This window comes from Sinorhizobium numidicum (assembly GCF_029892045.1).
Lineage (GTDB): Bacteria > Pseudomonadota > Alphaproteobacteria > Rhizobiales > Rhizobiaceae > Sinorhizobium > Sinorhizobium numidicum.
Genome location: NZ_CP120367.1, coordinates 685,110 through 742,227, shown reverse-complemented (window position 1 = coordinate 742,227; position 57,118 = coordinate 685,110). Strand labels below are relative to the sequence as shown.

Genomic DNA, 57,118 nt, shown 5'->3' with positions numbered 1-57,118 from the left:
CGCGCTCTCCAATCGGTAGGCGGCCAGCAGAGCGCCGGCAGCGAGGGCGTCCATTGACGCCGGGGGAAGCAGATCGCGAGCAAGTGACGGCACACCGGTGAGTGGCCAATAGAATCGGTAGGCCAACGAGCAGGCGATGACGCCGACGCAAATGCCAATGATTGAGCGCCGCGGCGCGATCAGGACGATCAGCGGCCAGATGAGATAGAATTGCTCTTCTATGCTCAAGCTCCAGGTATGGCAGAGTATCCACGGCGTCCACTCGTTCTGAACCGCGTACCAGAAGTTCGAAAGGTAAAGCGCATGCCATGCCAGGACTTCGTTGGAGCTTTCCAGATTGGTCAGCCATACGAAGCTCAAGACGGCAAAGTAAGGTGGAAAGATGCGTAGCGCCCGGCGCGCGTAGAAGGATTTCAGCGCCGTCGCCGGCTCGAACCGAAGGTCGTCCCGCGCTTCGAGTAGCAATCGGGTAATCAGGAAGCCGCTCAGCACGAAGAACAGGCGCACGCCGATATGGCCCCAATAGGAGCCGTCGGCCGCAAAAAAATGCGCATAAAGCACCATCGTGACAGCTACGGCTCTTAAGCCGTCCAACTGCCGGTCGCGCACAATCCGCATGAACATCCCCCTCCGAGTTCAAACCTTTTGCGGGATACTCTCCTGGTGGCGTCAGCTCCCTAAGCAGGTATGATTTTTGCCGCCGATTTCGCTGATCGCTCTTTGGCAAGAGCCGTGAATTTAGGCAGGTGAAAGAATGGTTAAAGGCGGCATAGGCGACTGTAGGAGCGAATAGGGCCAAACTTTGACAATGCTGGCTCAAGGAAAGCGCACGGTGTTTTTAAGCAATCAATAATGTGTCCCGCCAGCAATACCGAACGAAGATCCGAGTTAGCCTCGAATTGAGCCGCGGTGGCGCGTCGTTAGTTGCATAAATCTTGGCAATACATCCGGAACGCCGCAAACCAACGGAAACACTTTAGGTGTCCGCGTAAGTGGCGGGCCGAGCAACTAAAAGGTCGGCGGCGTGTTGATCCACAGCAGAACGGTTTCACCGTCGTGGCGATTTGACCAGGCATGGCGGCGGCGGCTCTCGAAATAGAGCGAGTCGCCTGGATGAAGATCGTAGAACTGATCGGAGTCCAGTATGAACTCGACGCGACCGGCGAGGACATAGACGAACTCCTCGCCGTCGTGCCGGTAAGCCCCGTCGCTCGATGCACCGGGCGCCAGAACGAAGCGATGGCAGTCCATCTGATTCTTGCCTTCGGCGAGCAATTGGACCGTCACGCCCGGCGTCGTGCGGGGCCAATTCCGCCACTCCCCCGCTCGCACGAGCGCCCGCACGTCGCGCTCTTCTTCGCCAGAAAGGCTCGAAACCGTCGTTCCGAAATATTCGGCAAGATTGTGGAGAACTGCGACCGAGACCCCCTGAGAGGTGCGCTCCAAAGTCGAAAGCATGGAGGCGGCAATGCCGACATCGCTTGCCACCTGCTCCAGCGTCTTGCCTGTAGCATGCCTCAGGCTGCGCAATTTTCGCCCGACCTGCAGATCGACATTGCTTTCCGAGGTCGCGGGACCGGTCTCGTCATTGGCGCCCTCTGCCTCCAACGCCTCGCGAATGGCGGCCGGGTTCAGGCCGCGCTCGGCACGAAACCAGGAAATGCGCTTCAGCCGCGCGAGATCCTTTTCCGTATATTGCCGGTGTCCCGTGGCCGAACGCTCCGGCACCACGAGCCCTTGCGTTTCCCATAGCCGCAGGGTCGACGCCGATACGCCAGCGAGCCTTGCCGCCTCGGCAACTTTATAGCGCACGTTGCCGGACCCGCTCATCGCTCCATTTCCTCGTTCTGGCATCGGGCACCAAGCGATTCCAAGCCGTTACTGTTGCCGGAAATCTATCCGCCTGCATCATGGGATTACAAGAACCGCTCATCAGTCGCGGTGTTGTCTCGATCACCAAATTTGATTTGAAATCCATGTTAAAAGGTGTACCACTTCCGGAGAAAAATTGCAGAAAAAATGCAATATATTGCTACCCTCGTAAACGGGACAACGACGATGACCAGCCTGACCGATCGGAAGAATGCCGCCATTTCCCGCGGCGTTGGAATGACCACGCAAATCTATGCCGACCGCGCGGAAAACGCCGAGATCTGGGACAAGGAGGGCAACCGCTATATCGATTTCGCCTCAGGGATCGCCGTCGTCAACACCGGACATCGCCACCCGAAGGTCGTTGCCGCCGTCAAGGCGCAGCTCGACCGCTTCACCCATACCTGCCACCAGGTGGTGCCCTATGAGAGTTACGTGCATCTGGCGGAACGGCTGAATACCTTGGCCCCTGGTAAATTCGCCAAGAAGACGATCTTTGTCACGACCGGCGCCGAGGCCGTCGAGAACGCCGTCAAGATCGCCCGCGCAGCGACTGGACGCCAGGCGATCATCGCCTTCGGCGGTGGCTTTCATGGCCGCACCTTCATGGGCATGGCGCTGACCGGCAAGGTCGTGCCCTACAAGATCGGCTTCGGTGCAATGCCGGCCGATGTCTTCCACGCCCCCTTCCCGATCGAACTTCACGGCGTCAGCGTCGAACAGTCGTTGGCGGCATTGAAGAAGCTTTTCGCAGCCGACGTCGATCCGGGCCGTGTCGCGGCGATCATTATCGAGCCGGTCCAGGGCGAAGGTGGCTTCTATCCTGCACCAACGGCCTTCATGAAGGCGCTTCGGGAAATCTGCGACCAGCACAGCTTTCTGCTGATTGCAGACGAGGTCCAGACCGGCTTCGCCCGCACCGGAAAATTGTTCGCAATGGAGCATCACGACGTGGCCCCGGACCTGATGACCATGGCGAAGAGCCTCGCCGGCGGCTTCCCGCTCGCCGCAGTCACCGGCCGCGCCGAGATCATGGACGCGCCCGCGCCGGGCGGCCTTGGCGGCACCTATGGCGGCAACCCGCTCGGCATTGCAGCCGCTCATGCCGTTCTCGACGTGATCGCCGAGGAGAAGCTCTGCGAACGAGCGGACCAGCTCGGAAATCGCCTGAAGCAGCGCCTCGCCGCTATTCGCGAAAAGGCCCCTGAGATTATCGACATCCGTGGACCCGGCTTCATGAATGCGGTCGAATTCAATGACGTGACGACCAATCTTCCGAGCGCCGATTTCGCCAACAAGGTCCGCCTCATTGCTCTCGAAAAGGGGCTCATCCTCTTGACTTGCGGCGTACACGGCAACGTGATCCGCTTCCTGGCACCCATCACGGTCCAGGACGATGTCTTCGCGGAGGCGCTCGATATTTTGGAAGCCTCGATCCTCGAAGCGCGCGGTTGACGTTGAGCCGGACGACCGCTATCGCGGTCATCCGGTCAGCTGTTTCGGCTCGGGGCGCCGAACCGACGCGCCCGCAAGAAAAAACAAAGCGAGGCTTGCGCCGCCGGCCTCGCCGGAGGACGCCATGGCCTTGACATCCGCACTCACCAAACACCTTCGCGCAGCGAACCTGTTCGCAGCGCTCGATCATGTGACGCATCCCTCTGAGAGGTGGACCGGCGCGACCTTCGACGTCGTCAATCCTTCGACCGGCGAATTGCTTGCGACGCTTCCCGACATGGGGATCGATGACGCACACGCTGCGATCGAGGCTGCCGCCGCGGCTCAGAGCCTCTGGGCGGCAAAGCCGGCGAAGAACCGTAGCGCGATCCTTCGCCGCTGGCACGACCTGATCGTAGAGCAAGTCGATGATCTCGCCGCGATTCTGACGGCCGAAATGGGTAAGCCTTTGGGTGAGGCCAAGGGCGAAGTGCTTCACGCTGCGTCCTATATTGAGTGGTACGCGGAGGAAGCCAAGCGCGTCTACGGCGAGACTTTCCCGGCGCCCGCCAATGACCGCCGCATGCTCGTCATCAAGCAACCCGTCGGCGTCGTCGGCACCATCACGCCCTGGAACTTCCCGGCATCGATGGTTGCTCGCAAGATTTCACCGGCGCTTGCCGCCGGCTGCGCGGTCGTCCTCAAGCCGGCGGAGCAGACGCCGCTCGTGGCCGGCGCGATGTTCGTGCTCGCTGAAAAGGCAGGCTTTCCAAGAGGTGTTCTCAATCTCCTCTATGCGGCCGAAGGCGCCCCGATCGGCCGCGAACTCTGCAGCAATCCCAAGGTCCGCAAGATCAGTTTCACCGGCTCGACCGAGGTCGGACGGCTGCTCATGCGGCAATGTTCCGATCAGATCAAGAAGGTCAGCCTCGAACTTGGCGGCAACGCGCCCTTCATCGTCTTTGACGATGCCGATATTGATGAAGCAGTCGAGGGCGCAGTTCAGGCCAAGTTTCGCAATGCCGGCCAGACCTGCGTTTCAGCGAACCGCATCTATGTTCAATCTGCGGTGCACGACGCCTTCGCCGAGAAATTCGTCGCGCGGGTGGGTGAACTCACGGTCGGCGACGGCTTTTCCCCCGGAGTCACGATTGGCCCGATAATTGATGTGCACGCGATCGACAAGATCGAGGCGCATGTGGCCGACGCGCTCTCAAAAGGCGCGGAACTTCGCCGCGGCGGCAAGCGGATCGGGACGAACGGCACCTTTTTCGAACCGACCGTCCTGACTGGCATTTCGCACGACATGCGGGTCGCTCAGGAAGAGACCTTCGGGCCGATCGCACCGATCATCCGCTTCGAAAGCACAGAGCAGGTGGTGGCCGAGGCGAACGATACGATCTACGGTCTTGCCGCCTATTTCTACGCCGAGAACTTGAAGCGTGTTTGGCATGTGGCCGAGGCGCTGGAATACGGCATGGTCGGCATCAATACCGGCCGCATGTCGTCCGAGGCCGCTCCCTTCGGCGGCATCAAACAGTCCGGCATCGGCCGCGAAGGCTCCCGCCATGGTCTCGAGGACTATCTGGAGATGAAATATCTCTGCATGGGCAACATCTGATCGCGCTCATCCACCCTGCCGCCATTCCGTGAGGATCGTCATATGGGCACCGGCGTTTTTCAGCCCTGATGCCAGACTGCTGACGGGCACTTGAAATTCGGCGCGCGGCTTGCCAATTGGGGCGAAAACCGGAGCAGGATGTGGCCTTCCGGCGGTCACGCTCCAGTCTGTCAGCTTGGTAGAGTTTATGATGTTGAACTTGGATCGGCGCGGTCCAAGTTCATGTGATCCAGGAGGTTTGCACCGCGATGAGTGAAGTCGAAATGCCCGTAGAGAAACATGTCTTCGAAGCGGACGTGGCAAAACTGCTGCACCTGATGGTGCATTCGGTCTACTCCGACAAGAACGTCTTTCTCCGCGAACTGATTTCGAATGCGGCCGACGCCTGCGAAAAACTGCGCTACGAGGCGATCGTTGCGCCCGAACTGCTCGGCAGCGATGCCGCGCCACGCATCGTCCTAACGCTGGACGAGGAGAAGCGGCGCCTCATCGTCGAGGACAACGGTATCGGCATGAGCCGAGACGAGCTGGTCGAGTCTCTTGGCACTATCGCACGCTCCGGCACGCGGGCCTTCATGGAGCGAATTGAGGCGGCGCAGGGCAAGGAAGGCGCACAGCTTATCGGCCAGTTCGGAGTCGGCTTCTATTCGGTTTTCATGGTTGCCGACAACGTCGACGTCGTTTCTCGTCGCGCCGGCTCCGACAAGGCCTGGCACTGGGCATCGGACGGCAAGGGCAGCTACACGGTTTCCGCCGTCGAACCTGCCGATGCGCCACCACGCGGCACGCGCATCACCCTTCATCTGAAGGACGACGCCAACATCTACACGTCGCGCTGGACGATCGAGCGGATCGTCAAGGAACAGTCCGGTCACGTGCCCGTGCCGATCTCTATCATCGAGAAGCCAGGCGCCGAGGCGAGCCAGATCGCCGATGGCACGGCGCTCTGGACTAAGCAGAAAAGCGAGATCAGCAAGGAAGACTATGCGGACTTCTACCGCGGCGTCGCCGGTCAATATGACGAGCCGGCGCTGACCGTTCACTTCCGGGCCGAAGGGCGCCACGAATATACGGCACTCGCCTTCGTGCCGGGCTCCAAGCCTTTCGATCTTTTCGATCCCGACCGCAAGGGACGGATGAAGCTCTACGTGAAGCGCGTCTTCATCACCGACGAGGCGGAGCTGTTGCCGCGCTACCTGCGCTTCGTGCGCGGCCTTGTCGATACCGCGGATCTGCCGCTCAACGTCTCGCGCGAGATGATCCAGGAAAGCCCGCTGCTGGCGAACATCCGCAAGGGGCTGACGAACCGCATTCTGACAAGCATCGAGAAGTTGGCCGAAGGCGACCCGGAAGCCTTCATCAAGGTCTGGGAAAACTTCGGCAGCGTGCTCAAGGAAGGCATCTACGAGGATTTCGAACGGCGAACCCAGCTCCTTGCGCTTTCACGCTTTCGCACCACTGCTTCGGATGAGAAGAAGCGCGCCTTGAGCGATTACATGAAAGACATGAAGGAAGGCCAGACGGCAATCTACTACCTCACGGGCGACAACCTCGCCCAGTTGGAGGCATCGCCTCAGCTCGAGGGTTTCCGCGCCCGTGGCATCGAGGTGCTGCTCCTGACGGATCCGGTCGACAGCTTCTGGGTGACTTCGGCGCCGGAGTTCGAAGGCAAGCCGTTCAAGTCGATCACGCAGGGCGCAGCCGACCTTGCCGGCATTGCCAAGCAGGACGCGGCCGCAGGCGCCGAGGCGAGCCCTTCGGTGGCCGAGTTCGTGACCTTCGCCAAGGCGACGCTCGGCGAAGCGGTATCGGACGTCCGCACCTCGGAGCGCCTGACGGAAAGCGCGGTCTGCCTCGTTGCACCGGAGCATGGGCCGGACCGCCAGCTTGAGAAAATGCTGCAGGGAGCCGGGCGCCTCGAAGACGCGGCAAAGCCGATCCTGGAGATCAACCCCGGCCACGCATTGATCACCGCCATCGCCAGCTGCCCGACAGAGGACAAGGCGTTCCGCGAAGACGCGGTAAAGCTGCTGCTCGACCAGGCACGCGTTCTCGACGGCGACAAGCCCGAAGATCCACGCGCCTTTGCGGAACGGTTGTCACGCGTCTTCAACCGGGCTTTGAGGGCCTAGAGAATTCGCGGAATATCGGGTTATCCGCCCCTACGCCTGCCTGCACCTTCTCCCTGCTGCGGGGAGAAGGGACTTGCCGCAACCACGCGGAATCTCGCTGGATCACGGAAGAGGAGCCGGCCGCAGCCCAGGTCCCCTCTCGCTGCGGGCGGGGACGCGGGTCAGGGGTGACGAAATCCGCCTCACTCTTTTCCTTGCCCCGGGGCCGCCATTCCAATCTCTTCGAGCACCTCGGCCGTGTGTTCCCCGAGGCGCGGCACCCCGCGGTCGAGCGCCAGCGAGGCACCTGAGAAGCGGAGTGGTGTCCTGACACCCGGCGAGGTCCCGGTCGCTGCGCCAGTATGTGGCGTGTCGACGCGCATCTGCCGGTGAACGACCTGCGGATCGGCGAAGACATCGGCGACCGTGTTGATCGGACCGCCCGGCACGCCAGCCGCTTCGAGCTTCGCCAGAAGCTCGTCCCGCGTGAACTTCACCGTTTCCGCGGCCAGTTCCGGTGTCAGGCTGTCACGATGCTGAACCCTGCCGGCATTGGTCAGGTAGCGCTCGTCGGCCGCCAGATCGGGACGCGCAAGCATGTCGCAGAATTTGACGAATTGCCGATCATTGCCAACTGCGACGATCAGGTGGCCGTCCGCCGTTGGAAACACCTGGTAGGGTGCGATGTTCGGATGCGTGTTGCCGAGACGGCGCGGCGACTTGCCGGAGACGAGAAAGTTCAGCGCCTGGTTAGCGAGCACGCCCGTCATGCAATCGAGCAGCGCCATGTCGATCTGCTGCCCCTCGCCTGTGCGTTCCCGCTGCGCCAGTGCTGCCTGCACTGCGATGACGCCGTAGAGCCCGGTGAAGATGTCGGCGAAGGCGACGCCGATCTTCTGCGGCTCGCGGTCTGGCTCTCCGGTCAGGTCCATGATGCCACTCATGCCCTGGACAATATAATCATAGCCCGCGCGGTGCGCATAGGGCCCGTCCTGGCCGAAACCGGTCACACTGCAATAGATCAGCCGCGGATTGATCTTTCTCAGGTTTTCATAGTCGAGCCCGTATTTGGCAAGACCGCCGACCTTGAAATTTTCCAGGAGAACGTCGGATTTCGCCGCGAGCCGCCGGACGGCCCCCTGCCCTTCCTCGGTCGTGAAATCCAGAACGACCGAGCGCTTGCCGCGGTTGCAGGCGTGAAAATAAGCGGCGTCGAGCCTCTCGCCAGCCTCACCCTCGACGAAGGGAGGCCCCCACGTCCGGGTGTCGTCGCCAGCCGGGCTCTCGACCTTGATCACGTCGGCACCGAGATCGGCGAGCGTCTGGCCGATCCACGGGCCCGCCAGAATGCGAGCGAGTTCGAGAACGCGAATACCCTTGAGCGGCGCTTCCATCGTCCCGCCGCTCAGAAGAAGGCCTGCAGCCCGGTCTGGGCGCGGCCGAGAATCAGGGCATGAACGTCATGGGTGCCCTCATAGGTATTCACCGTTTCAAGGTTCAGCATGTGACGCATGACCTGATATTCCTCCGAAATACCGTTGCCGCCGTGCATGTCGCGAGCCATCCGGGCGATATCGAGCGCCTTGCCGCAATTGTTGCGCTTGACGATCGAGATCATTTCCGGAGCCACCCGGCCCTCGTCCATCAGCCGGCCGACACGGAGCGACCCTTGCAGCCCGAGCGCAATCTCGGTCTGCATATCGGCAAGCTTCTTCTGGAACAGTTGCGTCTGCGCGAGTGGGCGGTTGAACTGCTTGCGGTCGAGGCCGTACTGACGTGCCGCGTGCCAGCAGAACTCGGCAGCACCAAGCGCGCCCCAGGAAATGCCGTAGCGGGCACGGTTGAGGCAGCCGAAGGGTCCTTTGAGGCCCTCGACGTCGGGCAGCAGTGCCTCATCGCCGAGTTCGACATTGTCGAGCACGATTTCTCCTGTGATGGATGCTCGGAGCGATAGCTTGCCAGCGATCTTCGGTGCCGAAAGCCCTTTCAGGCCCTTTTCCAGCACGAAGCCGCGAATGGCATTGCCGTGCTCCTCCGACTTCGCCCAGACGATGAAGACATCGGCGAGCGGCGCGTTGGAAATCCACATCTTAGAGCCGATCAGGCGATAGCCGCCGTTCGTCTTGACTGCGCGGGTCTTCATGCCGCCCGGATCCGAACCGGCATCGGGCTCGGTTAGGCCGAAGCAACCGATCCATTCCCCGCTGATAAGCTTTGGGAGGTACTTCCGTTTCTGCTGCTCGGAGCCATAGGCAAGGATCGGATAGATGACGAGCGAGGATTGCACACTCATCATCGAGCGATAACCGGAGTCAACGCGTTCGATCTCCCGGGCAACGAGGCCGTAGGCGACATAGGAGGCTCCGACGCCGCCATAACTCTCCGGCACGGTCACCCCAAGGAGGCCAAGGTCGCCCATCTCGCGAAATATCTTCGGATCGGTCTTCTCCTCGCGGTAAGCCTCGATCACGCGCGGCTGCAGCTTTTCCTGGGCGTAGGCGCGCGCCGTGTCGCGGATCATCCGCTCGTCTTCGCTCAACTGATCCTCGAGCAGGAACGGATCGTCCCATTGGAATTGGGTCTTGGCGGCCATTTATCCCTCCCGTCGCACCAGATCACGATGATCCTGGGTCGAACCAACCCAAAATCATGAACGTGATCGACTTTAATAAGGTAGAGCGGGATGCGAGCGGAAAACCGCGTGCACTTTTCCTCATCCCGCTCTAGTCCACTTGGCGTTATGGCAAGCCGGGGCAGCGGTTTCAAACGAAATTGAGGCACTGCCTCATGCGCCCGGGGAATGGACCTTGCGCCCGCAGTGGTTCTGCTGATTATTCAAAGACGATATATAGCCCCGGTACATCTGCCGTCATGACCAACAATCGCCTCGAACGCTTCGCCCACAATCTGGACTGGAACCTGCTGCGCACCTTCGTCGTCGTGGTCGAAGAAGGGAGCATAACGGCGGCCGCCAACCGCCTGCTGTTACAGCAGCCGGCCGTCAGCATGGCGCTGAAGCGTCTGGAGCAGACCGTCGGGCAGAAGCTCATCGACCGCCGGCCGGGCCGGTTCGATCTGACCGAAGCCGGCGAAAAACTGCACGGGCAGTGCCGGGATATCTTCGCGGCAGTCATCCGCCTGCCGAATGTGCTTGAGACGGCGGGGGAAGATGTCACCGGTCACCTGAACATTTACACGGTAAGCCACGCTCATAACCCTTCCTGGGACAGGAAGCTTGAGAGCTTCTTTCGCATGCATCCGAAGGTGACGATCTCCGTCACGGTCGCAACGACGGTCGACGTGCTGAGTGGCGTCGAGCGCAACATCGCGACCATGGGGCTTTGCGACGGCATTATACCGGATGGCTTGAACAAGAGTTTCCACATACGCGAGCGCTATGCGCTCTATTGCGGTCGAGGCCATCCGCTTTTTGGCGTCGAGGGCGTCGATTTCGACGACCTGCGCGGCAACGCCTATATCGCCTTCATTGCTGACGATTTGGGCGGACAGCACATGAATTCCGTCACCGCCGTCCGCGCGATCGGCTCCTTCGGTCAGCAGGTCAGGGGCGTCTCCTGTAACGTCGAAGAAGTCATGCGGCTGATCTCGGCCAATGTCGGAATCGGCATGCTGCCCGACCATCTCGCGAATCCCGCCGTCGAGGCTGGGAAGCTGTGGCAATTGCCGCCCTATCACGATCTTCCGACGACGGACGTCTTCCGCATCTCCAATCCGAATTCGATCCTCAATCCGGCGGAAGCCGCGTTTCTCGCGCATGTGGGCGATACCGAGCCTCTGGACCATTGTCTGAGGCATCATCGGGATTGATAACAGCCTTTCCCGCTATAAATTTGAACGCCGCCTTTGCGTTGCCTATGGTCCGCGCCGTTGCTTTGAACGGGAGCAGGAACCATGCGGGCTTACGATATAGCGGTAATCGGCGGCGGGATTGCCGGCTTGTCGCTTGCCTATTTTCTCAGTCCGCACCGCTCCATTGCCGTCCTCGAACGGGAAGATGCGCTCGGCTACCACAGCACCGGTCGTTCGGCCGCCGAATTCGTGCTGAGATACAATGCTCCCGAGGTCTGCACGCTCGCCGCCATATCGAAAGTCTTTTTTGATCAACCGCCTCAAGGCTTCAGCGACGTGCCGCTCCTGAAGCAACGCGGCGGCGTCATGATCGCCAACGCGGAAAAGATCGAGCGTTTCGAAGCTGTCCTGGCCGAAGAACGCCTCGTCACGCCGGAGATCGAAAGGTTGTCGCCGGAGCAGGCGCTGACCCGTGTTCCGATTCTCAGGCCGGATTACGTCGCAGCCGCCTTTTACGATCCGAACTTCTGGGACATAGAGGTGGAGAACCTGCTCCAGGGCTACGTCAAGGGCGCCCGCCGCAACGGAAGCGAGATTCTTGAGGATCACGAAATCCTTGCTGCCCGACACGACGGAACGGCCTGGATATTGAAGACATCTGGGGGCGAGATCAGGGCGAAGGTCGTCGTCAACGCCGCTGGCGCATGGGCCGATCCCGTTGCCGCACTTTTCGGTGCGGGGCCGGTTGGCATCGTCCCGCATCGCCGCACCGCCATCACGGTCGATCTGCCGGATGGCGTGGACGCGGCAGCTTTGCCGGAGATCAACGAGATCGACGAGGACTTCTACATGAAGCCGGAGGGCGGCCGTTTGCTTGCGTCTCCCGCCGATGCGACACCCTGCGAACCCTCTGATGTCCAACCGGAGGAAATCGACGTCGCGTGGGCCGCGCACTACGTCGAGGAGGCGACGACGGTGACGGTGCGGCGGATCGTCAAAAGCTGGGCGGGCCTGCGCAGCTCTTCCGCCGACAAGCTGCCGGTGATCGGCTTCGCAGCCGACCACCCGGACTTCTTCTGGCTCGCCGGTCAGGGTGGCTATGGCATCCTCACCTCGCCGGCACTCGGAGCCTTCGCGGCAAGTCTGCTTACAGACACATCGATGCCCGAAGATGTTGAAGGGGTAAGCTCCGCGCTTTTCGACCCTCGCCGCTTCCAGAAGTAGCAGAAAACGGCGGTTATCCCGCCACGGTAGGCGCTTCGGGGCAATAGCGCCTGAGCGTCTGTGAACTGTAACAGAACGTACAAGAAACTGACATTCCGCGTTCATGAAGCGCGGATATGGCACGTGTCATACCGATGACCGGTCTCCCCGAAAGAGGAACTGCTGCCGATGTTTCAGTTGAAGAACGTAACCCGCCGGTTCGGCAAGAAGACAGCCGTCAGCTCGGTTAGCTTCGACATACCGCAGGGACAGATGGTCGGCGTCATCGGCCGCTCCGGCGCCGGCAAATCGACCCTGCTGCGCATGATCAACCGCCTGGTCGATCTCTCCTCCGGCTCGATCGAATTTGGCGGTGTCGAGGTCTCCTCGCTCAAAGGCGCAGCTCTGCGCAACTGGCAGCGCGATTGCGCGATGATCTTCCAGCAGTTCAATCTCGTGCCCCGCCTCGACGTTCTGACCAACGTCCTGCTCGGTCGGCTCAATCACCGCTCAACGGCGCTGAGCATTCTCAACATGTTCAGCCGCGAGGAGCGGATCATGGCGATCGGCGCGCTCGAGCGGCTCGGCATCGAGCAGACGGCACTGCAGCCGGCCGGCACGCTATCCGGCGGTCAGCAGCAGCGTGTTGCGATTGCCCGCGCATTGATGCAGCAACCGAAGGTGCTGCTCGCCGACGAGCCGATCGCATCGCTCGATCCGCTCAACGCCAAGATCGTCATGGACGCTCTGCGCGACATCAACGAGCGTGACGGCATCACCGTCATCACCAATCTGCACACGCTCGACACGGCCCGTAACTATTGCGAGCGGATCATCGGCATGGCCCACGGGCGCGTTGTTTTTGATGGCCAGCCAAAGGATCTGACCGCCGCAGCCGTCGCAGAGATTTACGGTGCGGACACGGCCATCGAGGAATCGATGACCTCGACAAGCATCAACATTCCCGCGGCCGCGGCCCGGGAAGAGACCGCATCGGCCGGCTTCAAGCCGCTGGCACTGGCCGGCCTTTGAGGCCCGCCGCGATCGAATGTCCGCGTAAAGGGCATCCCTTGAACCGAAACTGGATCCGGCGCGGCCGGAAAAACGGGAGAAGAACCTCATGTTGAAGAAAGCTCTTCTGGGCGCCGTCGCGCTCATCGGCCTCGTCGGCCAGGCTCAGGCCGAAGATCTCAAGGAGTTCCGCATCGGCATCATTGGCGGCGAGAACGAAGCCGACCGCCTGCGTAACTACCAGTGCCTCGTCGACAAGCTTCCGGCCGCGATCGGCGTCGAAAAAGTCTCCCTGTTCCCGGCTTCCGACTACGACGGCGTCATCCAGGGCCTGCTCGGCGGCACGCTGGATTATGCCGAGCTCGGCGCTTCCGGCTATGCCAAGATCTATCTTGCCAAGGCGGACGCCGTCGAGCCGATCCTGACGACGGTTCAGACCGACGGTGCGACCGGCTACCACTCGATCATGGTCGCGCGCAAGGATTCGGGCATCGCCAAGCTCGAAGACCTGAAGGGCAAGAAGCTCGGCTTCGCCGACCCGGATTCGACCTCCGGCTACCTGGTCCCGCTCGTCACGCTGCCTGAAGCGATTGGCGCACCGGTCAAGGAATTCTTTGGCGAAACCGGCTTCGGCGGTGGCCACGAGAACCTCGTCCTCGAAGTCGTGAAGGGCACGTTCGATGCCGGCACGACCTTCGGTTCGGGCGTTGGCGAGTTCAAGGACGGTTATACCTCCGGCAACCTGCGCAAGATGGTCGACAAGGGCATCCTCGACATGAACGACCTCGTCGAGCTCTGGCGTTCGCCGCTGATCCCGAACGGGCCGATCGTCATCCGCACCTCGATGAACGATGACATGAAGGCGAAGTTCAAGCAGTTCATGATGGACCTGCCGAAGACGGACACCGCCTGCTTCTCCGCTATCCAGGGCGGTGAGTTCACCGGCTACACCGAGGTCAACAGCGACTTCTATAAGCCGATCATCGACGCACGCAAGGCAACGATCGGCGGCTGATTATCGTTCCGTTGATGCAACGCCGGCTGCGGTTAGCGGCCGGCGTCCGACTGTTCAGGGCGCCTCGGGCGCCCGCCTTTAAGGGCCGGCGCTGCCGGAAAATTCATGGCCACGTCCGCGCTTTCCCGGCATCTAAGCGAGAGCGGCGCACTTGTCGAGCGCCATTGGCAGGAACTCAACGCCCGGCGGCGCCTTTATACCTCGCTTGGCCTTGCGCTCCTGGTGCTGACAGTTTTTGCGTCTCTCTGGTTCGCAAATGACTCGAACGCCGGCAAGTTCTTCGATCGCCTGCCGCATTTCTTCGATTTCGTCGGAGATCTGATGCCGCGTGACGCGATGGAAATCATCCGCGCCATGTTCGATCTGCCCTCTCCGTATGACGACGGCAGCTTCAAATACAATTACCCGGACGGCCGATTGTATCTGACCGAAAACCTCTACATTCCGGAATATTTCCACAAGATGCTGGAGACTTTGAACATCGCCATCTTTTCGACGGTGATCGGCGTCTTCTTCGGCTTCGTCCTGTCGTTTCTCGCGGCGCGCAATTTGATGCCAAACCCATGGGTCCGGGGCGTCGTACGCCGCCTCATGGAGATCCTGCGGGCCTTCCCGGAGGTCGTGATCGCCGGTTTCTTTCTGGCAATTCTCTCGCTCGGTCCTATTCCGGCAATCGCGGCCGTGTCGATCCATACGATCGGCGCGCTCGGCAAGCTGTTTTTCGAAGTCGTCGAGAATTCCGACATGAAGCCGGAGGAGGGATTACGCGCCGTCGGCGGCAACTGGATCGAACGGGTCTGGTTCGGGATCGTGCCGCAGGTCCTCCCGAACTTCACCAGCTATTTCCTGCTGCGCCTCGAGATCAATGTGCGTGCCTCCACCATTATCGGCGCGGTCGGCGGCGGGGGCATCGGCGAGCTCTTGCGCTTGGCGATCGGCCAGGGCCATGAGGCGAAAACGCTGGCAATCGTCATCCTGCTGTTCACGACCATCTTCGCCGTCGATCAGTTTTCCGCGTGGCTTCGCCGTCGCCTCGTCGGCGATCAGGCTTTTCAGCTTGCGCAGTAGGAGCCCCCATGATTGCCTCGACCAAGCCCAGCGCTCCTGAAATGGAAGCCATCGCGGCCCGTCATCCGCATCTTTTGCAGTCGTCTTCAAACAAGCGGCTGAAAGCCGCGCTGATCGGCGCCAGCCTCGTGTCCTATATGGTTTTCAGCTGGTGGTTCTTCTCGGTTGGCCATGTGCTCGCCAATGCCAATTGGGGTATCGCTGGCACCTATCTTGCCGATTGGATATCCTACGAAATCCGTCCGGACATCGAGATCGCCCCTGACGGGACGATGGTCGTCTCCTACCAGCGCAATTCGCCGCTCGGAGCCAACCCGAATCCCGATTGGGTCGTCCTCGAAAAAGAAACTGTGACGCGGACCGTCGAAACGCCGGCGGCCGCGGTACAGGCGCCAAAGCCAAAGGCGAGCTCCTCCTTCAGCTTCATGGCGCCGAATGCCGCGCTCGGCGGGAACCAAGGAGCAGGGCGACAGAACGCCGCGCAAACTCGCACCGAAGAAGTCGTCACGCGCGCGCTCGTTACTTATGACGGCTCCACGAACATCGAGGTCGCAGAGCGATTGGTGAAGGCCACGCACGCTGGCGAGACCTTTACAATGGCTGTCGACGGCGCCGACACCGTAACGCCGCAAGGCCCCCTGCCCCGGTGGGCGACGCAGAAACGGCCGGGTGAAAAGATCACGCTCTCTTTCGGCCTTACGGGCTGGGCGGAGGTCGAAGGCGACGAGGTATCGATCCGCAACCGCTTTTTCGGCTGGGCGAACTTCCTCTTCGACACCAACTCGCCCTTCTTCGGAAAATCCTATGGCGAAGTGGCGTCGCTGATCCTCTCGGGCGATCGGATCGATCCGGCGCGCTCGAACCTGGCGCTCGCGTGGAATAACATCCTCTACAATGCCGAATGGCAGCACCTCGACGTCTGGACCAAACTGTTGCAGACGGTGGTGATGGCCTTCGTCGGCACGCTCTTTGCGTCGCTCATTGCCTTCCCGCTCTGTTTCCTCGCGGCACGCAACATCACGCCGAACCTCTTCGCCAACCAGCTCTTCAAGCGTTTCTTCGACTTCCTTCGGTCGGTGGATATGTTCATCTGGGCACTCTTCTTCACCCGTGCCTTCGGGCCGGGGCCGCTCGCTGGTATGTCCGCCATCTTCTTCACCGACACCGGCACCCTCGGCAAACTCTATTCCGAAGCGCTCGAAAACATCGATGACAAGCAGCGCGAGGGCGTCAAGTCCGTCGGCGCGACGCCGCTTGCCGTGCAACGCTTCGGCGTCCTGCCGCAGGTGCTGCCGGTCTTCGCCAGCCAAGCGCTCTATTTCTGGGAATCGAATACCCGCTCGGCAACGATCATCGGCGCAGTCGGCGCCGGCGGCATCGGCCTCAAGCTGTGGGAAGCGATGCGCACCAATTCGGACTGGGAAAATGTCGCCTATATGGTGCTTTTGATCTTGATGGTCGTCTTCGTTTTCGACAGCATCTCCAACGTGTGCCGATCACGTCTGATGGGCCGCAGCGCGCATTGAGCGATTTGCGTTTCGCATCGATATCATCATGATGCTGTCATGCAAATCGGCTAGCTGCGCATCTCGTCCCGCGAACAACCGACGGCCAACTGCAGTTGGCCGTCTATACAGAAAGTGAAGACCCGTGCGTTATGCGATCTACTTCGCGCCGCCGGCCGACGACCGGCTGTCGCTGACTGCATCTCATTGGCTTGGACGGGACGCCTTCAGCGGCGGTGCATTGAGCTGGCCGCCAAGCTCAAATCTAGACAGTGACGTTCAAATGACGCTGACGGCGGATCCCCGCCGATACGGCTTCCACGGCACGTTGAAAGCGCCGTTCGAGCTTGCCGCCGGGCGTAGCGAGGCCGACCTGATTGCGGCCTTCGACGAGTTCGCGGCCGAGATCGACGCTTTCGAAGTTCCGCAGATCACTCTTCACCAGATCGGCGCTTTCTTCGCGCTCGTTCCGACAGAAGACTGCGCCCCGCTTCGGCAGCTCGCGGAGCAAGCCGTTCGCCGCTTCGAACCCTTTCGCGCACCGATATCCGGCACCGAGATCGCGCGCCGCAATCCCGAGAAACTCACGCAACGTCAACGAGAATACCTTGCGGCATGGGGTTATCCTTACGTTTTTGAAGAGTTCCAGTTTCATCTGACGCTGACCGGCCCGGTACCGAGCGAAATGCGCGCAACAATGCGGGAGTCGCTTCACGCCGCGTTCGAAGAGTTCATCGGCAAGCCGCTTGCCGTCTCGACGGTGGCGCTTTTCGTCGAGCCGCATCGCGGCGCGCCCTTTACCGTTCATTCCCTGCTGCCGCTCGGCAGCGCGTCCAAACGAAAGATCGCATGAAATGACCAAAGAACAGGTTCTGACCAACGCCCGCATCGTTCTCGAAGACCGTATTATCGACGGCTCGGTCCTGATCCGCGACGGCAGGATCGCCGACATTTCGGAAGGTGCGAGCCATACGGGCGAGGATTTCGAAGGCGATTACCTACTGCCCGGGTTGGTCGAGCTCCACACCGACCATCTGGAGGCACATTATTCGCCGCGGCCGGGCGTGCGCTGGCTGAAGATCGCGGCCATCCAGGCCCATGACGCGCAGGTCGTCACCTCCGGCATCACCACCGTGTTCGATTGCCTGCGTCTTGGCTCAGACGAGGATGGCGGCTTCCAGAAGGGCGAGATGCGCAGCATGGCGGACGCCTTGACGCAGGCAAAAGCAGAAGGCCGGCTACGGGCCGATCACCTCATCCACCTGCGCTGCGAGGTTTCGACTGCTGATGTGCTCGATCACTACGAAGATTTTCAAGACGACCCGCAGGTTCGTCTGGTCTCGCTGATGGACCATGCCCCGGGACAGCGGCAGTTTCAGACAATGGATCAGTACACCCTCTATTACAAGACGAAGCGCGGCATGTCGGATGAAGCCTTTGCTGCTTTCATCGAGCGTCAGCAGGCGCTGTCGGCGCTCTATGCCGAGCCACATCGCACCGCCCTCGCAAGGGCCTGCGCCGAACGCGGCATCACGATCGCCAGCCACGATGACGCCACGGTCGAACATGTCGAGGAATCGATTGGCTACGGCATCCGCCTCGCAGAGTTCCCGACGAGCTTCGAGGCGGCGGAAGCGTCGCACCGCGCAGGATTGAGCGTTCTGATGGGCGCGCCGAACGTCGTGCGCGGCAAGTCGCATTCCGGCAACATCGCCGCCCGCGACCTGGCCGAGCACGGCGTGCTCGACGTGCTTTCCTCCGACTATGTCCCCTTCAGCCTGATCCATGCGCCGTTCGTGCTCGCCGACGAAGTCGAGGCGATCGCCCTGCCCCAGGCGATCGCGATGGTATCGGCAACGCCGGCGCGCACGGTCGGACTTAATGACCGCGGCCGGATCGCCGTCGGGCTCCGTGCTGATATCGCCCGCGTCCATCGGCCCCAGGGCATTCCGGTTGTTCGCTCCGTATGGCGCGAAGGACGGCGTGTCGCATGACGGCGGTCGAAAAAGCGCGCGGCGGGACGCTCATCGTCGTCGTCGGTCCGAGCGGGGCCGGCAAGGATAGCGTCATGGGGTTTGCCGCCCGCCACTTCGCGCAACGTCCGGACATCCTGTTCGTGCGGCGGGTGATCACGCGCCCGTCGGATGCCGGCGGCGAAGTGCACGAAAGCGTTTCGGCCGCGGAGTTCGATGACATGAGGCAGAACGGCGCCTTTGCCGTCTCCTGGCAGGCGCATGGCTTGAGCTATGGCATTCCGAGGGAGATCGCGGAAAAGATCGCAAGCGGCATGACGGCGATCGTCAATGGCAGCCGTGCTGCCCTTCCCGCCATTCGCGCAGCGTTCGGCGATGTTGCCGTCGCCGTCATCACAGCCGACCCGCCGGTGCTGGCAAAGCGCCTGGCCGAACGCGGCCGCGAGAGCGAGGAGGACATTTTGCGCCGCCTGTCGCGTCAGACCCCCGACGTCATCGCCGGCAACGATGTGACGGTGATCGACAACAGCGGCCGGCTCGATATTGCCGGCCGCCGGTTCATCGCGCTCGTCGAACGGCATTGCGCGGACATCCATCATCCGGCCTGAAGAGGTCGCCAGCGCCCACCATCACAAAGCCTCGGACCGGACGTCCGGGGCTTTTTTGTGCTGCTTTCTGGCCCGCCGCCGGAGCCGCATTACCTGCTGTCGTGGATGTTCCATTTTTTTCTTGTCACACCTGCTATTATGTATATACATTATCGAGCGGAGAAAGGCGGTAGCTGATGGGCGGAAGCAAAATGTCCGAGACGAAACCGGCAAGGACCAGCCTGTGGCGCAATGTGCGCCTAGCCACGCTCCGCGAGGATTTTGGACCGCTCGGCGTCATCGAAAAAGGCGCAGTCGCGGTGCACGACGGCCGGATCGCCTTTGCCGGAGCCGAGAGCGACCTGCCCGCGAATCTCACGCGCGCCGACCAGGTGGTCGACTGCGAAAGCCGCTGGATGACGCCGGCGCTGATCGACTGCCATACCCATATCGTTCACGGCGGCAACCGCGCGCGCGAATTCCAGTTGCGGCTCGAAGGTGCGAGTTACGAGGAAATCGCCCGCGCCGGCGGGGGTATTGTATCTACAGTTAAGGCTACCAACGCCTTGTCCGTCGACGAACTCGTGCAAGCGGCGCTTCCAAGGCTCGACGCTTTATTGTCGGAGAGTGTCTCCACAGTCGAGATCAAGTCCGGCTACGGCCTCAATATCGAAGCCGAACTGAAGATGCTGCGAGCGGCACGGCAATTGCAAAATCTGCGACCGGTCCGCATCGTCACCAGCTATCTCGCCGCCCACGCCACGCCGCCGGAATATAAGGGCCGAAATGCCGACTACATCGCCGACGTCGTTCTTCCTGGCCTGACAAAGGCACACGCTGAAGGCCTCGTCGACGCCGTTGACGGTTTCTGCGAAGGCATTGCCTTTTCGCCGGCGGAGATCGCGCTCGTTTTCAATAAAGCGAAGGCTCTCGGCCTGCCGGTCAAACTCCATGCTGAACAGCTTTCGGATCTCGGGGGTGCGAAACTTGCCGCTTCCTACGGTGCGCTTTCGGCCGATCACCTCGAATATCTCGATCCCGAGGGCGCCGCCGTGATGGCGAAGGCCGGCACCGTCGCCGTGCTCTTGCCGGGGGCCTTCTATACGCTCCGGGAAACGCAGCTCCCACCAGTCGGCGCGTTACGTGCAGCCGGAACACGCATCGCCATCGCCACCGATTGCAATCCCGGTACGTCGCCTCTGACCTCTCTACTGCTGACGATGAACATGTCTGCGACATTGTTCCGCCTGACGCTGGAGGAATGTTTAGCCGGCGTTACCCGCGAAGCGGCAGGCGCGCTCGGGATACTCAAGGAAACCGGCACGATCGAAGCCGGGAAGTTCGCGGACCTTGCGCTTTGGAACATCGATGCGCCGGCGGAATTGATCTACCGCATCGGCTTCAATCCCTTGCACGAGCGGATCTTCAAGGGTGAAAGGATTCCCCGATGACCATTGTTCTGAAACCCGGTTCCGTGCCGCTCAAGGATCTGGAGACGATCTACTGGACCGGTGAGCCCGCACGGCTCGATGCCTTGTTCGATGCGGGCATCCTCAAGGCCGCATCGCGGATCGCCGAGATCATCGCGGGAAACGAACCCGTCTACGGTATCAATACCGGCTTCGGCAAACTGGCGTCGATCAAGATCGACAGCGCCGACGTCACTACCCTCCAGCGCAATCTGATCCTGTCGCACTGCTGCGGCGTCGGCCAGCCCTTGCCGGAACAGATCGTGCGCCTGATCTTGGCCCTGAAGCTGATCTCGCTCGGCCGCGGCGCCTCCGGCGTGCGCCTGGAGCTTGTTCGTCTGATCGAGGCGATGCTGGAAAAGGGGGTCATCCCACTGATTCCGGAGAAGGGGTCGGTCGGCGCCTCGGGCGACCTCGCACCGCTCGCCCATATGGCCGCCGTAATGATGGGCCATGGCGAGGCCTTCTTTGCCGGTGAGCGCATGACTGCCGCCGTGGCGCTGAAAGCAGCCGGGCTTTCGCCGGTGACGCTCGCCGCCAAGGAAGGGCTGGCCCTAATCAACGGCACTCAGGTTTCAACGGCTCTCGCCCTTGCCGGTCTTTTCCGCGCCCATCGGGCGGCTCAGGCTGCGCTGATCACCGGCGCGCTTTCGACCGACGCCGCCATGGGTTCGTCGGCCCCCTTCCATCCCGACATCCACACGCTGCGCGGTCATCGCGGGCAGATCGATACGGCGGCTGCCCTTCGCAGCCTGCTTGAGGGATCGGCCATCCGCGCAAGCCATATCGAAGGCGACGAGCGGGTGCAGGATCCCTATTGCATTCGCTGCCAGCCGCAAGTTGATGGGGCCTGCCTCGATCTCCTTCGCTCCGTTGCGGCGACCTTGACCATCGAAGCAAACGCCGTCACCGATAACCCGTTGGTGCTTTCCGACAATGCCGTCGTCTCAGGCGGAAATTTCCACGCCGAGCCGGTCGCCTTCGCCGCCGATCAAATCGCGCTCGCAGTTTGCGAGATCGGCGCCATCTCACAGCGCCGCGTAGCGCTGCTTGTAGATCCGACGCTGAGCTACGGCCTCCCCGCCTTCCTCGCCAAAAAGCCGGGCCTCAATTCGGGGCTGATGATCGCCGAAGTCACTTCGGCCGCGCTGATGTCGGAAAACAAGCAGCTCTCTCACCCGGCCTCCGTCGACTCGACGCCGACCTCGGCCAACCAGGAAGACCATGTGTCGATGGCCTGCCACGGGGCCCGGCGCCTCCTGCAGATGACGGATAACCTGTTTTCGATCATCGGCATCGAGGCCTTGACGGCCGTTCAGGGCATCGAATTCCGAGCCCCCCTCGCCACCAGCCCCGAGCTGCTGAAAGCAATGGCCGCCGTGCGTGCCGTGTCCCCCACGATCGAAGAAGACCGCTATCTGGCCGATGATCTCAAGGCGGCAGGCGAACTCGTGGCAACCGGCCGGCTCGGCGCGGCCGTCTCCGACGGCATCCTTCCGAAACTGGAAAGCTGACATGACCGTCTTCGAAGTCCAGCAAGGCACATCACCGATTATTCTCGGCTTTCCCCATACGGGCACGGACGTGCCGGCATCGATCTGGGAGCGGCTAAACGACAATGGCCGCATCCTCGCCGATACCGACTGGCACATTCACGAGCTTTATGAAGGACTTCTGCCGGAAATTACAACTGTCCGCGCAACATTCCATCGCTATGTCATCGACGCCAATCGCGACCCGGAAGGCGTCAGCCTCTATCCCGGCCAGAACACGACCGGCCTCGTGCCCGAAACCGATTTCGACGGCGTATCCATCTGGAAGGGCGGCAAAGGGCCGACCGAAGCGGACATCGCCGCCAGATTGCGTGACTTCCACGCGCCTTATCACGCGGCCCTTGCTGCCGAGATCGCCCGCGTCAAGGCAATCCACGGCGTTGCCGTGCTTTACGACTGCCATTCGATCCGCTCGCATATCCCGTTCCTCTTTGAAGGCAAGTTGCCGGACTTCAACATCGGCACTGATATGGGGAGAACCTGTGCCTCGGCTATCGAGCGCGCGGCCGCGGAAATTGCCGCTAAAGCAGACGGTTACAGCCATGTTCTGAACGGTCGCTTCAAAGGCGGCTGGACGACCCGCCACTATGGCCGGCCGGAAAAGGGCGTGCACGCCATTCAGATGGAGTTGGTGCAATCGACCCATTTGGCGAGCGAAGCGCCGCCCTTCGACCTGGACGCTTCCAAAGCCGAACGCCTTCGCATCCATCTCCAAGCCATCTTGGAACACATCGAAACGATCGCACTCGATCACGGTGATTTTGGACCCAAATCACAAACGTGATCGATCCTATTAAATTAGAGCGGGACGCAGGCGGAGAACCGCCGCACAATTTTCCTCACCCCGCTCGGACCTCAAACTGACAGGGAGCGAGGCATGAACATGAACAATCCGCGCCACAATATTCGCGAAGTGCGCAGTCCGCGCGGGACCGAGCTCAACGCCAAGAGCTGGCTGACGGAGGCACCGCTCCGGATGCTGATGAACAACCTCGACCCGGATGTGGCCGAGAACCCACACGAGCTCGTCGTCTATGGCGGCATCGGCCGGGCGGCCCGCACTTGGGCGGATTTCGACCGGATCGTCGCGGCGCTCAAGGATCTCGACGAGGACGAGACGCTTCTCGTCCAGTCCGGCAAGCCGGTCGGCGTCTTCCGCACCCACAAGGACGCCCCGCGCGTATTGATCGCGAATTCCAATCTCGTGCCGCACTGGGCGACCTGGGATCATTTCAACGAGCTGGATAAGAAGGGCCTTGCGATGTACGGCCAGATGACGGCCGGCTCCTGGATCTATATCGGCACGCAAGGCATCGTCCAGGGTACCTACGAAACCTTCATCGAGGCCGGGCGCCAGCACTATGGCGGCAATCTCAAGGGCAAGTGGATATTGACGGGCGGCCTCGGCGGCATGGGTGGCGCCCAGCCGCTCGCCGCCGTCATGGCCGGCGCCTGCTGCCTGACCGTCGAATGCAATCCCGACTCGATCGATTTTCGCCTGCGCACCCGCTATCTCGATGAGAAGGCGGAAACGCTTGACGACGCAATGGCGATGATCGATCGCTGGACCAAGGCTGGCGAAGCCAAATCCGTCGGCCTGCTCGGTAACGCGTCGGAAATCCTGCCGGAAATGGTCCGCCGGGGCATCCGCCCCGACATCGTCACCGACCAGACCTCCGCGCACGATCCGGTCAACGGGTATCTACCGAAGGGCTGGACCATGGCCGAATGGAAGGCCAAGCGCGAGGGCGATCCGAAATCCGTCGAGAAGGCTGCCCGCGCCTCGATGCGCGACCACGTCGAGGCCATGCTCGCCTTCTGGGACGCCGGCATTCCGACGCTCGACTACGGCAATAATATTCGCCAGGTCGCCAAGGACGAGGGCCTTGATCGCGCCTTCGATTTCCCCGGTTTCGTGCCGGCCTATATCCGTCCCCTCTTTTGCAAGGGCATCGGCCCGTTCCGCTGGGCGGCCCTCTCCGGCGACCCGGAAGACATCTACAAGACCGACCGGAAGGTGAAGGAATTGACCCCCGGCAACACTCACCTTCACAACTGGCTCGACATGGCGCGCGAGCGCATTTCCTTCCAGGGACTGCCAGCGCGCATCTGCTGGGTCGGCCTTGGCGACCGCCACCGCCTTGGCCTCGCCTTCAATGAAATGGTGCGCAACGGCGAACTGAAAGCGCCGATCGTCATTGGCCGCGACCATCTCGATTCCGGTTCGGTCGCCTCGCCCAACCGCGAGACGGAAGCGATGAAGGATGGCTCGGATGCCGTCTCCGACTGGCCGCTCTTGAACGCGCTGCTCAATACCGCCTCCGGCGCCACCTGGGTATCGCTGCACCACGGCGGCGGCGTCGGCATGGGATTCTCGCAGCATTCGGGCATGGTGATCTGCTGTGACGGCAGCGAGGATGCCGACCGTCGGATCGAACGGGTGCTGTGGAACGACCCTGCCACCGGCGTTATGCGCCACGCTGACGCCGGCTACGAGATCGCGCTCGACTGCGCAAAAGAACAGGGCCTGCGCCTCCCCGGCATTCTCGGGAACTGAGGAAACACGGGAGGTCGCAGCCGGCCTCCCGCTGCTCCTGAAAGGGGCCTGTTCGGGTGCCGGCGCTCGCCGGCCATGATCGCCGTCGAGGAGCAGGAGCAGGACGAAGTCTGCCACCCCTGCGAGCGCACCGAGAAGCGCGGTTCCGGAATAACCGCTGATGCGTGTGCCGAGCACAAAGTGTGCAACACTGAAGTCGTGGGAGGCCGCCCGTGGCCCGGCGGCAGCGAGATGCGTTAGAACCTACTGAAAGCCGGACTAGACCAGCGAGCCGAGAGTCGCGACCTGGGCTCGAAATCGAAATCGCGGTCGAAGGGAAAAACCGGGCGCTGCCGACGGTCACTCGCGAGGTTTTCGATATCCTGATTGACGACGCCCTCGGTGAGCGCCATCAGATTGGGATTGGCGATCGGCGCGAGTTCCGGCGAAAGATAGCCCGACTTGACGACGAGCAGGCGCACGGTCTTCGGATCGAGACCAAGGCGACGAAAATCCGCGATGTTGTGGTAGGGACGCCGCCGTGCCGAAAGGACGACCTCGATGCCGTCGACGCGCACCACCGCCTGGCGTTCCGCTGCCGGACCTGGGTTGTCGAGGCGCACCACCTCGGCTGTTACGTCCGCGACGACGCTGGACGGGTCGAGACTGCCGCCGATCCGCAAAGGGAGTGTCCTACCCTCCCCAGCCGCGAAACACGCTTCGACTGCAGGTCGATCGGCAATGCCGGCGATGAGCGCATCGCGCCAGCCGCGCGAGAGAAGCGCTCTCAGTACATCGGCACGGTCGCCGACACCGCCACCTGTCGGATTGTCACCGGAATCGGCGAGAATGACGGGCCTGGTCGTCGCCTGCTCGGCAATATCGAGCATAGAGTCGAGTGCACCAGTTACCGGACCGAAGGAGAAGCGTTTCCTTTTGTTCCAGTAGTTTGCGGCAATTTCCTCTGCTGCTTTCGAGGCGGCCTCTTTGTCCAGTCCCGTCACCACGGCACAGGCGGTCGCGCGCGGTTCGTCCGCCCAGACATAGCCGACCATCAAATTGGCATCGAGAATGCCGGGCCTTCCATCGACTTCGGACAGACGGCGATAGAGGCTCTTTGCCGGTTCATCCTCCGTCGATGTGCACTCGCCCGGCAAAAGCACAGGCACCGGCGCCCAGGCAACGCCCGGATGCGTGCGATGGCGAAGGGCGTCAACCAGCATCGACCAGGCTCTGATCATAGTCTCGCGGGTATCGATATGCGGCGCGGTGCGATAGGCGGCGAAGATATCGATCTGGTCGATGATCCGCTGGCTGACATTGCCGTGGAGATCGTAGCTCACGGCAATCGGGCAAGCCTGCCCGACAACGTCGCGCGCCGCAGAAATCCAATCGCCTTCGGCATCATCCATGCCCTGGACCTTGATCGCACCGTGCATGGCGAGGTAGAGGCCCTCGAGCGGTAGAGCATCCTCGAGCCGCTCGAGAAACTCCGCCTTGAACGCGTCATAGGCGCGAGGCGACAGCGGACCGCCGGGCACGGCGCGGGCATGAAGAAGTGGAATATGCTCGACGCCAGCCGCATCGAGGAAATCGAAATAGTTTGCGTTCAGAAGGTCCTCTCCCCTTAGGAACCGAAAGTCCTCCATCGTCGTCAGGACGGGCGAATAGGTGCTGCATTCCGTATGGATTCCACCGACGGCGATCCGCATGGCGTCACGCTCGCAAAATCGGGGTCAGAGGTGCGATCGCGGCGAAACGCTGCCAGTCCTTTTGGGACCTCGGCGTCCAGGCCGCTTCGGCGATGGCGGGCAGGCGCGGAAAGACGAGGCGATTGAAATAGCCGCGCGACAGGAAGTGCTCCGACCAGATGCAGGCCTGCACGCCCTTCATGCGGCCCTTCAAGTCTTCCGGAAACTCGCCCTCCGCCTCATAGGCATAAGTATGCGCCGGTGTTGCCGTGCCGGCCCAGCTCGCGCCTGGCTCCTGCCAGGCTTCCGCCTGTGCCATGTCGAGGTAATAGGCCTGCCCCGGCGTCATGACGACGTCGTAGCCCTCGCGCGCCAGTTCAATTCCGACCTTCGGGTTCTCCCAGGCCATCAGCAGCGTGCCCTCGGTTCCGACGCCACCACCATGGGCGACCTCGTTCCAGCCGACGAGCTTTCGGCCGCGCGCCGTCAGCATCTGCTTCACCTTTTTGAGGAAGTAGGATTGCAGAGCGAAGGTGCCGGAGATGCCCTCCTCTTCCATCAGCCTGCGCGCTAAGGGCGACGCCAGCCAGGATCCATCCGCCACCTCATCCCCGCCGACATGAATATATTGGCTCGGAAAGAGTCCGACCATTTCATCGAACACCTTTTCGAGGAATTCATAGGTCAGCGGGATAGCGGGGTTAAGCGCGTTGTTGGGATAACCCTGGACCGAATGATAGCTCTCGGGCGCCTCCTGCCCATCGGCAAGCTCCGGGAGCGCGATGAGCGCGGCGGTGCTGTGGCCGGGAATGTCGATCTCCGGAACGACCTCGACATTGAGCGCAGCGGCGTGCGCCACGATGGCCTTCACGTCCTCCTGGCTATAGAAGCCGCCGACTGGGTCGGCGCCGTTGCCGAGCTGCGGCAGCATCGGCTCGTCGGGGCCGCGCAAGACACCGAGCGTCGTCAGGGTCGGATAGGCCCTGATCTCCAGCCGCCAAGCCTCGTCGTCAGTCAGATGCCAGTGGAAGACATTGAGCTTGAACCAAGCAAGAATATCGATGAGGCGAGCGACATCGGCAGTCGGATAGAATTGCCGCGAGACATCGAGATGGCAACCGCGCCAACCGTAGCGAGGCGCATCGGAAATACTCCCCTGTACCGGGAAGCGGAATTTACTCGGCTCATGGCGGGCGCCGTTGAGAAGCTGCGCAAGCGTCGTCAGAGCGTATTGTCGGCCGGCGGATGCGCCGTAGTCCAGGCGAACTTCTTCATTGGTGAAGTGAAGCGCGTAAACCTCCGGTGCGAGATGCGTTTTCCTCGTGAAGACGATCCCGCGCCCCTGCTTTGATGCAGCAAGACTGAAAGGAGCATGTCCCGCCGGAAAGAGTCGATGGAAAAGCGCCAGAACATTCGAGATCGCGTTGATCTCGTCTGCACTGCTGCCGGTTGCCGGGTAGAGAACCACCGGAAAACCATCGCCCGGCACGGCGTCGATCTCCGCCGGCCAGGGTTGCAGCGCAAAAGGTAGATCGAGCCTGCCCTCTGGCAAGCGTACCGGAGGCGGCTCACTCATTGCCCCTTCGAGGAGAAGATCGGAAACAGCCACAGGTACATGCCGGCCATTCGAAAGCGTCAGGTAGGCCGACTTTGCCCCGTCCGTGCAATGTTTTGCCGGCCGATGAAGGCCACTGACGGTAAAGGTCCAGCCTTCTCCAGGCCGGAGCGTCGTGCCCGCGAGCGGCGCGAATTCATGGAAATTGGCGTTGCGGCGCAGGAAGGTGGCATTGTCGCAAGCCGACGGGTCAACAATGCGGGTCAGCGAAGTATAGGCGAGACGGAAGCCGCTGAGCGGCCGATCCGACAGGTTGAAGAGTGTGAAGGTGAAGCGTCCGCATGGCCCGCCGTCCGGTTCCCAGACAGATTCGAGGCGATAAGAGACCGGCAGCATTGGCATCCTCCAAATAGGAAACGTCAGTAGTGGCTGGACTGCGAAAAGGTGCGGGCGAGTTCGGCTTGGCCTGCGGTGAGCCCGCAATCGACCGGCAGGCAGACGCCGGAAATGGCGCTTGCCTGCGGGCCCGCCAGGAAATGGACGGCATTGGCGACGTCTTCCGGATTGACGATGCACTGAAGCGGATACCAGCGCTTTGCCTCTTCGAAGACCTGAGGGTTCGCCGCGGCGCGTGCTTCCCAGGCCTGGGTGCGGACGGTGCCCGGCGCCACGGCATTCGAGCGGATGCCGAACTTGCCATATTCGACGGCAATCAACCGGGTCAAATGGAGGAGACCCGCCTTGGCGGCGCTATAGGCCGGATGGCCAAAGACGCTCATGCCGTTAACGGAGGCGATGTTGACGACCGAACCCCTCGTCTCCTTCAACATATTCTCGACTGCCCGGAAGCAAAGGAAGGCGGCCTCCAAGTTGAGTGCATTATCCATCCGCCAGATATCCTGCGTCGTATCGTGCAGGCTAACCGCGCGCGCCGCCCCCGCATTGTTGACGAGCGTGCGAACTGCTCCGATCGCGCCTGCGGCTGCAGCCATAGAGGCTACGCTCGCAGCGTCGGTGACGTCACACGAAAACGCTGCGAACCGCCCCGCTTCGCCCAGATCGCGCGCGACTTTCTCCGCAGCATCGCGGTCGATGTCGGCGAGCAGGATCACGTCGTGATCGTCGGCAAGGCGTCGGGCGATCGCGCGGCCGATATCACCCGCCGCCCCGGTCACGATCGCTACGGATTTTGTCATGCGGGCTTCCTGTGGCACGTCAGTCTCCGAGAAGCTGGCGATCGTCGCCATCCCTGTGCACGACCAGTTGCTGCTTGATCCGCCTCAGTGTCGTCGTCGCCTGCGGCTGGATGCGGTAGGCGACGAGGCTGGCAACGATATCAAGCAGCGCCAGATAGGCGATGCGCGTGGATGTTGGACGATAGATGTTGTTGCCCTCCGGCAGGTCGACCGGCACGGTGATATCGGCCGCTTGTGCCACCGGGCTGCCGCCTTGGGTGAGCGCAATCGTTGCCACCTTGGCTTCGCGGGCGAGCGTAAAAGCGCGCACCAGCTCGGCATTGCGACCCGAAAAGGACGAGCCGATGAGCACATCGGTGGGCTTGGCCGCCGCCGCCATCATCAATTGCATGCTGTGGTCGGAGCTCGACGTTATGCGCAAGCCGAGACGAAACAGGCGATTTTGCAATTCGCTTGCAATCATCGACGAATTGCCGCCGGAACCGAAAGCGTAAATCATTTCCGCACTGGCCAGTCGGTCGGTCGCCCGCTCGATCGCCACCAGGTCGAGGGAACGGTGCAGCAGAAACAGCGCGTTCTGCGCCTTGGTGATGATGTCCTGCGCGACATCAGCCGGCTCCCGGCTCTTCGGCTCGGGCTTGAGATACCTCATGCCTATGTAGGCAGTGCGCGCCAACTGGACCTTGAAATCGGAGAAGCTCTCGCAACCGAGACGCCGGCAGAAGCGCGTAACCGTCGGCGGCGACACGTCCGCCTTCCCCGCAAGCTCGATGATCGAGGCGTTCACCGCAAACTCGAAGTCATTGAGCAGGATATCGGCAATGCGACTCTCCGACTGGGAAAGCCGCCCCTTTTCCTCCTGCAGTGTCGCGAAAATATCCATCGAACGGCCATCCCTTCAGATCACGTGTGTGATTTGGGTTGAATGGACCGAAAATCACCCACGTGATCGACTCTACTTAGATGCGGGCGGAAAACCGCACGCACTTCTCATCTCGCATTATATCAGGCGTCCTTCTGCTATACGCGACGCAGTCGATCTCCACCTTGCAGTCGACCATCATCGAAGACTGAACGCAGGCGCGCGCCGGCGGATGAACCCCGAAATATTCCTGATAGATCTTGTTGAAACTCCAGAAATCGCGCGCGTCGTCTAGCCAGACACCGTCCCTTACGACGTGCTCGACACTGTAACCGGCCTCTTTCAAAATGGTCAGAAGATTGCCGATCGCCTTGTGCGTCTGCGCCACGATATTGCCGCTGACGACCTCGCCGTCTTCCATGGCCACTTGACCGGACACGTGCAGCCATCCGTCCGCCTCGACAGCACGCGCGAAAGGCAATGACTCGCCGCCTGCCTCGACCTGCTCGGCATCGTAACGTTTGATGGGCATCAGAGACCTTGTGCAAATTATTTTCTTCAACCGTTGACAAGTGACCATAGAAAGCCGAATTTGACCAGAGAAAAACGTCATTTATGAAAAGAATTTCAATCTAGGGCGAAACAATGCGGGATCCCTTCCAGAACCCATTCCCCACTTCGATACCGCGCGACGTTCGATCTGGGAGATGCTGGTGCCAAGGGACATCGATGCTTTCCTCGCTGCCGACTGGCCCATGGTCGCCGAGGATTTCGTGGAGGATGGCTTCATCGGCATCGATGGAAGGCGGGAAACGAATCCGGATAAATGGCGCCTCGCCTTTCCGTCGCTTACAGCTTACCGCGACGAATGGCTGCGCCAGGCGAGGGATTTCGCCGGTCAATCCTTTGCCGAGGACCCGCGCGCGGCCATCTTCGCCACCACCACGCTCGCGGACATCGAGATCAACGGCGACCAGGCGCTGGCGCGCAAGAAATTCGACGGCGGCCTGAAGAAAGCCGATGGCGGCTTCGACGTCATGAAGTGGCAGACCGTCTATTACTGCCGCCGGCAGGAAGACCGCTGGAAAATTTGCGGCTTCACAGGCTACCTGCCCAATCCGATGGGTTCCAACTAGAGCGGGGCGAGGAAAAGGCGACGGCATTGCGTATCTTCACGGCGGCCCTGGCGACCGAAACAAACACCTTCTCGCCCATCTGCATCGACAAACGCGCTTTCGAAGCCTCGCTCTACGCGCCAGCCGGCAAACACCCGGAGACCCCTACGCTCTGCACAGCGCCGATCACCGTCGGCCGACGAGTCGCCGCAGAGAAGGGCTGGCAGTTGATCGAGGGAACGGCTGCCTGGGCGGACCCGGCCGGCCTTGTCAATCGCGAGACCTATGAAACGCTGCGCGACGAGATCATAGATCAGTTGCATGCGGCCCTTCCTGTCGATGCCGTCATTCTCGGCCTGCATGGAGCGATGGTCGCCGACGGCTACGAGGACACGGAAGGCGACCTCCTGACGCGCGTTCGTGCCATCGTCGGTCCGGACGTGCTCGTCTGCGCCGAACTCGACCCGCACAGCCATCTCACTCAGAAGCGGGTCGCGGCCGCCGATTTCTTCGTCTTCTTCAAGGAATTTCCGCATACCGATTTCGTCGACCGCGCCGAGGATCTGTGGCGCATTGCGATCGACACGCTCGAAGGCCGCATCAAACCGGTAATGTCGGTTTTCGATTGCCGGATGATCGACGTGTTCCCGACCTCGCGCGAGCCAATGCGCAGCTTCGTCGACAAACTCATAAGGATCGAGAAGGATAATGCCGACGTTCTGTCGCTTTCCGTCGTGCATGGCTTCATGGCCGGCGACGTTCCGGAAATGGGTACGAAGATGATTGCGGTGACCGACGGCAATCCGGAAAAGGGCCAGGCTCTGGCCCGCGAACTCGGGCTCGAACTTTTTGCCAAGCGCGGCACATTCCGCATGCCGGAGATCGACGAGCGCCAGGCCGTCGCCGAGGCGATCGCCACAACCGCCGGTCCGGTGGTGATCGCCGACATGTGGGACAATCCGGGCGGCGGCACGGCCGGCGACGCGACGGTCGTCCTCGAAGAGTTGCTCGCCAACGGCGTCACCGATGCGGCGATCGGCACCATCTGGGATCCGATGGCGGTGCAGATCTGCATGGCGGCCGGCCAAGGCGCCGAGATACCGTTGCGCTTCGGCGCGAAGTCCGCGCCCGGCACCGGCAATCCGATCGACGGCAAGGTAAAAGTCATGCGCCTGGTGCGGAATGCCGAAATGCGGTTCGGAGAGAGCTTCGCGCCTTTCGGCGACGCAGCGCATATTCAATATCGCGGCATCGACATCATTTTGAATTCCACGCGCGCGCAGAGCTTCGACCCGAGCCTGTTCTCGGTAATGGGCATCGATCCGCAATCGAAGAAGATCCTCGTGGTCAAATCGACGAACCATTTCTACGCTTCGTTCTCGAAGATCGCCTCGAAAGTCCTCTATTGCTCGGCTGGAACGCCCTACCCGAACGATCCGGCAAAAACGCCCTATCGGCGGGCGCGGCGCGACATCTGGCCGATGATTCTCGATCCGCACACGCCGGAAAGGGGCGCGGCTTGATAGGGCAGTAACCCGAACCAGAGAATGGTCTGAAGCTGAGGAGAGCCTGCTGAGTGGGTGACCGCTTCGCCTATCAAGTGGCGAAGGAGCATGGATGCCGGCTGCTCTACATCGGGGAGGATTTCGCGAAGACATCGAGAGCGCTTCAGCAACAGCAAGATGAACTCGTCGCCGCTTCCTTCAGCCACGATGCGAAGATCTCGGCAGCCGTGTTAAGCCGTCGGTCTTCCGGCAAAATGAGCCAATAAACAGCTTCGAGAGACGGCGCGAGCGATCAGCGAAGAATACGGCGCGAAAGTGGAGATCGTGGCTGCAGACGTGACGACGGAAGAAGGCCGCAATGCCCTCCTTCGAGCGGAGCCGCGATCCGACATTCTCATCACCAATGCCGGCGGCCCGCCGCCCGGCGATTGGTCAGCCGTCACGGAAGACAATTGGCGCGAAGCGGTAACGACCAACATGCTGGCACCGATCCTACTCATGAAGGCTGTGCTTCCCAGCATGATCGAGCGGCAATGGGGACGGATCGTCAACATCACCTCGGCCTCGGTCAAGTCGCCGATCCCCGAACTCTGTCTCTCCAACGGCGCCCGCAGCGGCCTCACCGGCTTCGTCGCCGGGACCGCGCCAGGTCGCGCGTCACGGCGTCGTCATCAACAACCTGCTGCCCGGATCGCATGACACAGAGCGCATGGAACAGCTCCTAGAAAAGACCGCCCGGGCGCGGAGTATCTCGCTCGAGGAGGCCCGCGCCGAGGAACATGCGCAAAATCCCACGGGGCGCGTCGGTACCACAAGCGAGTTCGGCGCCGCGGCGGCATTCCTTTGCAGCCAATATGCAGGCTATATCGTCGGCCAGAACCTGCTGCTGGATGGCGGCGCGTTCAACTCGACCCTCTGAAACGCCGAACAGGCGCAGGTCTTCGGGGAACGCGCAGCATTCAATCGACGATGCGTCGAGCCATGACGATATCGTCGATCTCCTGGCCATTATGAAGAATACCGCCGGGAATACGGCCGACCTGCGCAAATCCCTCGCGCAAGTAGAAGCGGATAGCCACGGCGTTTTCCGCGCTGACCGCCAGCTCCAACTGCCGGATGCCTTCATGCCGCGCATGATCCACAAGCGTTTGAAGCAGCATCCGCGCAACGCCGGTTCCCCGCAGGCTCGCCTGCAGATAGACCATGACTACGGTTGCCCGATGCGCCATCTTACTGGCGCGCTGACGCATCAAGCCCATAATGCCTACCGGCTCGTCGCCGCGAAAGGCAACGAAAACAGCATTATCGATCATTCGACGGCGCCATTCATCATCCGCCAGATTTTCCCAATCTTCGATGCTGCTGGCAAATGAGGCGGGCTCGGTGCGCAGGGCCTCCAACCGAATGCGCCGGAAGATTCCCACGTCGTCGATACTGAGCAGTCGGATCATCGAGGCGTCCAAGTTTAGGCGGCCGCCGGATCGAGTAGCGCCATGTCGATATCAGTCATCTCGACGCGGCGTTCGAATGCGATCCCGCTTTCGTCGAAGAGATGGCAATCGGCAGCCCGAATACCGGTCTTGACCTGTTCATCCGCGCGCACTGCGACGGTTCCAGGCATCATGGCGCAATAGTTCTCGCCCTCGCCTCCAAGAGAGGCATAGGCCACTGTGTGAGCGCCGAGGCGCTCGATGACTGACGGCGTGACCGTCAGCGTCAAATCTCCGGAACCTATCTGGATGTGCTCCGGCCGGACGCCGAGCGTCAAAGTCTTGCCAGTGATGCCGCCGCGCGGTGCGACTGGAACCACCGCCGTTTGTCCCTTGTATTCGACCTCGACGCCGGCGTCGCTCACGCCTTTGCAGGCGACGGGCAGGAAGTTCATCTTTGGATTGCCGATGAAGCCGGCGACGAAGGTATTGGCCGGCTTGTGATAAAGCTCGAGCGGCGCGCCGGTCTGCGCAATCTCGCCGGCGTTCAGCACGACGATCCGGTCCGCCATCGTCATCGCCTCGACCTGGTCGTGCGTGACGTAGATCATCGTTGCCTTCAATTGCCGGTGCAGTTTCGCAAGTTCGATGCGCATGTCGGCGCGCAGCGCCGCGTCGAGGTTTGACAGCGGCTCGTCGAAAAGGAAAATCTTCGGCTCACGAACGATCGCCCGGCCGATCGCAACACGCTGGCGTTGCCCGCCCGAAAGCATGCCCGGCTTCTGCTGCAACCGTTGATCGAGATGGAGAATGCGTGCGGCATTCTCGACCCTCGCCTTCAGTTTCTCCTCCGGCATTTTCTCCACGCGCAACGGAAAGGCGATGTTTTCGAAAACCGTCATGTGCGGATAGAGCGCGTAGGACTGGAAGACCATCGCAATGCCGCGCTTGACTGGCGGCAGGTCGTTGACCCGTCTCCCGTCGATCACGATATCGCCGGCTGTCGTCTCGTCGAGACCTGCGATCATTCGGAGCAAGGTGGACTTGCCACAGCCCGAGGGGCCGACAAAGACCACGAATTCGCCGTTCTTCACCTCAAGCTGCACGCTCTTCAGTACCTCGAACGTGCCGTAGAATTTCCGAACTTTGTCGAGTTTGAGCTGTCCCAAGAATCTGTCTCCGGCCACCGCCGCAAAGCGGCATTTCCGCGAATAAAGAAGGGACCGCGAAGCCGACGCGCGCGGTCCCCGAGGACTTACTTGTATTGTTCGAGATCGGCCGCCGCCTTCTTCAACGCGTCGGCCGGCTCCGCCTTGCCGGTGACGACCGACTGGACCATCTCGATCATCGTGTTCTGCAAGCCCTTATAGTCGGTAAAGAGCGGTTCCGGCCCGCCGAAGGAGATACCGTCGATGAAGGGCTTCCAGTAAGGATTGGCCGCGACCATGTCGTCCACCGCCTTGCCCGGACGCAGCGGCGTCAAGCCTTCCTGCCCTTCGTAGATCGGCTGGTTTTCGGGATTGGTCAGGAATTTTGCGAATTCGATCGCCTTCTCTTCGACGCCGGTGCCACTAAACACGGCAAGGCTGTCGGTGATTAGAAGCGTACCTGGCCCCTTGGCACTCGGACCGAGCGGCAGCGGGGCGACACCCCAGTCGATCTTCGTCTCTTTGAGCCGGTTCACGGCTCCGACTGAAGCGTGAATCATGCCGAGCTTGCCGTCGAGGAAGATCGCCCGCACTTCGTTCTGTTCATAGGAGGTCGGCCCCTCCTCGGCATAGGGGACGATGTCCGTCAGCGCTGTCAGCGCCTCCAGGTTTTCCTTGCTGTCGAGAGTAATGTTGCCGTCGGCGTCGATCACCGAGCCGTTATTGGTGTAAACCCAGTGCAGAAACTGATGCATGGTGTTGTCGAAGGTCTTGGCGACGACGCCGAAGCCGGCGATGCCGGTCTTTTCCTTGATCGTCTTTGCGTATTCCAGTTCTTCCGCCCAGGTCTTCGGCGGTTTCTCGGGATCAAGGCCGGCCTGCTTGAACAATGCCTTGTTCCAGTAGAGCGACTTTGTGGAGAAGGCGACGGGAACGCCCCATTGCTTGCCGGCGGTCGTTACCGTGTCGATGATATAGGGATAGTAGGAAGCCTTCTCCTCTTCGGTGAAGGTGATCGGCACTATCAGTTCGTTGTCGGCGAATTCCTTCAAAGTGCGCGAGCCGACATAGGCAAGCGCCACCGGCGTGCCGGAAGCCGCGAGCGTCGTCACCTTGTCCTGGCACTGGCCCCAGCCGACCACTTCCGCGGCGATCTTGTAGCCCGGATTGGCCTCCTCCCATTTCTTGATGAAGTCGGCGTGAGCCGGCTGCATCTTGTCGCCGCATTCCAGGAAGCTGATCTCGGTGTCGGCGAGCGCCGGCAATGCGGTACTGACGATGAGCGCAAAAGTTCCGGCAATCAATGAGGCATGTTTTGTCATGGTATTCCCCTCGCTTATGAAGCTCGTTGTTGCGGTTACTGTTTCACGGCGCCGGCGGTCAGGCCCGCGACGAGATAGCGTTGCATCAGGAAGATGAGAATGACAGCCGGCGCGATGCCGACGAAGCTCGCCGCCATCAGTTCATTCCAGATGACTTCCTGCCGGCCGAAATAAGCATAGAGGCCGATCGGCAGCGGCATGTATTCGGTCCTCGAGTTGAAGGTCAGCGCGAAGATGAATTGCTGGGCATACGATCCGATGAAGGTCGTGATCGCGACAACGGTAATGCCGGGCATAGCGATCGGCAGGATCACACGGCGGAGCGTATAGAGATGGCTTGCCCCGTCGACGAAGGCGGCTTCGTCCAGTTCGCGCGGAATGCGCATCATGTAGGTCCGCAGCAACCAGATGCCCGACGGAATGAGAAAAGCGACACCCGGTACGATCATCGCGAAATAGGTGTTGAGCACGCCGAAGCTGCGCATCAGCCGGAAAAGCGGAATGAGCAGCACCGCACCCGAAAACATGTTGACCGCCAGAAAGGCCGCAAGCAGCGGCCCGCTGCCGCGGAACCTGAACCGCGCAAAGGCATAGGCCGCCGGCACGACCAGAACGAGCACGATCACGGTGACGATCGTGGAAATGAAGAACGAATTGAAGATGTAACGGGCAAAGCCCGGCACGCTCACCCACATGCTGCGATAGGCGGCGAAAGAACCGTTCTCCGGCCAAAACCTGTAGGGTGAGGAGAACAGAAGCCCGAGCGGCTTCAGCGACACCAGAAAGCCTTCGACGAAGGGGGCGAGGATGAACGCCAGGAAGACGAAGATGCCTGCGTAGATACCGATCAGCTCGTACCAGCGATAGCGGTTGATCATGGCCGGTTGGCTCATCGGCTTTCTCCCGAGGCGAGACGATGCGTGACGCGGAAGTAGGCGAAGCAGAAAATCGACAGAAAGATGCAGATGAGCACAGCGCGGGCGGCACCCTCCCCGTATTTTTTCGAGCCGATCGCGGTGCGGTAGGTATCGATGATCATCGTCGTCGTGTCGCCGTTCGGCCCGCCCTGGGTGAGAATCCAGATGATGTCGAACGAGTTGAAGGTGGCGATCAGCGACAGCATCGACATGGTGATCATCGATGGCACGAGAAGCGGCAGAGTAATGCGGCGGAAACGGTAGAAACGCCCTGCTCCGTCCGTCCAGGCCGCCTCGTAGAGATCCTGCGGGATCGCCTGGATCGAGGCCAGCATGTAAAGGGTCACCAGCGGCACACCGATCCAGACATCGGTGATGATCGTTGCCCAAAATGCCGTCGAACCGTGGGCGAGGAAGGCGACAGGACCATCGACTAGGCCCCAGTTCTGCAGCATGCCGGAAATCATGCCGAACTGGCCATTATACATCCAGCCCCACATGAAGATGCCGATCGCCATCGGCACGATCCATGGGGGCATGGTGAGCACACGGAAGAGCGCCCGCCCCGGCACCGCCGAATTCAGCATCACTGCACCGAAGGTGCCGATGATCATCTTGATCGACACCGAAAAGGCGGTCCAGACGAAGGTGCGGATGATCACTTCCGCGAAGGTGCCGTTGAAGATCTTGTCGTAGTTGGCGGTGCCCACCCATTTGGTCGTTTTCTTCAGCGAGGCATCGGTGAAGGAGAGGATGAACGTATCCACCAGCGGATAGGCGACGATCACAGTCACATAGAGAACGGCAGGAAGAAGCAGGATCCAGGCGAAGATGATGGTGCTGCGGCGAACACTCATCCCGCGTCCCCTCTCAGGCCGCACGGGCGTGCAGGGCTTCATCGAAGCGATCCCAGAGCGGGCGCAGGTCGACGACCGTCCTCCTCGACCGCGCCTCATCCATGGAAAGCGCGAGGATACCTGCCTCGAGCGCATCGAGCGGCGAAACAGGCAACGAAGCGCCGTTCTTGACGTGAGCCAGAATGTCGGCCGCCATCTCCTCGTCCGCACCGTAGTGCTGTGAAAGTGCCGTCTCCTTGCGATATTTCTTCTCAAGAACCTTCTTGCCGGAAAGCACCTCATGCACATCGAGATAGCCGCGAATGAAGTCGCCTTCCGCCATGCCGCGCGACCCCATCACGCAGAAGCGGCGGAACTGGTCCGGCACGTTGAGATTGGTGTGAAAATTCATGGCGACGCCATTGGCGTATTCGATGATCGCAACCTGGTAGTCGATGATGTCGCCGTCGCTGTCGAAGACCTTGTCCGATCCGAGCCATCCGCTCGGTTTGCGGTGGAAGAGCTCCAGGTCGTTGATGCCGTCACGGGCGGGGTCATTCGCCGGAACGAAACTCTTGCGGCCGCCGAAGCTCGCTACGCGCTCCGGCCGCGCACCGACAACGCCATTATAGAGATCAAGATCATGGCAGCATTTCTCGAGCATGAAGCTGCCTGCGTAGCGTCCGTAGCGGCGCCAATCACGCATGAAGAATGCGCCATGATAGGGTTCGATGTGCTCTGCGGCTTCGATGGAAACGATCTCACCGAGCGTTCCCGCGGACTGGGCGTTACGCAGATCGCGATACATCGGTGCATAGCGCAGGACAAGACCGACCATCAGGCGATCATGCCCATGTTTCGCCAGGAGCTGCGCAAGTTCCAGGCTTTGCTCGATCGTGCTGACGATCGGCTTTTCGCAGAAAACCTTCAGCCCCGCTTCGAGACCGAGGCGGATATGATCGAGATGCATGTGGTTCGGTGAACCGATCATCAGGAGATCGAGCTTCTCGCCGGCAATCAGTTCCTGCGGCGAGGCATAGGCCTTGCCTGGAGAGATACCTTTCTCCGCGAGACTGGCCAGGCCGGCGGGTGCCGGATCGACATAGCCCACTATCTCGAAGCTTTCGTCGACCGCCTTGAAGACATAGCCCAGATACCCGAGACGGAATCCGAGTCCGATTATCCCGACTTTCATGCTGTGCCGTTCCCTTATGGCGTAATTTATTTTCGCAGACTGGGATAGATTTTTCATTGCGTCAACAAAAAACCGAGCAATCGGGCAAAACCTGAAATTCATTTTCATAGGGCACGCAGGATCTAGCGGACGGCTCGTTCGCGACTACGACTTTGACGCGTATCGAAGCCGTTGCAAGCGAGCGGGCGCGGAGCGCCACAGCGGTGCTTTCTAGCTAGGCGTGGACGCGACCGGAGAGCGCACGCTCCAAAGCCTGAAGCGCGTCGTGGATGAGGACCGCGAGTGCGGCCACAATCAACCCACCCTGCAGCACAAAGGCGAGGTTGTTCGACTGCAATCCGGCGATGATGACTTCGCCGAGCGTCTTGGCGGCAACGGTCGAGCCGATCGTTGCGGTTGCGAGACTGATGACGACGGAAAGGCGTATGCCCGTCAGGATCACTGGCAACGCCAGCGGAAGCTCGATCTTGATGAGGCGCTGGCGCTCGGTCATGCCCGCCCCGTGTGCAGCTTCCATCACCGCGGGCGGCAATGTCGTCAGGCCGGTAAGCGCATTCTCGAAGATCGGCAGCAGGCCATAAAGAAAAAGGGCAATCAGGGTCGGCTTTTCGCCGAAACCGAAAATCGGCACCGCCAGTGCGAGAACGGCCACCGGTGGGAACGTCTGGCCGATATTGACGAGGCTGCGCGAGAGCGGCAGGAATTCGGCGCCCGCCTTGCGCGTCACGACGATTGCCAGCGCGACTGCAACGAGCGTTGCCGCGAGCGTGGCGACAAATACCGTTCGAAGATGCAGGACCGTGAGCCAGAACAGGCTGCCCTGGTTGTAGACCGCGGGCGCATTCTCCTGCACGAGCGGCCGCAGCAAGGGCTCAAACCAGATGGGCTGCAGCAGGAATATCAGCAACAGCACAAGAACTGCCAGCCGAGTGAGATTGGGCAACCGAGCGAGATTGGGCAACCGCGCCATCATTGCGGTCTCGCCGCGCGCTTTACCAAGGCTTCGAGACTGATCTTGCCGATGATCGCGCCATCGGGTGCCGCGACCGGCAGCACCGACCGTCCCGACCACAGGAGCTCGGAAAGCGCATCCCGCTGGCTGAGTGTCGCCGGTATCGGCGTGCCCTCGGCCGAACCGGGCTCGACGGCATCACCTGCCGTTTCGATCGACAGCAACCGGAACGGTCTTTCGCTCGCGCCGATCAAAGTCTCCACGAAAGGCGTGGCAGGCTCGACCAGCATCTCGGCCGGCGTCGCGTATTGCACGACTTCGCCTTTGTCCATCACGGCGATCTTATCGGCCAGATGAAAAGCCTCTTCCATGTCGTGAGTGACCAGGATGATCGTCGTGCGAAAATGTTTCTGTATGGCGATCAGGTCGTCCTGCGCCTTGGCCCGGATGATGGGATCGAGGGCGCCGAAAGGTTCATCCATCAACAGCACGTTGGGTTCTGCCGCAAGCGCGCGCGCTACGCCGACCCGCTGTTGCTGGCCGCCCGAAAGCTCATGAGGGTAGCGCGGACCGAACGTGTCCGGATCGAGCTGGAAAAGCGTCAGCAGTTCTTCGACTTTGGCATTGATGCGCGCCTTCTCCCAGCCAAGAAGTGTCGGCACGGTGGCGATGTTCTGAGCGACCGTCCTGTGCGGAAACAGTCCGTGGCCCTGGATGGCGTAGCCGATGCGGCGGCGCAGCTCGAAATCCGGCACGGAGCGATTGTCTTCGCCATCGATGCTGATGGTCCCCGAGGTCGGCTCGACCAAGCGGTTGACCATTCTCACCAGCGTGGTCTTGCCAGACCCCGACGTGCCAACGACGACCGTGATCGTATGCGGTTCGACCGTTAGCGACACGTCGCTGACCACGGCCGTGTCTCCGTAACGTTTGGTAATGTGCTTGATCTCGATCATGCGGCGCTGCCATGGTTGCGGGTCGGTAAAGTCATTTCGATCAGAGCATCGAGGATGATAGCCGCCGCGAAGGCGAGGACGACGGTCGGCACCGCGCCGAGCAGCACGAGGTCCATGGCCGTCTGGCCAATACCCTGAAAGACGAAGACGCCAAAGCCGCCGCCGCCTATCAGGGCGGCGATCGTGGCAAGCCCGATATTCTGAACGAGCACAATGCGTATTCCGGTGAGGATCACGGGGAAGGCCAGCGGAAATTCGATGCGGGCAAGCCTTTGCCAATCGGTCATGCCGACGCCGCGCGCGGCATCATTTGCGTCGCGGGGCACGCCGGCAAGCCCGACGACCGTATTGGCGACCACCGGCAGCAAGGAATAGAGAAAAAGCGCGACAAAGGCAGGAGCGACCCCTATGCCGCGAATGCCGACCGCCGCGGCGCCCGGAACATGCGCCGCGATCCAGCCAAGCGGAGCGATCAGAATGCCGAAAAGGGCGATCGACGGAATCGTTTGAATGGCGTTCAGGACGTTCAGCACGCCGGCGCGGAGGCTTTCGACGCGATGGCAGAGGATGCCGAGCGGCAATCCAACAACGGTCGCGGCGGCGAGCGATCCGAGCGCAAGCGTCACGTGACGGCCGGCCTCCGTCCAGAAAATGTCAGCGCGGCTGGCGTATTCCTTCAGCATCGAAAGCCCGGCCCAGCCGCCGGCGACCAGCATTCCGCCCGCGAGCGCTAGCACCGCGGTGAGGAACAGAACCCGGACGATCGGGCCCGGATTGAGGCGCGTCAGCCCATCGGCGAGCAGAAGCGAGAAGGCGAAGACCACGACCCAGAAACCGGAGGCCGGAGAAACGCGGGCATAGGTATTCTCCGGTGGTGTCAGGTGGCCCGCCGCGATCCCGATCAGCATGCCCAGCGCGACAAGAACCGCGAAGGCCGCACTCATCCTCAAGAGGCTCGCAGTTTTGAGAAGGGCAACGCCGGCAGCCAAGATGACTAGGGCGAGAAGGAAATATGCAAGCGATGGCGGCAAGGCCTCCAGGACAGACTTCGCTTCGCCCTGGACGATGCGATTGGCCCGAAATGTTGCGAAAGGAGCAAGAGATGCGCCGTAGAGTGCGAGGCCAGCTATGATCACGCCGAGCTTGTCGAAACGGAGAGGCATGCGTTCCTTTCCTTCAAGCCGGCCAGATTAGCATTCGAGAGCCCCCGCTCTACGAATGGACAAGGGCGCGGCGGCGGTATCCGACCAGCGCCCTATCTCTTCGTCAAGTTATTTCAGGAAGCCGTTCTTCTTGAGGAAATCCTCGGCGACCGCCTTGGCGGGCTCGCCACCGACCTGCACACGGCCGTTGAGTTCCTGCAACGTCACCAGGTCAAGCTTTTCGAAGACCGGCTTCAGCAGGCTTTCTATCTCCGGATTTTCCTTCAGAACCGCTTCGCGGATAATCGGCGTCGGCTGATAGACCGGCTGCACGTTCTTGTCGTCCTCGAGCACGACGAGACCAGAGGGGGCGATACCGCCGTCCGTACCGTATACCATCGCTGCATTGGCGCCATTCGTCTGGTTTGCCGCAGCGGCGATCGTTGCCGCGGTGTCTCCGCCCGAAAGTGTGATGAGCTGCTCCGGTTTTAGAGTGAAGGAGTATGTCGTCTGGAAGGCGGGCAGCGCGGCTGCGGAATTGACGAATTCGGAGGAGGCCGCCAGCACGACCTCGCCACCGCTGCTGACATATTTGCCGAAGTCGGAAAGTGTTTTGAGATTGTTTTTCTCGGCAACATCCTTGCGCAGTGCGATAGCCCAGGTGTTGTTGGCGGGGGACGGCGTCAGCCAGACGATCTTGTTCGCCTCGTAATCGAGTTTCTTCGCCTGCTCATAGGCCTTGGCGGCGTCCTTCCAAGCCGGGTCATCAGCTTTTTCGAAGAAGAAGGCCGCGTTGCCGGTATATTCCGGATAGATGTCGATTTCGCCGGCGGTAATCGCCTTGCGCACGACCGGGGTAGCACCAAGCTGCACGCGATCCGTGGTCTTGATGTTGTTGGCATTCAGGACGGCGAGCATGATGTTGCCGAGAACGCTGCCTTCCGTGTCGATCTTTGAGGAAACGACGACGTCGGCCTCGGCCACAGCGGAGGTGAGTGCAAGGGCAAAGGCGGTACCGATAAGTGTCTTGATCAGGTTCAGGCGCATGATTGTCTCCCTCGATTGATCTCGCAGTTTGATCACGGATTTTCCGCTGCGTGCAGGTAAGCCATTCCATATATGGCAGGCTTTGGTGAAAAACAGAACGGTAGGCAGATCACGACCTCCGATCGAAGTCCTCGTGGCCGAGGGTGAAGTTGTCTCCTCAAGGACGTTGCAATCGGGGCTGAAGTCGGCCACTCTTTCATCCGGCCCCACTGCAGCCCGTTTTTTTCTCGGGGCCATAATACATCGATCCGCTGCTGCTTCATTTTGCGATGCCAGCATGATCCGAGACCGCTGAGAAAGACGCTCTTTCGGACCGCCGCTCGCACTATCTTTTGGAAACCGGTCGGGGGGATGCATGTCCATCTATGTTCTTGCGCTTCTCATCGGCGTCGTGGCAGGTCTGCGGGCAATGACGGCGCCCGCTGCTGTCAGCATTGCGGCCGCGGCCGGCTGGCTGCCCGTCGCGAATAGTTGGGCGGCCTTCATGGGCTACCGTTTCACGCCTTATATTTTCGGTCTTCTGGCGTTAGTGGAATATGTCACCGACCAGCTTCCAAGCACACCGAGCCGCAAGGTTCCGCAGCAATTCGGCGCGCGCGTCGTGAGCGGTGGCTTCTGTGGTGCAGTGATCGGCACCGCCGGCGGCTCGCTTACCGGCGGCGCGGTTGCCGGCGTAATCGGAGCTGTCATCGGCACGCTCGGCGGCTATGAAGCACGCAAGCGTCTCGTCGCGGCCATCGGCGGCAAGGACCTGCCGATCGCCCTTCTCGAAGATCTCGTCGCCATTCTGCTGGCGGTCTGGGTGGTGTCATCATGAGCAAACATTTCGATGCAATCATCATTGGCGCCGGCCAGGCCGGACCATCCCTCGCCGGGCGGCTTACGGCTGCCGGCAAATCCGTCGCCCTCGTAGAGCGCAAACTCTTCGGCGGCACCTGCGTCAATACCGGCTGCATGCCGACCAAGGCGATGGTCGCGAGCGCCTATGCGATCCATACCGCCCGCCGTGGCGCCGAATACGGCATGGCGGTCGGTGCCGTCTCCGTCGATTTCGCTCGGGTCATGGCGCGGAAGGAGAAGGTCCGCCTCGATGCCCGTTCCGGCGTCGAGAGCTGGCTCAAGGGGATGAAGAACTGCACTGTCTTCGAAGCCCACGCCCGCTTCGAAAGCCCGACCGAAATCCGCATAGGCGAGGAACTGATTTCCGGAGAGCAGATCTTTCTCAACACCGGTGCACGTGCGGCGGTGCCAGATTTTTCGGGTGTGGACGAGGTTTCCTATTTCACCAATAGCTCGATAATGGATCTCACAGAGCTTCCGGAACATCTCGTAATCATCGGCGGCAGCTATATAGGGCTCGAATTCGCTCAGATGTTCCGGCGCTTCGGCTCCAAAATAACTGTAATCGAAAAGGGTCCGCGACTGATCGCGCGGGAAGACCCGGACGTCTCCGACACCATTCGTGCGATTCTCGAAGAGGAAGGCATCCATGTCCGGCTGAATGCGGAATGCATTCGCTTCGCCAAGCATGAAGATGGGATTGCTGCCGGCGTCGATTGCACCTCAGGGCCACCGGAGGTCATCGGCTCTCATGTGCTGCTCGCCACCGGCCGCCGTCCCAACACGGACGACCTCGGGCTCGACAAGGCTGGCGTGAAAACCGATGCTCGCGGCTATATAGAGGTCGACGATTTCCTCCGCACGAACGTGCCGCATATTTTCGCGATGGGCGAGTGCAACGGCCACGGCGCCTTTACGCACACCGCGTATAATGATTTCGAGATCGTTGCCGCGGACCTGCTCGACAACGATACGCGCCGGGTCACCGACCGAATCCTGGCCTATGCGCTTTATATCGACCCGCCGCTCGGTCGCGCAGGAATGACCGAGACCGAGGCCCGCAAGAGCGGCCGCAAGCTGCTGATCGGCACCCGGCCTATGACGCGGGTCGGCCGCGCCGTCGAGAAGGGCGAGACACAAGGCTTCATGAAGGTGATCGTCGATGCCGATACCAAGGAAATCTTGGGCGCCTCGATCCTCGGCACGGGGGGCGACGAGGCGATCCAGAGCATCCTCGACGTCATGTATGCAAAGAGACCTTATACGACGATCACCCGCGCCGTGCACATCCACCCGACGGTATCGGAACTGATTCCGACCGTGTTCGGCGATCTGTCGCCTGCAACTTAGCGCAGTGTGCGGTTTTGCATCCAATTCGCCCCTTGTGTGTAGCGAATCAGCGATTGTACGGGCGCCACGGACCGGCGGCGAACGCCTCCGACCCTTTCTCGGAGTTCGCTGCGAATGATGGCCGGGTATCAGGCACCGTCCCCTTCAAGGGCAACTGAATATCAAAGCGCCGGATGTACTCGCCGCTTTGACGGACGCATCGAGTTGAGCTGCGGGGACTAGCGAGAACGCTTGTTCGTCATCCGTCGAGGTCTTGCTGGATCATGGCGTAACCAACCCGGGTAGGTTGGCTCCTTGAAGGCCTAGTAGTTGGCCGGGACCATTGCCGGTCTGGTGGGTGGCGCCTCAGTTGCTGGATCGAACGCCAAAATGCTCATCACGATCGCGACGAGGATGCATATGAGCGCCAGAAAGGCTGTTCCCGCTGTATCCATCCTGCATCTTGGTGAGGTGAATGTGAGCAAAGCGGGGCAGCCATCAGGAGAAAACTCCACTGATCCCTGTCTTGGTTAATTTTGTCTAAACCAAGCCACATCATTACGCACGCAGGGCAACTGGTAAGCCGCGTGGCTCATAACCACGAAAGACCGGATTCGATTCCCGGGGCTTGCAACCAATTCAGCAGCGCAGGCACACTCCCCCGGCTCGCTACAAGCAGGGCCCCGCAATCTCTGCAAAGCCCTGCTCTAAATTGCAGCTAAAATGAGCCATTCTCCTCAATACGCGACGAACCTTGCCACAGCGGCATGACAATACCGTTAAATTTTAGGGGATTTCGCGCCTTCGCGGCTGTCGGCTTCTGCGGTACTAGTCGCGAGGCGTTACTTGGTCGGCTTCACAAGCGAGATGACCCGCGGCTTAGACGGCGCGTCTAGCCATTCGATCCACTTGTCTCTTTCCTCGATAGTGTCGAAGAACCGCCAGAGCTTGTAGTCTTCGTCGGTGGTCTGCAACATCTCCCCGATGGATACGAGTTCTAGTGGCAGCGTCACCTCGTTGCCGTCGAAGCGAACGAAATAGATCCCTTCGGCAGCGAGACGAATAACTTGACCAGTGCCGTAACTTCCATCGGGATCGTCGACGGTGAAGTACATGCCGGTCAAAGTCTCAAAAATTTTGTTGCTCATTGGTTTCACATGCCAGTTCAAAAGATGCAGGGCATGAAAGGTTTACGCAACCATTGTCCAAAGGCAAGGCAATTAGATGAGGCCGAAACCGCCATCCTCGATGTTCGGCGAGGTCAATTAGAGCAGCCCGGTAGCTCGCCAGCCTCATAAGCTGGGGAACGTCTGCGGGAGGTCATTTGGCGCCTTGAAGACGATGATCTTGGGCACTCGGTCGCCGTATTCACGACTGAGGCTCAACCGAATCGCCTCCAAGCCCCACGGATCACAGACCAAGCCCTCCTTATCGATTACTGCCGACTCCAGACAAGCGCCTCGGTCGCAATCAAAGTCTCCGGGTCCGCGTAGATGCCTTTGGACACTCTAAAGCTCGGGCAATCGGTCATGCGGCTTAACTCTCAAGTGCTTGGGACTGGGTGAAGATGAAAGTCGACCTAGCATGCGGGCTCCCACGTTTCCACCTCTTACGTCTTTCACCTTGATGCGCCCTCAACTGCCATCCTCGATTTTCGACGACATCGACTCCCCGGCCTTCGTTCCGGCCGAATACACGCCCGAATGGATAGAGGCAATCTTCCTCGACCATCCTCTCCGCTCCACAATCCGGAGCACGCGCACTTACCGCACGCCGAAATCGGCTTCCTCTGGACTGTCGTCGAGAACAGCCGCAAGGGCCGCCGCATCATCGGCCAGTGCGAGACAGGATCTCCGCAAGGCACGATGGGCAAGTGGTCCCGCGCCCGGGAAGAGCAGGTGAAGCAGTGGTTCGGCCAGGTCCCTGATTTCATCATCACGCTGGACGCCGATTACTGCCGAGTGTGTGGAGACGCCGGTCATGGCGCCGTCGAGCGGCGAATCATCCCAAGGCTGGGCTCCGGATCAGCTCGTATTGCTGAACCACCTCAGCGACATGCAGGAAAGGCCCGCATCGATCTTGCCGATTTCCGTCGTCTTCAGCGGCACGACCTTGTAGCCGGCTTTGTCGAGCATCTCGATCGTCCGCGGGAAGTCCGAACCGACCATGACGACGTCGTTGACGCGAAGGGCGTTGGCTGCCGGCTCCTCGCCTTCCGGAATGATCATCTGCTTGAACTTCTTGAAGGCGCCCGAGCGCGCGAGGCGGCCGGTCGACAACATGGTCTCGTCGTCGAGGAGCGAGCAATCGGTCTTGAAGTGGAGAACGCCCTCCGGCGTCGCGACGATCTCGGTCTTGCGGCCGAGCTTGTCAAGGCAGCCTCGGAGCGCTTCCGCGCCCGCCCTGTCGGTTCGCGCCGAGAGCCCGATCATCACGCTTTCGCTCGTCGTCAGCACGTCGCCGCCATCGGCGTAGCCCGTGCCCGGCAGGTCGAGAACGGCCTCGAACATCTGCCGCAGCGTCGGTTCGATCTCCGCGGTTTCTTTCATGCGTGTGGCTGCGCCTGGACGCAGCAGGATCGCGCCTTCGGTGAAGACGAGCGCCGGATCCTCGACGAAGATCGAATCCGGGAAGGCTTCGAGCGCCGGCAGTACGGTGACCTTCACGCCCGCATCCTTCATCGCTGCGACATAACCGTCATGTTCCGCCTTCACGCCCTCGAAGGTTGGACTTCCGCGGTCGGCGGCGCGCAACCCGTTGACGACGGACTGTGAAGGCGCGCGGACGATGATGTTATTGAAACTGTAGACGGGGCGCGATTGCGGCATTTTCAATACCTTTGCTTCGATGAGCTGGTTCTACCGGTCGGACATGGCGGCGTAAAGCGCCTGCGTGTTCACGCTTTCCTGCCGCGATAAATGGATGCCGGCGAGCATGCAGCGTACCGAACCGCCTGCAAGCTTCTATCGTCGGCACGTCGAAGGCGAGCAGACGTATCGACGCCTCGATCGCTTTGAACCGATGGTACCGGAGTAACGTTGAGTTTGCGCCCCTCCCCGCTAGCTATATCAGTGAGGCCGCTTGGAGGAGAGTCTGGGTGAAAATCACAATGTCGCGCAGGAACTTTTTGCTAGCGGCTGCCGCCTTGCCAGCACCTGCGGCTATTCAAACCACTTTGGCCGGAGGTACCGCCATGACCAACAAGGTTGCGCTTCTCGGGGATTCGGTTTTTGACAACCGCGCCTACGTTGCTCGCGGAGCGGATGTTTTGGCTCACCTCGCGCGCGAGCTTCCACCAGGGTGGTCTGCCGTGCTGCTCGCCGTCGATGGCAGCGTCATGGCAGACGTGCGCCGACAGATGGAGCGCCTGCCGGCCGACGCCACTCATCTGGTGGTAAGCATGGGCGGAAATGACGCGCTCGGCGTTTCCGATGTTTTGAACGCTCCCTCGCGCTCGGTCGCCGACACATTGCTAAGACTAGCCGAAATAAGAGAGCAGTTCTGCTCGGCCTACGCCTCGACACTGGATGCTGTTTTGGCCACTAAGCTGCCGACTGCCATCTGCTCGATCTACGACGTCCGGTATGCCGACGCCGACCAGAGGCGCATTGCGGTAACCGCGCTCTCGATCCTCAATGACTGTATCACACGGGCAGCCGCTGAACGTGGCGTTCCACTGATCGATCTTCGCGTCATCTGCGACGAGGACGACGACTTTACCAACGCCATCGAGCCGTCGGAAAAGGGCGGCAGCAAGATCGCGGCCGCGATCGTGTCATTCCTTACCGGGCATGTATTCCGAAGCGGTCGTGCCGAACTCATCGTGCGCTAGAATAGGAACGATTGAGCTGTGCCGCAGTTGTTCTGCGCGGGAGCGACAATGCGCAACGCGAAAAACATTGTTCTGAGTGGTCTGCTGGCCGGCACGACGAGCGCCGCAGTCTTGTGTCTCTTGGCGCGGCGTCGAGACAAGTCTTTGTGGCAAGTCCTGAATGCAACCAGTCACTGGGTCCATGGAGAAGCGCGGCACGCGCTGATCGTCTTGATATTCCCCATACCGGCGTCGGGGTCCTGACACATTATCTCGCTTGCTGCTTCTGGGCGGTTCTTTTCACTTTTTTGCTCGATCGTCAGCACAGCAATTCCCCCCTCAATACCGCAATTTTCACGGCATCAATGGCGGCTTTCGTGGACTATTTTGATCGTGCCGCGGCGAAACCGGTATTGGCTTTATCGGCCTGGCAGCCGGCCTGGCGCTCGGCGGAAGGATCAACTCTGTGAAAAAGCAGGAATAATCTTTTAGCATCTCGGCATTCAGATGACCCCGGATCCCGTTTTCGATTGCCCTGTGGCGACGTCGTGATCTCGTCCAGTGATTAACTCCCACCTATGTATCAGACCTTTGGCCATTGAAGTTCACCGGTGCGCCGGACCAAGGTCCGTATAGATCTAAGATGATGACACCCTAATTTTTGGGGGTCGCCGCGGCGATACATACCTACAAGAACCAAATTTTTTCAGAAACGATTTAGAACGGGGCCTGTGCTAGAAGTGCAGGCCCCGTTTGTGTTTTGGCTCGCCGGCGGCTATGCCCTGCGGCGATATATGCCTGCCCTTCACCGCATGCTTCCTCCGCACTGCCGACGGCACGAACCGCTAGGGGCTGCGCGAGTTTCTCGTGTTTGACGATGACGTTCAGGACCGGTTTCTCGGCAAGCCGATTGATGATGGTCTGCAGCATTTGCATGGCCATTGTCCCTCCCGATTGTTGCATTCCTCGCAGCGAGGCAATGGTCTTTTGGCGCAAAGCCGCCCCTGTTTCGGCAAAGTGCCGCGGTCATTCGGGCAGCCCAGCCAGTCGCAGGCCATCGGCGAACCGCGCGAGATCCTCGGGCCGGTGGATTGGCAGCCAATCCTTGAGGTTGGAGACGCGTAAGGATGGATCGAGTACCCGCAGCCGCTGTGTCGCCTGCCGCGCTTCGTCGATGCGCCCGGCAAGCGCATGGCTCGCCGCCAGCAGGGCGACCGCTACCAGCAGGCTGGGTAGGTTCCCGAGCGCCTTTTCCGCCCAGGCCGAGGCGGAATCGAAGCGCCCGGCGAAGAAATGTGCCAGCGCCATCCCGACCTGCATCCGGAACATTTCCGGATCCAGCGGGCTCAGGCGAACCGCATGCGCCAGGTGCTCAATTGCGGCGTCTGTTTCGCCGCGGAGAGCGCGCAGGGCGCCGCCGAGGAACCAGGCGGTGGCGAGGTTCGGATTGAGCAGCACGGCCCTGTCGAGCAACGCGATGCCGCCGTCGAGGTCGCCGGCGAGATGGGCGAACGCATGCCCGCCTCTCGTCAGGGCGACCGCATCGTCCCGGCCGAGTTCCACTGCCAGCCGCGCCAGCCGCACGCCCTCGGCGATCTCGTGGGCCCGCTCGGTCATCCAGCCGTTTAACTTGCGCCAGAAATGGCACCATGCCGCCGCGGCATAGGCCGACGCAAATTCGGGGTCGAGCTCGATCGCCTTGTAGAACAAGGGGAGCGCCGTCTCGATTGCTTCGCGCGTTCCGTTGTGCAACTTCGCCATGCCGCGAAGATAATAGTCGTAGGCGTCCAGGCTCTCCGTCGGCTTGCGCTTGGCGCGCTCGATCTCCGCGCGTTCGAGTTGCGGTGAGATCGCGCCGACGACGCTTTCGGCCATCTGGTCCTGCAGCTCAAAGATGTCGTCGAGCGTGCCTTCAAAGCGCTCCGCCCAGAGATGAGTGCCGGTCGTGGCATCGATGAGCTGTCCGGTCATGCGGACCTTATTCCCGGACTTGCGCACGCTGCCTTCGACCACGTAGCGCACGCCAAGCTCGCGGCCCACTTCCTTCACGTCCACCGCACGGCCCTTGTAGGTAAAGCTCGAATTGCGCGCGATGGTGAACAACCAGCGGATGCGCGACAGGGCGGCGATGATATCCTCCACCACGCCGTCAGCGAAATAATCCTGCTCCGGATCGCCGCTCAGGTTCTGGAAGGGCAAGACGGTAATGGAAGGCTTGTCTGGAAGTGCGAGGCCGGACGGCGGCCCCTCTGATTTGCTGGAGGCGTATTCAATGACGGTTGGCGCGCCGGGCTGTCGCGCGTCCCCGATCTCGCCGAGCTTGATCTCGCCGACGAATCGGAAACCTTTGCGCGCGACCGTCCGGACCAGGCGCTGCCCCTCGCCGCTGTCGCCGATTGCCTTGCGAACTGCGTTGATGTGGCTGGTGATGGTCGATTCCGAGACGATTCGGCCGCCCCATACCGCCTGCAGCAGCTCGTCCTTACTGACGACGCGGTCGCTGTTCCGGATGAGATGCAGCAGCACGTCGAAGACCTGCGGCCCGACAGCCACGATTTGCATGCGCGAGGTAAGTTCCCGGCGCTCCGGATCGAGCACGTAGTCTCCAAACATGAATTGCACGTCGGCATCCCCTGGCCAAGCGCCCTCGGCTCGCAGTACGGGCGAATATCATCGGACATTGATAGCACGGTACCGCGTAACTGACTGCACCGCTCGCAGCAAGGCATGCCGGTCGGAACAACTGTCCCTTGGATGAAAAAACAATCTTCCCTGAAGGACAATTCAAGCCCGTCACAGGGACTTCCCCGGTGCGCGCAGGCACTCTCCATCCACATCGACGGCAATGGTTGCGGTCGAGAGAAGCGGAGAGAACCCATGAAGATCGTCGTCATCGGAGGCACCGGCCTCATCGGATCGAAACTTGTGAAGAAGCTCCGCGAGCGCGGCCATGACGTGCTCGCAGCGGCCCCCAACACGGGCGTGAACACCATCACTCGCGAGGGACTGGCCGAAGCGATGGATGGAGCTCAGATCGTTGTCGACGTGGCGAACGCGCCGGTTTGGGAAGACAAAGCCGTCCTCGAGTTCTTCGAGACGTCGGGCCGTAACCTGCTCGCTGCAGAAGCTGCCGCCGGCGTGCGCCACCATGTTGCGCTGTCGATCGTCGGTAGCGAACGGCTTCCCGACAACGGTTATTTCCGGGCCAAGATCGCGCAGGAAAACCTCATCAAGGCGTCCGGCATTCCCTATACCATTCTGCGCGCGACGCAGTTCTTCGAGTTCGTCGGCGGCATTGCGCAGGCGGGGACGGTCGGCGACGAGATCCGCCTATCACCGGCACTGTTCCAGCCGATCGCGTCCGACGACGTGGCGGCGGCGCTCGCCGATGTCACACTCGCACCGCCGGTCAACGGCACCGTCGAAGTCGCCGGCCCTGAGGCTATCCCGCTCGACGAAGTGGTCAGGCGCTATCTGCGCGCAACGCAGGACACGCGCAAGGTCGTGCCGGACGTCCACGCGCGCTACTTCGGCGCCGTCCTCGACGATCAATCGCTGACCCCCGGCAAGAACCCGCGCCTCGGCGCAACCCGCTTCGAGGACTGGCTCGGTCAGTCGACGGCCCAAGCGGCGCGCTAAGGCTCCCACGGACAAGTCAGGCCCATGGACAAATCAGGAATGCGTTCGATCCGGCACCGGCCGCGCCTTCCCAACAGGTACTCTCGAAGGAGAATTGCAATGTTTACACGATTTCTCTCAGCCACTGCCTTCGCAGCGCTCTCGATCACCGCAGCTTCGGCCGGCGACCGGCCCGCGGGCAAGGTGACGGTCGTATTTGACCACGCGCTTCCGAACGTCCCCGGCAAGAGCATGAGGGGTGTGCTCGTCGAATACGGGCCGGGGGGCGCATCGCCCGCCCACACGCACCCCAAGTCCGCCTTCATCTATGCGACGGTGCTCGAAGGCGCGATCCGCAGCAGCGTCAACGGCTCGCCGGAAAAGGTCTACCAAGCAGGCCAAAACTTCTACGAAGAGCCAGGCTCCCATCATGAAGTGAGCGCGAATGCCAGCGACACGGAGCCTGCCCGGCTGCTTGCGGTGTTTGTCGTCGACACTGACGAAAAGGAACTGGTCACGCCCGTCGGGCAATGAACGAACGCGGCTTCGATGCCCGCAGCCCTAGTAAGGCGACCGCCGCCAGGGCTGCTTCCGGGCAATCGGCATTCAACAGGAACTGAGAAAATGGATTCGCTCGAGGACAAGGTCGCCATCGTCACCGGCGGAAGCTCAAGGCCCGGTGTCGCCGTGGCGCAACCCAACAAGAAAAAGATGGTCGGCTTGCTGCTCTGCCTCGGCGCCGTGGTGGTCGTAGCTGGCGGATGGGCCTGGGCTCGTCCGAGCGGCGTCGCGTCGACCGACAATGCCTATGTCCGCGGGGATGTCACTTCGCTTGCCCCGAAGGTCGCCGGTTATGTCACGGCGGTAGAGGTTCAGGACAACCAAACTGTGCGGGCGGGTGACGTCCTGTTCCGGATCGACGATCGTGACTACCGCGCACGGCTTGCGCAAGCGGTGGCCAATGTCGAAGCGGCCCAGGCTCGCCTCACCAATGTCGATGCGGAGACGGAGCTTCAACATGCGCTCATTCGGCAGGCCGAGGCGCAGAGACGTTCGGCCGTGGCCGAGGTGAATCTGGCGACCAAAGCCGCCAGCCGCCACCGTGAACTCATCCGCAGCAACACCATCAGCCAGGCTATTGTCGATGAAAGCGACGCGGCACGGTCGAGAGCCGAAGCGGGCGTGGCGGCGGCAGCGGCAACGCTGGAGGCCCAGCAGCAACGCATCGCCGTTCTTGGTGCTCAGCGCGAAGCTGCCATTGCCGCGGTGGCGCAGGCAGAGGCCGCGCGCGATCTCGCCCAAATCGATCTGGAGAATACCGTGGTACGCGCGCCGGTCGGCGGCGTTATCGGCAACCGGCAGGTCCGCGTCGGCCGGCTTGTTGCGCCGGGCGGCGCCTTGCTCGATATCGTCCCGGTCAACGATGTCTGGGTCGTGGCGAATTTCAAGGAAACCCAGCTCGAGCATATCCAAGCTGGCCAGCACGTCCGCATCACGATCGATGGCTACCCGAACGGGGCGCTTGAAGGCGTGGTCGACAGCTTTGCGCCCGGCAGCGGCTCTGCCTTCAGCTTGCTGCCCACGGACAATGCGACGGGGAACTTCGTTCGCGTCGTCCAACGTGTGCCGACCAAGATCCGGTTTGTCAGCAATCCATTGCCGGGCCGCCTCGTACCCGGCCTGTCCGCGCGTGTCGAGATTGACCTGGGGAGCGGCTCATGAACGCGATCGTCACCGCCACGCCGAGTCGCGACAGATCGACGACCGGAGCCCTGCTGGTCGTGGGCATCGTCCTTGCCACGCTGACGGAGGCGATCGCCAGCACCGTCCTGTCGCTCGGACGCGGCGACATCATCGGCGACACATACGCAACGCCTGATGAGTTCGCCTGGCTCGATGTCGGCTACACCGCGCTCAAGCTCATCGGATTCATGGCCGCCCCTTGGCTGCTGAACCGTCTCAACCCGCTGAGCCTGATCATCGGCGCAACGCTTGCCATGGGCCTGGCGTGCGGCATTGCCGCCATCACGGCTCGGCTGGACCTGCTGGTCGCGCTTCGAATGATTCAGGGCTTCGCCGGCGGCACCCTGCTTGTCGCCGGCCAGGCGATGATTTTTCTCGCCTATCCGCGATCCCACCAGCCGCTCCTTCAGGCTCTGTTCGCGATGGGGTCCGTTGTCGCCCCCGCGACGATCGCGCCAGCCCTTCAGGGGTGGTTGCTCGATAGCCAGTCCTGGACATGGATCTTCTTCAGCGTTGTTCCGCTGGCGCTGGCGGCGGCCGGGCTTCTGCTGATCGCAGACGGCCCAGTGCCCCCCAAAACTGCGTACCGTCCGTTTGACTGGATTGGCTTCTCGCTGATCGCCGTCACGCTTTTCAGTTTCACCTACGTCTTCAGCCAAGGCAGCCGATGGGACTGGTTCGAGGAGCCTCGCATCCTCTGGCTGACGGTGATCGGCGCCGCCACTCTCATGGCATTTCTCGGCCAACAAGTGCTGGCCAAAGGCCAGGGCTTGCTCGACTTCACCCTGTTCAAATCGGAGGATTTTTCCTTCGCCTTCATCGTCAGTTTTGTCGCTGGCGCCGCCTTGTTCGGAAGCGCGTTCCTGATTCCGGCCTTTGCCGTTTCCGTCCTCGCGTTCACGCCGACCGCTGCCGGCCTGCTCCTGTTGCCGAGTGGCGCGCTTTTCATCGGCGCGCTCCTCATTGCCGCCTTCCTCATGCAGGTCCGCCGCGTTCCTCCGTTCGCCACGGTGCCCTTTGGAATCCTGATGATCATGGTTGCGATGTGGATGCTCTCCGGTTCGACCAGCGAGAGCGGCGCGGACGACATGATGGCAGCAATCCTGTTGCGCGGCTTGGGCCTGGGCTTCCTGTTTCTATCGATCACTCTGATCGCTTTCAGCAACCTCAACAGCCGAAATCTCGCGTCCGGAATCGGCCTCTTCAATACCGGTCGCCAGCTTGGTGGTCTGATCGGGGTCGCAGCACTCCAGACGCTGATCGACCACAACGTCGTCGCCAATGTCGCGGTCCTCGGCGCCAACGTCACCGCAGGACGGCCCGCGGTCATCGACCGGCTGACGACGACGACCGCCATGCTCGCGGCGAGAGGAATGGAGGCCGCGGCCGCTGGTCGGGCAGCGACGAGCCTACTCGGCCGGGTTGTCACAGGTCAGTCCACCGTGATCGCCTTCGACACGGCGTTCAATGCAGTCGCCCTGCTTTTTGTCATCGCCGCGCCCGTGCTGGTCGCCATTAAGATCGGACTCTCCCGGTACGCGAAAATGCGCACTGCGCGGTTGCTCAAGATGAAGGAACCGAACGTGCGACAGGTCACGCCGAAGTCCGCTCGACCGGACAATGCTGAATCAAGGCCGCACGCTCGCACCGACATCGTGCTGGCGATCAGTGAGGCCCTCGCTGATCCGAGCGACGCGCTCTCGGGTATCGACCCTATTTTGGATCGCGGCGGCACGACGGCACCAAAGCGACGATTCTGCATCTGACATTTGCGGGGAACAGTACTTTTGCGAATACTGCCATGCTCGCTCTCCCCCGTCGTTTAACCAAAATGTCTGGAAATCGACCGAACCTAACGCCAAATCATGGTCAAAACGGGCCAGAGCAGGCACACGCTCAGGCTGCTGCCTGATCGCTGCCGGCGGTCACTACCCGGACGCTTATGCGGGGGAAAACGGGATCGAGTTCGATCGGCCACCGATTGATCCAGCCCCGTTACGAGAGCACGCGCCGCGCCTGCAATCAGCGACTCCATCGGAATACCGTCACACTTGTTACTCCCACCGTTCGATTTCCGGTGCCAAAACTGTCTCACGACCAACAACAAGCGATGAGCAGCGAAGGGACCGCGCTTCAGCCT

At 61.3% G+C, this 57,118-nt stretch carries 52 protein-coding genes, 1 tRNA gene and 1 pseudogene (1 of these 54 running past the window's edge); 31 read left to right on the top strand and 23 right to left on the bottom strand.

What is annotated here, in order from left to right:
• Window positions 1-618: the 5' portion of an acyltransferase family protein gene (locus PYH37_RS03605; RefSeq protein WP_280732064.1), read on the bottom strand. 507 nt of this gene lie to the left of the window's left edge; 618 of the gene's 1,125 nt are visible here — the first part of the coding sequence; it begins with the start codon at window positions 616-618; the stop codon falls past the left edge of the window.
• 390 nt (window positions 619-1,008) lie between these two features.
• Window positions 1,009-1,830, bottom strand: coding sequence for a MerR family transcriptional regulator (locus tag PYH37_RS03600; protein ID WP_280732063.1), 822 nt, complete (start codon window positions 1,828-1,830; stop codon window positions 1,009-1,011).
• 228 nt (window positions 1,831-2,058) lie between these two features.
• Here PYH37_RS03600 and PYH37_RS03595 point away from each other — a divergent pair, with 228 nt between their 5' ends.
• The 3 genes from PYH37_RS03595 to htpG all read left to right on the top strand — a co-directional run bounded on the left by PYH37_RS03595 (window position 2,059) and on the right by htpG (window position 7,059).
• Window positions 2,059-3,327, top strand: a complete 1,269-nt coding sequence (locus tag PYH37_RS03595) for a 4-aminobutyrate--2-oxoglutarate transaminase (protein WP_280732062.1) — start codon at window positions 2,059-2,061, stop codon at window positions 3,325-3,327.
• A 124-nt stretch (window positions 3,328-3,451) separates the two neighbouring features.
• Window positions 3,452-4,927, top strand: a complete 1,476-nt coding sequence (locus PYH37_RS03590) for an NAD-dependent succinate-semialdehyde dehydrogenase (protein WP_280732061.1) — start codon at window positions 3,452-3,454, stop codon at window positions 4,925-4,927.
• 248 nt (window positions 4,928-5,175) lie between these two features.
• On the top strand, window positions 5,176-7,059 hold the full coding sequence (htpG, locus tag PYH37_RS03585) for a molecular chaperone HtpG (RefSeq protein ID WP_280732060.1): 1,884 nt from the start codon (window positions 5,176-5,178) through the stop codon (window positions 7,057-7,059).
• A 182-nt stretch (window positions 7,060-7,241) separates the two neighbouring features.
• Here htpG and PYH37_RS03580 read toward each other — a convergent pair whose 3' ends face one another.
• Complete coding sequence (locus PYH37_RS03580) at window positions 7,242-8,432, bottom strand: CaiB/BaiF CoA transferase family protein (protein ID WP_280732059.1); 1,191 nt, start codon at window positions 8,430-8,432, stop codon at window positions 7,242-7,244.
• Between the two features lie 11 nt (window positions 8,433-8,443).
• Window positions 8,444-9,631, bottom strand: coding sequence for an acyl-CoA dehydrogenase (locus PYH37_RS03575; RefSeq protein ID WP_280732058.1), 1,188 nt, complete (start codon window positions 9,629-9,631; stop codon window positions 8,444-8,446).
• 278 nt (window positions 9,632-9,909) lie between these two features.
• On the opposite strand from PYH37_RS03575, the gene PYH37_RS03570 reads away from it, so the two are divergent.
• From PYH37_RS03570 to hutU, 13 genes are all read left to right on the top strand, one after another.
• The gene (locus PYH37_RS03570; RefSeq protein WP_280732057.1) at window positions 9,910-10,866 is read left to right on the top strand and encodes a LysR family transcriptional regulator; all 957 of its coding nucleotides are present in this window, start codon (window positions 9,910-9,912) and stop codon (window positions 10,864-10,866) included.
• Window positions 10,867-10,950: 84 nt separating this feature from the next.
• Window positions 10,951-12,072, top strand: coding sequence for an NAD(P)/FAD-dependent oxidoreductase (locus PYH37_RS03565; RefSeq protein WP_280732056.1), 1,122 nt, complete (start codon window positions 10,951-10,953; stop codon window positions 12,070-12,072).
• 168 nt (window positions 12,073-12,240) lie between these two features.
• Window positions 12,241-13,083, top strand: a complete 843-nt coding sequence (gene phnC, locus PYH37_RS03560) for a phosphonate ABC transporter ATP-binding protein (protein WP_280732055.1) — start codon at window positions 12,241-12,243, stop codon at window positions 13,081-13,083.
• A gap of 88 nt (window positions 13,084-13,171) precedes the next feature.
• Window positions 13,172-14,077, top strand: coding sequence for a phosphonate ABC transporter substrate-binding protein (gene phnD, locus PYH37_RS03555; protein ID WP_280732054.1), 906 nt, complete (start codon window positions 13,172-13,174; stop codon window positions 14,075-14,077).
• Between the two features lie 105 nt (window positions 14,078-14,182).
• Entirely contained in the window at window positions 14,183-15,145 is a 963-nt protein-coding gene (gene phnE / locus PYH37_RS03550; RefSeq protein ID WP_280732053.1) for a phosphonate ABC transporter, permease protein PhnE, read from the top strand.
• A gap of 8 nt (window positions 15,146-15,153) precedes the next feature.
• Window positions 15,154-16,671, top strand: a complete 1,518-nt coding sequence (gene phnE, locus PYH37_RS03545; RefSeq protein WP_280732052.1) for a phosphonate ABC transporter, permease protein PhnE — start codon at window positions 15,154-15,156, stop codon at window positions 16,669-16,671.
• Between the two features lie 124 nt (window positions 16,672-16,795).
• Window positions 16,796-17,503, top strand: a complete 708-nt coding sequence (locus tag PYH37_RS03540) for a DUF1045 domain-containing protein (protein ID WP_280732051.1) — start codon at window positions 16,796-16,798, stop codon at window positions 17,501-17,503.
• Window position 17,504: 1 nt separating this feature from the next.
• A complete protein-coding gene (locus PYH37_RS03535) occupies window positions 17,505-18,644 on the top strand; it encodes an alpha-D-ribose 1-methylphosphonate 5-triphosphate diphosphatase (RefSeq protein ID WP_280732049.1) in 1,140 nt (379 codons plus the stop codon).
• Complete coding sequence (gene phnN, locus PYH37_RS03530; protein ID WP_280732048.1) at window positions 18,641-19,231, top strand: phosphonate metabolism protein/1,5-bisphosphokinase (PRPP-forming) PhnN; 591 nt, start codon at window positions 18,641-18,643, stop codon at window positions 19,229-19,231. The genes PYH37_RS03535 and phnN overlap by 4 nt, the downstream gene beginning before the upstream one ends.
• Before the next feature lie 191 nt (window positions 19,232-19,422).
• On the top strand, window positions 19,423-20,661 hold the full coding sequence (hutI, locus tag PYH37_RS03525; protein ID WP_425336075.1) for an imidazolonepropionase: 1,239 nt from the start codon (window positions 19,423-19,425) through the stop codon (window positions 20,659-20,661).
• Window positions 20,658-22,193: a histidine ammonia-lyase gene (hutH, locus tag PYH37_RS03520; RefSeq protein WP_280732046.1), complete on the top strand. Its 1,536-nt coding sequence runs from the start codon at window positions 20,658-20,660 to the stop codon at window positions 22,191-22,193. The genes hutI and hutH overlap by 4 nt, the downstream gene beginning before the upstream one ends.
• A gap of 1 nt (window position 22,194) precedes the next feature.
• Entirely contained in the window at window positions 22,195-23,016 is an 822-nt protein-coding gene (hutG, locus tag PYH37_RS03515) for an N-formylglutamate deformylase (RefSeq protein WP_280732044.1), read from the top strand.
• A gap of 99 nt (window positions 23,017-23,115) precedes the next feature.
• Window positions 23,116-24,789 (top strand): urocanate hydratase, encoded by a 1,674-nt coding sequence (gene hutU / locus PYH37_RS03510; protein WP_280732515.1) that lies wholly within the window; start codon window positions 23,116-23,118, stop codon window positions 24,787-24,789.
• Between the two features lie 236 nt (window positions 24,790-25,025).
• Here hutU and PYH37_RS03505 read toward each other — a convergent pair whose 3' ends face one another.
• The 5 genes from PYH37_RS03505 to PYH37_RS03485 form a co-directional block, all read right to left on the bottom strand.
• Complete coding sequence (locus PYH37_RS03505; protein ID WP_280732043.1) at window positions 25,026-26,480, bottom strand: M81 family metallopeptidase; 1,455 nt, start codon at window positions 26,478-26,480, stop codon at window positions 25,026-25,028.
• Between the two features lie 4 nt (window positions 26,481-26,484).
• Window positions 26,485-28,410: a beta-N-acetylhexosaminidase gene (locus PYH37_RS03500; protein ID WP_280732042.1), complete on the bottom strand. Its 1,926-nt coding sequence runs from the start codon at window positions 28,408-28,410 to the stop codon at window positions 26,485-26,487.
• A gap of 23 nt (window positions 28,411-28,433) precedes the next feature.
• The gene (locus PYH37_RS03495) at window positions 28,434-29,210 is read right to left on the bottom strand and encodes an SDR family oxidoreductase (protein ID WP_280732041.1); all 777 of its coding nucleotides are present in this window, start codon (window positions 29,208-29,210) and stop codon (window positions 28,434-28,436) included.
• A gap of 19 nt (window positions 29,211-29,229) precedes the next feature.
• On the bottom strand, window positions 29,230-30,093 hold the full coding sequence (locus tag PYH37_RS03490; RefSeq protein WP_280732040.1) for a MurR/RpiR family transcriptional regulator: 864 nt from the start codon (window positions 30,091-30,093) through the stop codon (window positions 29,230-29,232).
• Window positions 30,094-30,169: 76 nt separating this feature from the next.
• Window positions 30,170-30,604 (bottom strand): RidA family protein, encoded by a 435-nt coding sequence (locus PYH37_RS03485; protein ID WP_280732039.1) that lies wholly within the window; start codon window positions 30,602-30,604, stop codon window positions 30,170-30,172.
• Between the two features lie 181 nt (window positions 30,605-30,785).
• Here PYH37_RS03485 and PYH37_RS03480 point away from each other — a divergent pair, with 181 nt between their 5' ends.
• Genes PYH37_RS03480 through PYH37_RS03460 form a run of 5 tightly spaced genes read left to right on the top strand, consistent with a single transcriptional unit; the run spans window position 30,786 to window position 33,611 of the window.
• A complete protein-coding gene (locus PYH37_RS03480) occupies window positions 30,786-31,208 on the top strand; it encodes a hypothetical protein (protein ID WP_280732038.1) in 423 nt (140 codons plus the stop codon).
• 26 nt (window positions 31,209-31,234) lie between these two features.
• The gene (locus tag PYH37_RS03475) at window positions 31,235-32,710 is read left to right on the top strand and encodes a M81 family metallopeptidase (RefSeq protein ID WP_280732037.1); all 1,476 of its coding nucleotides are present in this window, start codon (window positions 31,235-31,237) and stop codon (window positions 32,708-32,710) included.
• 53 nt (window positions 32,711-32,763) lie between these two features.
• Window positions 32,764-32,958: a hypothetical protein gene (locus tag PYH37_RS03470; protein WP_280732035.1), complete on the top strand. Its 195-nt coding sequence runs from the start codon at window positions 32,764-32,766 to the stop codon at window positions 32,956-32,958.
• A gap of 49 nt (window positions 32,959-33,007) precedes the next feature.
• Window positions 33,008-33,391 (top strand): SDR family NAD(P)-dependent oxidoreductase, encoded by a 384-nt coding sequence (locus tag PYH37_RS03465; RefSeq protein WP_342394637.1) that lies wholly within the window; start codon window positions 33,008-33,010, stop codon window positions 33,389-33,391.
• A gap of 10 nt (window positions 33,392-33,401) precedes the next feature.
• Complete coding sequence (locus PYH37_RS03460; RefSeq protein ID WP_342394636.1) at window positions 33,402-33,611, top strand: SDR family oxidoreductase; 210 nt, start codon at window positions 33,402-33,404, stop codon at window positions 33,609-33,611.
• A gap of 40 nt (window positions 33,612-33,651) precedes the next feature.
• On the opposite strand, the gene PYH37_RS03455 is transcribed toward PYH37_RS03460, so the two are convergent.
• From PYH37_RS03455 to osmF, 10 genes are all read right to left on the bottom strand, one after another.
• Window positions 33,652-34,143 (bottom strand): GNAT family N-acetyltransferase, encoded by a 492-nt coding sequence (locus PYH37_RS03455; protein WP_280732033.1) that lies wholly within the window; start codon window positions 34,141-34,143, stop codon window positions 33,652-33,654.
• A gap of 14 nt (window positions 34,144-34,157) precedes the next feature.
• Window positions 34,158-35,291: an ABC transporter ATP-binding protein gene (locus tag PYH37_RS03450; RefSeq protein ID WP_280732032.1), complete on the bottom strand. Its 1,134-nt coding sequence runs from the start codon at window positions 35,289-35,291 to the stop codon at window positions 34,158-34,160.
• An 86-nt stretch (window positions 35,292-35,377) separates the two neighbouring features.
• Entirely contained in the window at window positions 35,378-36,592 is a 1,215-nt protein-coding gene (locus tag PYH37_RS03445) for an ABC transporter substrate-binding protein (protein ID WP_280732031.1), read from the bottom strand.
• A gap of 35 nt (window positions 36,593-36,627) precedes the next feature.
• Window positions 36,628-37,485: a carbohydrate ABC transporter permease gene (locus PYH37_RS03440; RefSeq protein ID WP_280732030.1), complete on the bottom strand. Its 858-nt coding sequence runs from the start codon at window positions 37,483-37,485 to the stop codon at window positions 36,628-36,630.
• The gene (locus PYH37_RS03435) at window positions 37,482-38,366 is read right to left on the bottom strand and encodes a carbohydrate ABC transporter permease (RefSeq protein WP_280732029.1); all 885 of its coding nucleotides are present in this window, start codon (window positions 38,364-38,366) and stop codon (window positions 37,482-37,484) included. The genes PYH37_RS03440 and PYH37_RS03435 overlap by 4 nt, the downstream gene beginning before the upstream one ends.
• Before the next feature lie 13 nt (window positions 38,367-38,379).
• Window positions 38,380-39,540 (bottom strand): Gfo/Idh/MocA family protein, encoded by a 1,161-nt coding sequence (locus PYH37_RS03430; RefSeq protein WP_280732028.1) that lies wholly within the window; start codon window positions 39,538-39,540, stop codon window positions 38,380-38,382.
• 214 nt (window positions 39,541-39,754) lie between these two features.
• The gene (locus PYH37_RS03425) at window positions 39,755-40,510 is read right to left on the bottom strand and encodes an ABC transporter permease (protein ID WP_280732513.1); all 756 of its coding nucleotides are present in this window, start codon (window positions 40,508-40,510) and stop codon (window positions 39,755-39,757) included.
• Entirely contained in the window at window positions 40,510-41,448 is a 939-nt protein-coding gene (locus PYH37_RS03420) for an ABC transporter ATP-binding protein (protein ID WP_280732027.1), read from the bottom strand. Before PYH37_RS03420 ends, PYH37_RS03425 begins: the two co-directional genes overlap by 1 nt.
• Entirely contained in the window at window positions 41,445-42,611 is a 1,167-nt protein-coding gene (locus tag PYH37_RS03415) for an ABC transporter permease (protein WP_280732026.1), read from the bottom strand. The genes PYH37_RS03420 and PYH37_RS03415 overlap by 4 nt, the downstream gene beginning before the upstream one ends.
• A 108-nt stretch (window positions 42,612-42,719) precedes the next feature.
• Window positions 42,720-43,637 (bottom strand): glycine betaine ABC transporter substrate-binding protein OsmF, encoded by a 918-nt coding sequence (osmF, locus tag PYH37_RS03410; RefSeq protein ID WP_280732025.1) that lies wholly within the window; start codon window positions 43,635-43,637, stop codon window positions 42,720-42,722.
• A gap of 355 nt (window positions 43,638-43,992) precedes the next feature.
• Here osmF and PYH37_RS03405 point away from each other — a divergent pair, with 355 nt between their 5' ends.
• From PYH37_RS03405 to PYH37_RS03395, 3 genes are all read left to right on the top strand, one after another.
• Window positions 43,993-44,454, top strand: a complete 462-nt coding sequence (locus tag PYH37_RS03405; protein ID WP_280732024.1) for a DUF4126 domain-containing protein — start codon at window positions 43,993-43,995, stop codon at window positions 44,452-44,454.
• Window positions 44,451-45,827, top strand: a complete 1,377-nt coding sequence (locus tag PYH37_RS03400; RefSeq protein ID WP_280732023.1) for an FAD-containing oxidoreductase — start codon at window positions 44,451-44,453, stop codon at window positions 45,825-45,827. Before PYH37_RS03405 ends, PYH37_RS03400 begins: the two co-directional genes overlap by 4 nt.
• A gap of 540 nt (window positions 45,828-46,367) precedes the next feature.
• A tRNA-Met gene (locus PYH37_RS03395) sits at window positions 46,368-46,443 on the top strand.
• Between the two features lie 205 nt (window positions 46,444-46,648).
• Here PYH37_RS03395 and PYH37_RS03390 read toward each other — a convergent pair.
• Window positions 46,649-46,954 (bottom strand): hypothetical protein, encoded by a 306-nt coding sequence (locus tag PYH37_RS03390; protein ID WP_280732022.1) that lies wholly within the window; start codon window positions 46,952-46,954, stop codon window positions 46,649-46,651.
• Window positions 46,955-47,509: 555 nt separating this feature from the next.
• Here PYH37_RS03390 and PYH37_RS03385 point away from each other — a divergent pair.
• Window positions 47,510-47,725, top strand: a pseudogene (locus PYH37_RS03385) (hypothetical protein); the annotation flags it as partial.
• A 105-nt stretch (window positions 47,726-47,830) separates the two neighbouring features.
• Here PYH37_RS03385 and PYH37_RS03380 read toward each other — a convergent pair.
• Window positions 47,831-48,634 carry a dimethylarginine dimethylaminohydrolase family protein gene (locus tag PYH37_RS03380; protein WP_280732021.1) on the bottom strand — a complete coding sequence of 268 codons (804 nt, stop codon included), beginning with the start codon at window positions 48,632-48,634 and terminating at the stop codon, window positions 47,831-47,833.
• Between the two features lie 365 nt (window positions 48,635-48,999).
• Here PYH37_RS03380 and PYH37_RS03375 point away from each other — a divergent pair, with 365 nt between their 5' ends.
• Window positions 49,000-49,638 (top strand): SGNH/GDSL hydrolase family protein, encoded by a 639-nt coding sequence (locus PYH37_RS03375; RefSeq protein WP_280732020.1) that lies wholly within the window; start codon window positions 49,000-49,002, stop codon window positions 49,636-49,638.
• An 11-nt stretch (window positions 49,639-49,649) separates the two neighbouring features.
• Window positions 49,650-50,087: a hypothetical protein gene (locus tag PYH37_RS03370; RefSeq protein WP_280732019.1), complete on the top strand. Its 438-nt coding sequence runs from the start codon at window positions 49,650-49,652 to the stop codon at window positions 50,085-50,087.
• Between the two features lie 247 nt (window positions 50,088-50,334).
• Here the strand turns inward: PYH37_RS03370 and PYH37_RS03365 are convergent, their stop codons facing one another.
• Together PYH37_RS03365 and PYH37_RS03360 are read right to left on the bottom strand one after the other, a co-directional pair.
• Window positions 50,335-50,559 (bottom strand): hypothetical protein, encoded by a 225-nt coding sequence (locus PYH37_RS03365; protein WP_280732018.1) that lies wholly within the window; start codon window positions 50,557-50,559, stop codon window positions 50,335-50,337.
• Between the two features lie 84 nt (window positions 50,560-50,643).
• A complete protein-coding gene (locus tag PYH37_RS03360; protein WP_280732017.1) occupies window positions 50,644-52,239 on the bottom strand; it encodes a winged helix-turn-helix domain-containing tetratricopeptide repeat protein in 1,596 nt (531 codons plus the stop codon).
• A 255-nt stretch (window positions 52,240-52,494) separates the two neighbouring features.
• Between PYH37_RS03360 and PYH37_RS03355 the strand changes: the two genes are divergently transcribed.
• From PYH37_RS03355 to PYH37_RS03340, 4 genes are all read left to right on the top strand, one after another.
• On the top strand, window positions 52,495-53,256 hold the full coding sequence (locus tag PYH37_RS03355; RefSeq protein WP_280732016.1) for an SDR family oxidoreductase: 762 nt from the start codon (window positions 52,495-52,497) through the stop codon (window positions 53,254-53,256).
• Window positions 53,257-53,355: 99 nt separating this feature from the next.
• The gene (locus PYH37_RS03350; protein ID WP_280732015.1) at window positions 53,356-53,769 is read left to right on the top strand and encodes a cupin domain-containing protein; all 414 of its coding nucleotides are present in this window, start codon (window positions 53,356-53,358) and stop codon (window positions 53,767-53,769) included.
• A gap of 90 nt (window positions 53,770-53,859) precedes the next feature.
• Entirely contained in the window at window positions 53,860-54,957 is a 1,098-nt protein-coding gene (locus tag PYH37_RS03345) for an HlyD family secretion protein (protein ID WP_280732014.1), read from the top strand.
• Window positions 54,954-56,744, top strand: coding sequence for a DHA2 family efflux MFS transporter permease subunit (locus tag PYH37_RS03340; protein WP_280732013.1), 1,791 nt, complete (start codon window positions 54,954-54,956; stop codon window positions 56,742-56,744). The genes PYH37_RS03345 and PYH37_RS03340 overlap by 4 nt, the downstream gene beginning before the upstream one ends.
• Window positions 56,745-57,118: the final 374 nt, after the last annotated feature.

What these genes read in the sequence shown, in the direction of transcription:
- PYH37_RS03460 (WP_342394636.1), top strand. Translation starts at nt 33,402, where the DNA reads ATGGAACAGCTCCTAGAAAAGACCGCCCGGGCGCGGAGTATCTCGCTC.
- phnE (WP_280732052.1), top strand. Translation starts at nt 15,154, where the DNA reads ATGATTGCCTCGACCAAGCCCAGCGCTCCTGAAATGGAAGCCATCGCG.
- hutU (WP_280732515.1), top strand. Translation starts at nt 23,116, where the DNA reads ATGAACAATCCGCGCCACAATATTCGCGAAGTGCGCAGTCCGCGCGGG.
- PYH37_RS03350 (WP_280732015.1), top strand. Translation starts at nt 53,356, where the DNA reads ATGTTTACACGATTTCTCTCAGCCACTGCCTTCGCAGCGCTCTCGATC.
- PYH37_RS03380 (WP_280732021.1), bottom strand. Translation starts at nt 48,634, where the DNA reads ATGCCGCAATCGCGCCCCGTCTACAGTTTCAATAACATCATCGTCCGC.
- PYH37_RS03500 (WP_280732042.1), bottom strand. Translation starts at nt 28,410, where the DNA reads ATGCTGCCGGTCTCTTATCGCCTCGAATCTGTCTGGGAACCGGACGGC.
- phnE (WP_280732053.1), top strand. Translation starts at nt 14,183, where the DNA reads ATGGCCACGTCCGCGCTTTCCCGGCATCTAAGCGAGAGCGGCGCACTT.
- PYH37_RS03575 (WP_280732058.1), bottom strand. Translation starts at nt 9,631, where the DNA reads ATGGCCGCCAAGACCCAATTCCAATGGGACGATCCGTTCCTGCTCGAG.
- PYH37_RS03390 (WP_280732022.1), bottom strand. Translation starts at nt 46,954, where the DNA reads ATGAGCAACAAAATTTTTGAGACTTTGACCGGCATGTACTTCACCGTC.
- htpG (WP_280732060.1), top strand. Translation starts at nt 5,176, where the DNA reads ATGAGTGAAGTCGAAATGCCCGTAGAGAAACATGTCTTCGAAGCGGAC.
- PYH37_RS03420 (WP_280732027.1), bottom strand. Translation starts at nt 41,448, where the DNA reads ATGATCGAGATCAAGCACATTACCAAACGTTACGGAGACACGGCCGTG.
- PYH37_RS03580 (WP_280732059.1), bottom strand. Translation starts at nt 8,432, where the DNA reads ATGGAAGCGCCGCTCAAGGGTATTCGCGTTCTCGAACTCGCTCGCATT.
- PYH37_RS03340 (WP_280732013.1), top strand. Translation starts at nt 54,954, where the DNA reads ATGAACGCGATCGTCACCGCCACGCCGAGTCGCGACAGATCGACGACC.
- PYH37_RS03375 (WP_280732020.1), top strand. Translation starts at nt 49,000, where the DNA reads ATGACCAACAAGGTTGCGCTTCTCGGGGATTCGGTTTTTGACAACCGC.
- PYH37_RS03485 (WP_280732039.1), bottom strand. Translation starts at nt 30,604, where the DNA reads ATGCCCATCAAACGTTACGATGCCGAGCAGGTCGAGGCAGGCGGCGAG.
- PYH37_RS03445 (WP_280732031.1), bottom strand. Translation starts at nt 36,592, where the DNA reads ATGACAAAACATGCCTCATTGATTGCCGGAACTTTTGCGCTCATCGTC.
- PYH37_RS03570 (WP_280732057.1), top strand. Translation starts at nt 9,910, where the DNA reads ATGACCAACAATCGCCTCGAACGCTTCGCCCACAATCTGGACTGGAAC.
- PYH37_RS03430 (WP_280732028.1), bottom strand. Translation starts at nt 39,540, where the DNA reads ATGAAAGTCGGGATAATCGGACTCGGATTCCGTCTCGGGTATCTGGGC.
- PYH37_RS03505 (WP_280732043.1), bottom strand. Translation starts at nt 26,480, where the DNA reads ATGCGGATCGCCGTCGGTGGAATCCATACGGAATGCAGCACCTATTCG.
- hutG (WP_280732044.1), top strand. Translation starts at nt 22,195, where the DNA reads ATGACCGTCTTCGAAGTCCAGCAAGGCACATCACCGATTATTCTCGGC.
- PYH37_RS03600 (WP_280732063.1), bottom strand. Translation starts at nt 1,830, where the DNA reads ATGAGCGGGTCCGGCAACGTGCGCTATAAAGTTGCCGAGGCGGCAAGG.
- phnD (WP_280732054.1), top strand. Translation starts at nt 13,172, where the DNA reads ATGTTGAAGAAAGCTCTTCTGGGCGCCGTCGCGCTCATCGGCCTCGTC.
- PYH37_RS03455 (WP_280732033.1), bottom strand. Translation starts at nt 34,143, where the DNA reads ATGATCCGACTGCTCAGTATCGACGACGTGGGAATCTTCCGGCGCATT.
- PYH37_RS03435 (WP_280732029.1), bottom strand. Translation starts at nt 38,366, where the DNA reads ATGAGTGTTCGCCGCAGCACCATCATCTTCGCCTGGATCCTGCTTCTT.
- PYH37_RS03400 (WP_280732023.1), top strand. Translation starts at nt 44,451, where the DNA reads ATGAGCAAACATTTCGATGCAATCATCATTGGCGCCGGCCAGGCCGGA.
- PYH37_RS03440 (WP_280732030.1), bottom strand. Translation starts at nt 37,485, where the DNA reads ATGAGCCAACCGGCCATGATCAACCGCTATCGCTGGTACGAGCTGATC.
- PYH37_RS03425 (WP_280732513.1), bottom strand. Translation starts at nt 40,510, where the DNA reads ATGGCGCGGTTGCCCAATCTCGCTCGGTTGCCCAATCTCACTCGGCTG.
- PYH37_RS03365 (WP_280732018.1), bottom strand. Translation starts at nt 50,559, where the DNA reads ATGGCCATGCAAATGCTGCAGACCATCATCAATCGGCTTGCCGAGAAA.
- PYH37_RS03590 (WP_280732061.1), top strand. Translation starts at nt 3,452, where the DNA reads ATGGCCTTGACATCCGCACTCACCAAACACCTTCGCGCAGCGAACCTG.
- phnC (WP_280732055.1), top strand. Translation starts at nt 12,241, where the DNA reads ATGTTTCAGTTGAAGAACGTAACCCGCCGGTTCGGCAAGAAGACAGCC.
- hutI (WP_425336075.1), top strand. Translation starts at nt 19,423, where the DNA reads ATGTCCGAGACGAAACCGGCAAGGACCAGCCTGTGGCGCAATGTGCGC.
- PYH37_RS03345 (WP_280732014.1), top strand. Translation starts at nt 53,860, where the DNA reads ATGGATTCGCTCGAGGACAAGGTCGCCATCGTCACCGGCGGAAGCTCA.
- PYH37_RS03535 (WP_280732049.1), top strand. Translation starts at nt 17,505, where the DNA reads ATGACCAAAGAACAGGTTCTGACCAACGCCCGCATCGTTCTCGAAGAC.
- PYH37_RS03490 (WP_280732040.1), bottom strand. Translation starts at nt 30,093, where the DNA reads ATGGATATTTTCGCGACACTGCAGGAGGAAAAGGGGCGGCTTTCCCAG.
- PYH37_RS03495 (WP_280732041.1), bottom strand. Translation starts at nt 29,210, where the DNA reads ATGACAAAATCCGTAGCGATCGTGACCGGGGCGGCGGGTGATATCGGC.
- PYH37_RS03565 (WP_280732056.1), top strand. Translation starts at nt 10,951, where the DNA reads ATGCGGGCTTACGATATAGCGGTAATCGGCGGCGGGATTGCCGGCTTG.
- PYH37_RS03355 (WP_280732016.1), top strand. Translation starts at nt 52,495, where the DNA reads ATGAAGATCGTCGTCATCGGAGGCACCGGCCTCATCGGATCGAAACTT.
- PYH37_RS03595 (WP_280732062.1), top strand. Translation starts at nt 2,059, where the DNA reads ATGACCAGCCTGACCGATCGGAAGAATGCCGCCATTTCCCGCGGCGTT.
- PYH37_RS03405 (WP_280732024.1), top strand. Translation starts at nt 43,993, where the DNA reads ATGTCCATCTATGTTCTTGCGCTTCTCATCGGCGTCGTGGCAGGTCTG.
- osmF (WP_280732025.1), bottom strand. Translation starts at nt 43,637, where the DNA reads ATGCGCCTGAACCTGATCAAGACACTTATCGGTACCGCCTTTGCCCTT.
- PYH37_RS03415 (WP_280732026.1), bottom strand. Translation starts at nt 42,611, where the DNA reads ATGCCTCTCCGTTTCGACAAGCTCGGCGTGATCATAGCTGGCCTCGCA.
- hutH (WP_280732046.1), top strand. Translation starts at nt 20,658, where the DNA reads ATGACCATTGTTCTGAAACCCGGTTCCGTGCCGCTCAAGGATCTGGAG.
- phnN (WP_280732048.1), top strand. Translation starts at nt 18,641, where the DNA reads ATGACGGCGGTCGAAAAAGCGCGCGGCGGGACGCTCATCGTCGTCGTC.